Source organism: Gammaproteobacteria bacterium (genome assembly GCA_013697705.1).
Classification (GTDB): domain Bacteria; phylum Pseudomonadota; class Gammaproteobacteria; order UBA6002; family UBA6002; genus UBA6002.
On record JACCWJ010000025.1, the window covers coordinates 115,344 to 173,014 of the forward strand.

Annotated in this window: 45 protein-coding genes, 1 tRNA gene and 2 pseudogenes (2 of these 48 cut by a window edge); 32 read left to right on the forward strand and 16 right to left on the reverse strand. The window is 40.9% G+C overall.

Annotation, left to right across the window (positions count from 1 at the left end; genetic code table 11):
• The 6 genes and pseudogenes from H0U71_05875 to H0U71_05900 all read left to right on the forward strand — a co-directional run.
• A protein-coding gene (locus H0U71_05875) for an amino acid adenylation domain-containing protein (protein MBA2654577.1) crosses the window boundary here: on the forward strand, positions 1 to 4,432 show its 3' portion. 1,784 nt of this gene lie to the left of the window's left edge; 4,432 of the gene's 6,216 nt are visible here — the last part of the coding sequence; its start codon lies off the left edge, out of view; its stop codon occupies positions 4,430 to 4,432.
• Positions 4,433 to 4,476: 44 nt separating this feature from the next.
• Complete coding sequence (locus H0U71_05880) at positions 4,477 to 6,939, forward strand: PAS domain-containing protein (protein ID MBA2654578.1); 2,463 nt, start codon at positions 4,477 to 4,479, stop codon at positions 6,937 to 6,939.
• 280 nt (positions 6,940 to 7,219) lie between these two features.
• Complete coding sequence (locus tag H0U71_05885) at positions 7,220 to 8,452, forward strand: tyrosine-type recombinase/integrase (protein MBA2654579.1); 1,233 nt, start codon at positions 7,220 to 7,222, stop codon at positions 8,450 to 8,452.
• 187 nt (positions 8,453 to 8,639) lie between these two features.
• A complete protein-coding gene (locus H0U71_05890; GenBank protein ID MBA2654580.1) occupies positions 8,640 to 10,064 on the forward strand; it encodes an FAD-binding oxidoreductase in 1,425 nt (474 codons plus the stop codon).
• 50 nt (positions 10,065 to 10,114) lie between these two features.
• Positions 10,115 to 10,786 (forward strand): alpha/beta hydrolase, encoded by a 672-nt coding sequence (locus H0U71_05895; protein MBA2654581.1) that lies wholly within the window; start codon positions 10,115 to 10,117, stop codon positions 10,784 to 10,786.
• A gap of 67 nt (positions 10,787 to 10,853) precedes the next feature.
• Positions 10,854 to 11,915, forward strand: a pseudogene (locus H0U71_05900) (site-specific integrase).
• Between the two features lie 23 nt (positions 11,916 to 11,938).
• Here the strand turns inward: H0U71_05900 and H0U71_05905 are convergent.
• A tRNA-Pro gene (locus tag H0U71_05905) sits at positions 11,939 to 12,012 on the reverse strand.
• A 303-nt stretch (positions 12,013 to 12,315) separates the two neighbouring features.
• Between H0U71_05905 and H0U71_05910 the strand changes: the two genes are divergently transcribed.
• Complete coding sequence (locus H0U71_05910) at positions 12,316 to 14,064, forward strand: hypothetical protein (protein MBA2654582.1); 1,749 nt, start codon at positions 12,316 to 12,318, stop codon at positions 14,062 to 14,064.
• A gap of 336 nt (positions 14,065 to 14,400) precedes the next feature.
• Entirely contained in the window at positions 14,401 to 16,332 is a 1,932-nt protein-coding gene (locus H0U71_05915) for a hypothetical protein (GenBank protein ID MBA2654583.1), read from the forward strand.
• 48 nt (positions 16,333 to 16,380) lie between these two features.
• Here H0U71_05915 and H0U71_05920 read toward each other — a convergent pair whose 3' ends face one another.
• Together H0U71_05920 and H0U71_05925 are read right to left on the reverse strand one after the other, a co-directional pair.
• Complete coding sequence (locus H0U71_05920; GenBank protein MBA2654584.1) at positions 16,381 to 16,878, reverse strand: hypothetical protein; 498 nt, start codon at positions 16,876 to 16,878, stop codon at positions 16,381 to 16,383.
• Positions 16,879 to 16,964: 86 nt separating this feature from the next.
• Positions 16,965 to 17,549 (reverse strand): hypothetical protein, encoded by a 585-nt coding sequence (locus H0U71_05925; protein MBA2654585.1) that lies wholly within the window; start codon positions 17,547 to 17,549, stop codon positions 16,965 to 16,967.
• A gap of 268 nt (positions 17,550 to 17,817) precedes the next feature.
• On the opposite strand from H0U71_05925, the gene typA reads away from it, so the two are divergent.
• The gene (typA, locus tag H0U71_05930) at positions 17,818 to 19,632 is read left to right on the forward strand and encodes a translational GTPase TypA (protein MBA2654586.1); all 1,815 of its coding nucleotides are present in this window, start codon (positions 17,818 to 17,820) and stop codon (positions 19,630 to 19,632) included.
• Positions 19,598 to 21,241, forward strand: coding sequence for an L-aspartate oxidase (nadB, locus tag H0U71_05935; protein MBA2654587.1), 1,644 nt, complete (start codon positions 19,598 to 19,600; stop codon positions 21,239 to 21,241). The genes typA and nadB overlap by 35 nt, the downstream gene beginning before the upstream one ends.
• On the opposite strand, the gene H0U71_05940 is transcribed toward nadB, so the two are convergent.
• The 4 genes from H0U71_05940 to H0U71_05955 form a co-directional block, all read right to left on the reverse strand.
• Entirely contained in the window at positions 21,231 to 21,662 is a 432-nt protein-coding gene (locus H0U71_05940; protein MBA2654588.1) for a hypothetical protein, read from the reverse strand. The genes nadB and H0U71_05940 overlap by 11 nt on opposite strands.
• A gap of 6 nt (positions 21,663 to 21,668) precedes the next feature.
• Positions 21,669 to 22,127 (reverse strand): phosphohistidine phosphatase SixA, encoded by a 459-nt coding sequence (gene sixA, locus H0U71_05945; protein MBA2654589.1) that lies wholly within the window; start codon positions 22,125 to 22,127, stop codon positions 21,669 to 21,671.
• A 144-nt stretch (positions 22,128 to 22,271) separates the two neighbouring features.
• The gene (locus H0U71_05950; GenBank protein MBA2654590.1) at positions 22,272 to 22,523 is read right to left on the reverse strand and encodes a succinate dehydrogenase assembly factor 2; all 252 of its coding nucleotides are present in this window, start codon (positions 22,521 to 22,523) and stop codon (positions 22,272 to 22,274) included.
• Positions 22,520 to 23,815, reverse strand: a complete 1,296-nt coding sequence (locus tag H0U71_05955) for an MFS transporter (GenBank protein ID MBA2654591.1) — start codon at positions 23,813 to 23,815, stop codon at positions 22,520 to 22,522. Before H0U71_05955 ends, H0U71_05950 begins: the two co-directional genes overlap by 4 nt.
• Positions 23,816 to 24,010: 195 nt before the next feature.
• Between H0U71_05955 and rpsT the strand changes: the two genes are divergently transcribed.
• Positions 24,011 to 24,277 carry a 30S ribosomal protein S20 gene (gene rpsT / locus H0U71_05960; protein MBA2654592.1) on the forward strand — a complete coding sequence of 89 codons (267 nt, stop codon included), beginning with the start codon at positions 24,011 to 24,013 and terminating at the stop codon, positions 24,275 to 24,277.
• Positions 24,278 to 24,556: 279 nt separating this feature from the next.
• On the opposite strand, the gene cgtA is transcribed toward rpsT, so the two are convergent.
• From cgtA to rplU, 3 genes are all read right to left on the reverse strand, one after another.
• Entirely contained in the window at positions 24,557 to 25,567 is a 1,011-nt protein-coding gene (cgtA, locus tag H0U71_05965) for an Obg family GTPase CgtA (protein MBA2654593.1), read from the reverse strand.
• Between the two features lie 97 nt (positions 25,568 to 25,664).
• Positions 25,665 to 25,934, reverse strand: coding sequence for a 50S ribosomal protein L27 (gene rpmA / locus H0U71_05970; GenBank protein MBA2654594.1), 270 nt, complete (start codon positions 25,932 to 25,934; stop codon positions 25,665 to 25,667).
• Positions 25,935 to 25,959: 25 nt separating this feature from the next.
• Positions 25,960 to 26,280, reverse strand: coding sequence for a 50S ribosomal protein L21 (gene rplU / locus H0U71_05975; protein MBA2654595.1), 321 nt, complete (start codon positions 26,278 to 26,280; stop codon positions 25,960 to 25,962).
• A gap of 319 nt (positions 26,281 to 26,599) precedes the next feature.
• Here rplU and rpsF point away from each other — a divergent pair, with 319 nt between their 5' ends.
• The 12 genes and pseudogenes from rpsF (at position 26,600) to ispH (ending at position 39,096) form a co-directional block, all read left to right on the forward strand.
• Complete coding sequence (rpsF, locus tag H0U71_05980; protein MBA2654596.1) at positions 26,600 to 26,989, forward strand: 30S ribosomal protein S6; 390 nt, start codon at positions 26,600 to 26,602, stop codon at positions 26,987 to 26,989.
• A 14-nt stretch (positions 26,990 to 27,003) separates the two neighbouring features.
• Positions 27,004 to 27,228 (forward strand): 30S ribosomal protein S18, encoded by a 225-nt coding sequence (gene rpsR / locus H0U71_05985; GenBank protein MBA2654597.1) that lies wholly within the window; start codon positions 27,004 to 27,006, stop codon positions 27,226 to 27,228.
• Between the two features lie 26 nt (positions 27,229 to 27,254).
• Complete coding sequence (locus tag H0U71_05990) at positions 27,255 to 28,172, forward strand: DUF2232 domain-containing protein (protein ID MBA2654598.1); 918 nt, start codon at positions 27,255 to 27,257, stop codon at positions 28,170 to 28,172.
• Positions 28,173 to 28,225: 53 nt separating this feature from the next.
• Entirely contained in the window at positions 28,226 to 28,675 is a 450-nt protein-coding gene (rplI, locus tag H0U71_05995) for a 50S ribosomal protein L9 (GenBank protein MBA2654599.1), read from the forward strand.
• Between the two features lie 111 nt (positions 28,676 to 28,786).
• Positions 28,787 to 30,163, forward strand: a complete 1,377-nt coding sequence (dnaB, locus tag H0U71_06000) for a replicative DNA helicase (GenBank protein ID MBA2654600.1) — start codon at positions 28,787 to 28,789, stop codon at positions 30,161 to 30,163.
• Positions 30,163 to 31,263: an alanine racemase gene (gene alr, locus H0U71_06005; protein MBA2654601.1), complete on the forward strand. Its 1,101-nt coding sequence runs from the start codon at positions 30,163 to 30,165 to the stop codon at positions 31,261 to 31,263. Before dnaB ends, alr begins: the two co-directional genes overlap by 1 nt.
• Positions 31,251 to 31,814 (forward strand): annotated as a pseudogene (locus H0U71_06010) (hypothetical protein). The gene alr and the pseudogene H0U71_06010 overlap by 13 nt, the downstream one beginning before the upstream one ends.
• 281 nt (positions 31,815 to 32,095) lie before the next feature.
• Complete coding sequence (murJ, locus tag H0U71_06015) at positions 32,096 to 33,679, forward strand: murein biosynthesis integral membrane protein MurJ (protein MBA2654602.1); 1,584 nt, start codon at positions 32,096 to 32,098, stop codon at positions 33,677 to 33,679.
• A gap of 5 nt (positions 33,680 to 33,684) precedes the next feature.
• On the forward strand, positions 33,685 to 34,629 hold the full coding sequence (ribF, locus tag H0U71_06020; GenBank protein MBA2654603.1) for a bifunctional riboflavin kinase/FAD synthetase: 945 nt from the start codon (positions 33,685 to 33,687) through the stop codon (positions 34,627 to 34,629).
• A gap of 193 nt (positions 34,630 to 34,822) precedes the next feature.
• A complete protein-coding gene (ileS, locus tag H0U71_06025) occupies positions 34,823 to 37,639 on the forward strand; it encodes an isoleucine--tRNA ligase (protein ID MBA2654604.1) in 2,817 nt (938 codons plus the stop codon).
• 24 nt (positions 37,640 to 37,663) lie between these two features.
• The gene (lspA, locus tag H0U71_06030) at positions 37,664 to 38,155 is read left to right on the forward strand and encodes a signal peptidase II (protein ID MBA2654605.1); all 492 of its coding nucleotides are present in this window, start codon (positions 37,664 to 37,666) and stop codon (positions 38,153 to 38,155) included.
• Positions 38,152 to 39,096: a 4-hydroxy-3-methylbut-2-enyl diphosphate reductase gene (gene ispH, locus H0U71_06035; GenBank protein ID MBA2654606.1), complete on the forward strand. Its 945-nt coding sequence runs from the start codon at positions 38,152 to 38,154 to the stop codon at positions 39,094 to 39,096. The genes lspA and ispH overlap by 4 nt, the downstream gene beginning before the upstream one ends.
• A gap of 28 nt (positions 39,097 to 39,124) precedes the next feature.
• On the opposite strand, the gene H0U71_06040 is transcribed toward ispH, so the two are convergent.
• Positions 39,125 to 39,508 (reverse strand): prepilin-type N-terminal cleavage/methylation domain-containing protein, encoded by a 384-nt coding sequence (locus H0U71_06040; protein ID MBA2654607.1) that lies wholly within the window; start codon positions 39,506 to 39,508, stop codon positions 39,125 to 39,127.
• A gap of 141 nt (positions 39,509 to 39,649) precedes the next feature.
• Here H0U71_06040 and H0U71_06045 point away from each other — a divergent pair, with 141 nt between their 5' ends.
• The 4 genes from H0U71_06045 (at position 39,650) to clpB (ending at position 45,273) form a co-directional block, all read left to right on the forward strand.
• The gene (locus H0U71_06045) at positions 39,650 to 39,880 is read left to right on the forward strand and encodes a ferrous iron transport protein A (protein MBA2654608.1); all 231 of its coding nucleotides are present in this window, start codon (positions 39,650 to 39,652) and stop codon (positions 39,878 to 39,880) included.
• A gap of 2 nt (positions 39,881 to 39,882) precedes the next feature.
• The gene (gene feoB, locus H0U71_06050) at positions 39,883 to 42,174 is read left to right on the forward strand and encodes a Fe(2+) transporter permease subunit FeoB (GenBank protein MBA2654609.1); all 2,292 of its coding nucleotides are present in this window, start codon (positions 39,883 to 39,885) and stop codon (positions 42,172 to 42,174) included.
• Positions 42,146 to 42,364: a FeoC-like transcriptional regulator gene (locus tag H0U71_06055; protein ID MBA2654610.1), complete on the forward strand. Its 219-nt coding sequence runs from the start codon at positions 42,146 to 42,148 to the stop codon at positions 42,362 to 42,364. The genes feoB and H0U71_06055 overlap by 29 nt, the downstream gene beginning before the upstream one ends.
• A gap of 323 nt (positions 42,365 to 42,687) precedes the next feature.
• Positions 42,688 to 45,273 carry an ATP-dependent chaperone ClpB gene (clpB, locus tag H0U71_06060; GenBank protein ID MBA2654611.1) on the forward strand — a complete coding sequence of 862 codons (2,586 nt, stop codon included), beginning with the start codon at positions 42,688 to 42,690 and terminating at the stop codon, positions 45,271 to 45,273.
• Between the two features lie 21 nt (positions 45,274 to 45,294).
• On the opposite strand, the gene H0U71_06065 is transcribed toward clpB, so the two are convergent.
• The 3 genes from H0U71_06065 to H0U71_06075 are packed head-to-tail and all read right to left on the reverse strand — an operon-like array spanning position 45,295 to position 47,915.
• Positions 45,295 to 46,047 carry an endonuclease/exonuclease/phosphatase family protein gene (locus H0U71_06065; GenBank protein MBA2654612.1) on the reverse strand — a complete coding sequence of 251 codons (753 nt, stop codon included), beginning with the start codon at positions 46,045 to 46,047 and terminating at the stop codon, positions 45,295 to 45,297.
• 1 nt (position 46,048) lies between these two features.
• Positions 46,049 to 47,218 (reverse strand): cardiolipin synthase B, encoded by a 1,170-nt coding sequence (locus H0U71_06070; GenBank protein ID MBA2654613.1) that lies wholly within the window; start codon positions 47,216 to 47,218, stop codon positions 46,049 to 46,051.
• Positions 47,175 to 47,915, reverse strand: coding sequence for a TIGR00730 family Rossman fold protein (locus H0U71_06075; GenBank protein ID MBA2654614.1), 741 nt, complete (start codon positions 47,913 to 47,915; stop codon positions 47,175 to 47,177). Before H0U71_06075 ends, H0U71_06070 begins: the two co-directional genes overlap by 44 nt.
• A 242-nt stretch (positions 47,916 to 48,157) precedes the next feature.
• Between H0U71_06075 and pssA the strand changes: the two genes are divergently transcribed.
• On the forward strand, positions 48,158 to 48,934 hold the full coding sequence (gene pssA, locus H0U71_06080) for a CDP-diacylglycerol--serine O-phosphatidyltransferase (protein MBA2654615.1): 777 nt from the start codon (positions 48,158 to 48,160) through the stop codon (positions 48,932 to 48,934).
• The gene (nadC, locus tag H0U71_06085) at positions 48,909 to 49,751 is read left to right on the forward strand and encodes a carboxylating nicotinate-nucleotide diphosphorylase (protein ID MBA2654616.1); all 843 of its coding nucleotides are present in this window, start codon (positions 48,909 to 48,911) and stop codon (positions 49,749 to 49,751) included. The genes pssA and nadC overlap by 26 nt, the downstream gene beginning before the upstream one ends.
• Before the next feature lie 26 nt (positions 49,752 to 49,777).
• On the opposite strand, the gene H0U71_06090 is transcribed toward nadC, so the two are convergent.
• Positions 49,778 to 51,184, reverse strand: coding sequence for an L-serine ammonia-lyase (locus tag H0U71_06090; GenBank protein MBA2654617.1), 1,407 nt, complete (start codon positions 51,182 to 51,184; stop codon positions 49,778 to 49,780).
• Between the two features lie 263 nt (positions 51,185 to 51,447).
• On the opposite strand from H0U71_06090, the gene H0U71_06095 reads away from it, so the two are divergent.
• The 3 genes from H0U71_06095 (at position 51,448) to H0U71_06105 (ending at position 57,131) form a co-directional block, all read left to right on the forward strand.
• Positions 51,448 to 52,710 (forward strand): MFS transporter, encoded by a 1,263-nt coding sequence (locus H0U71_06095; protein MBA2654618.1) that lies wholly within the window; start codon positions 51,448 to 51,450, stop codon positions 52,708 to 52,710.
• A gap of 73 nt (positions 52,711 to 52,783) precedes the next feature.
• Positions 52,784 to 54,109 carry an amino acid permease gene (locus H0U71_06100; GenBank protein ID MBA2654619.1) on the forward strand — a complete coding sequence of 442 codons (1,326 nt, stop codon included), beginning with the start codon at positions 52,784 to 52,786 and terminating at the stop codon, positions 54,107 to 54,109.
• Entirely contained in the window at positions 54,102 to 57,131 is a 3,030-nt protein-coding gene (locus H0U71_06105; GenBank protein MBA2654620.1) for a mechanosensitive ion channel, read from the forward strand. The genes H0U71_06100 and H0U71_06105 overlap by 8 nt, the downstream gene beginning before the upstream one ends.
• 193 nt (positions 57,132 to 57,324) lie before the next feature.
• Here H0U71_06105 and H0U71_06110 read toward each other — a convergent pair whose 3' ends face one another.
• A protein-coding gene (locus tag H0U71_06110) for a hypothetical protein (GenBank protein MBA2654621.1) crosses the window boundary here: on the reverse strand, positions 57,325 to 57,671 show its 3' portion. It continues 856 nt past the right edge of the window; the window shows 347 of its 1,203 coding nt (coding positions 857-1,203); its start codon lies off the right edge, out of view — the gene reads right to left on this strand; it ends in the stop codon at positions 57,325 to 57,327.

The window sequence follows — 57,671 nt, forward strand, 5'->3', positions numbered from 1 at the left end:
GGCAGAAGAATCTCAACCACAAGAGAGCATTACAGTTAACGAGACAATCATTAATCAAAATGACTTTGTTAAACAAATAGTGGCGAGCACCATTCATTATCAAGCTGCAAATGAAACACCTGCTCCTGCTCCTCTCCCCCTATTAAATTCTATTGAAAGTACTATAGAATACATCCAAAAATTAATTGGTTATCTTGGGTGTACTGTTGATGGTGACCTTTCGTTAATTCAATTAGGCTTTGACTCTACCTTAGCAGTACATTTTGCTTCTCAGGTTTATAAGGGCCTGAATATTCACTTGTCTTATACTGATATTTTAAACCCCAACTGTACCGTAAATGAGCTTGCTAAAATTATTTATGGAAAAATTTCAAATAGAAAAAATATTCCTATCTTACCCAGAAACAATAATAACGATCCGGCGCCTCTTTCTCGCGAACAACAACGACTTTGGAGTTTTTATAACCAACATCCCGATAGTTCTAAATATAATATATCGATCAACTATCAATTAAAAGGGGATTTGAATCTAGAATCCTTACAAGCCGCATTTCGGTCTTTACTGCAAAAAGAAACTATTTTCTGTACCACTTTCCAAGGTGATCTGCACCATGCTACTCAGCATGTTGATCTTAAAAAAATCTCAGATTTTCAGTTGGATATTCAAGAAGGCAACAACCTTACCCAACCTGAGTTAGAAGAAAAGGTACAACACTTCATTGATAAACCATTTAATTTAGAACGGGATCTTCTATTGCGAGCTCAAATATATCATACGGAAGATCGATATATTCTTTCCATTTGTGTGCCGCATATCATCCATGACGCTGTTTCCTTAAACTTATTAATGAGATGCATAGCGAAATATTATTCCGCTTTTTGTAGAAAAGAAAATTTCATTGATGAAAATAACTATCAATATAATGACTATGTGCAGTGGCAACAATCCGAACCTTCAGAGGTGATGCAAAGTCATCAGACTTATTGGCAAAATCAATTAGCTGGGAAGTCGAATTCGAATTTGCCCATTATGAAGAAAACAACCCCTTCACAAAAAAGCAGACGTATAAGTTTTTCGTTTGAAGAAACAATGACGAAAAATATTGAACAAATAGCAACCCAATCCCAAGCTACTCTTTATCATGTATTAGTAGCGCTTTTCAGTGCGCTGTTGTCAAAATACACCGGCCAATTGGATACATTGATACTTACTCCTACGTCGGGGCGTCAGCATCCCGACACTAATCAAATGATTGGTTTTTTCGTTAACCTTATTATGCTTAATACTCGCATAAAGCCGGAAAATAATTTCTTTCAATCGGTAACAGAAACTCAGCGAGTAATTTTGGATAGTTTGGAGCATCAAGACTATCCATTTATAGATCAACTTTCATCTCTGGAAAATCCTGAAAGTGAATTACCAATAAGTTTTGTTTTTCAAAATTATGATGTCGCATCCCTTGACTTACCAAATATAGAAAGTAGTCGGATATTTGCTGATAACAATTCAATTTTGTACGACACGGCCTCAGAAACTCGTCTGGGCCCACTTGCTATGTATATGGGCAAAGAAGGCAATCAATTGGGAGGGCTTATTGAATATGATGAAGCCTTATTCACAGAAGAAGTAATTCACCAATTTATTATGCACTTTCAGACATTCGTTTCTAACGTGATCGCGGATCCAAATAAACCCATCCTTAATCATTCTTTGCTATCGGCGAGTGAAAGTGAGCAAATACTTCATCACTGGAATCGTAGCAACGATAAAATTCAAAATTTTGATGATATTCTTTCTACTTTTCAATCTCAAGTAGGTCAAAATCCTGATCGAATTGCTATTGTTTCGAGAGATAAAAAAGTGAGCTATGGCGAGTTAGATAGAAGATCGACCCAACTCTGTTCTTATCTAAAACAAAAATTAACCTTAGCCAGCGAAGATCGCATTGCTATTTGCCTTCCAAGAGGTGCGGATGAAGCAATCGCAATTTTAGCCATTCTAAAGGCGGGTTGTGTTTATGTGCCCATTAATCCCAAAGATCCTTTTGCTCGTATTAGTTTTATACTTGAGGACACGAAATCAAAGGCAGTTTTACTGACTGAAAAGCTCACTGGCCTTGATGTTTTCCAACAAAATGAAATCGAAAAGATCATTGTTGACCACATCGCTCTACCAGACATGCCTACCCTGGAGGTTACTTGCAGTCCAAAACCTACTCAACTTGCTTACATTATGTATACATCAGGATCAACTGGGCGTCCTAAGGGCGTATTAGTCGAACACCAAAGTATTGCTCGTTTAGTGATAGAACCGGGTTATATAGAATTCAGTTCTAAAGATAAAATTGCTCAATTTTCTAACCCTTCTTTTGATGCAGCAACATTTGAGTTGTGGGGAGGATTATTAAATGGGGCAACACTGATCTATCCCGATCCAGATATATTATTAAATTTAGACGGGTTTTCACAATTCTTAACTCAAAATGAAATTACAATTCTATTCATCACCTCTGCGTTATTCGAAGAATTCGCTTTTCTTAAACCTGCTATTTTCAAAAACTTAACTTATTTATTAACCGGCGGTGATACATTAAATCCAAAAGCAGTCGCTGCGATATTGAATTGTTCAGAGGGACGACCCAAACATGTGTTAAATTGCTATGGTCCTACCGAAAATACTACTTTCTCTACTACTTATGAAATAAATGATTTTAATCAAAATGAAGTAATTCCAATCGGAACTCCTGTTCAAGCAACAGAGGTTTACGTCCTTGATGCCCAACAGCAACCCGTTCCTATAGGAGTTCCTGGATTCCTTTATGTAGGAGGTTTAGGTTTAGCACGCGGTTATCTCAATCAGCAAGAATTAACTAACAGTAAATTTAAAGAAATTAGTATCTCAAATGTTAAGAAGCGTCTTTATCACACTGGAGATCTAGTTCAATGGCAGCCTGGTGGTACTATAAGTTATATTGGCCGTGTGGATAATCAAGTTAAATTAAGAGGCTACCGTGTCGACATTGGTGAAATTGAGCAAAGGTTGCTGGCCTACCCTGCGATTAAGCAAGCAATCGTTGTGGTACAAACAGGCGAATCATCTACACAGAAAAAATTAATTGCTTACTTTGTACCTTCTGACCCTGATCTAGAACTTAACTCAATCGAATTGGGTGATTTTCTTAAACAGGGACTACCCTATTATATGCTTCCCACAGCCTTAATTCAAAAAAGAGAACTTCCTATTACCCTGAATGGGAAAATTGATAGAGTAGAGATGGCTAAATTAAAATTAGATATTGATGCTATAAATATCAAATATAAACCTAATACTGAAACTGAAAAACTTCTCATGAATTTTATTATAGACGCTATGGGCCTTTCCCGAGATGTGACAATAGACTTCACTAATGAACTTTCTAACATTGGCTTTAATTCAATTAATTTAATGCAATTAACGCACAAAATTAAAGAAAATTTCGGTGTACAGCTCTCTGCTTCAACTATTTGGGGGATGAGTAATATACAACAAATCGCCACACTTATAGATGAAAAAAGACGGGAGTCACAAGTGTCAACTGTTGCAAACAGTAATAAGGATTGTTTAGTTGAAATACAAGCAGGAGATTCTAAAAAATTCCCTATTATCTTTATCCATCCTGCTGGGGGCACGACACACTGCTATAAAGAATTAATGGTGAAGCTTGATAAAGATCAACCTTGTTATGTTATTGAAGATGCAAGTCTGATGGGTAGGGAAATCTTGTGGGCTAGTATTCCGCAGATAGCGACCAGCTATTTGCAACTGATTAAACAACTCAAGCCCGATTGGAATCAAATAATTCTTAGTGGTTGGTCCTTTGGCGGTATGGTTGCAGCTGAAATGGCTTTACAAAATAATTTGAATAAAAACACTAAAATTCATGTTAGATCACTGATGCTACTTGATACATGGGTAGTCTCTCAACTTGCACCTGCAACAAAAAACAACTTGAAGCAGAAGGTAATTAATCAATATTACAACAATTATAAAGATCAAGTAGAACAGTTTGTTATGGATATTTTTAAGACCCGTCAAGAACAAGGTTTTTCTTATAAACCCTCTCAAGTCATAACTACACCTATATTATTATTCAAAGCAAGAGACTCGAATTCCATTATAGACATGGTTGATCCTATGAATTATTGGCGTGAATTTTCTAAAAACGTACAGGTGCGACAGGTAAATGGGGACCATGACACAATGCTAAATGGTGAATACGCAGAAGAGTTAGCAACAGAAATTTCAAAAACCATAAAAATACTTAACCTACTGCCAAGCTCTCCAAAGAGTTCATCTTTTTGGAATGCGCCAGATAGACAGCAAAATACTATGCTGAACCAGAGAAATGATTTTTCGCAAAGACCTGTTAGTGATAATAATAATAGCTGCTAGGAGTAACAAATTCGAGACTTTAAAAAATTCTTAAGGCACTAGGGATGAAGAAAAATCAAACTTCTTTGTTAAAGGATCTATTCGACACTTTACCGTATGCAATTTGCTATTTAGACAAGCAAGGTATGTATCAATTTTGCAATAAGAAATATGAATGCAAAATAGTGCCGAAGCGCAAAGATATTAAAGGTAAATCTATTTTAGAGGTGTTGCCTAAAGAAGTTGCAGAGAAATTGGTATCTACTATCCAAGAGGCTTTAAGGACAAAAAAGGAAATTTCTTATATAAGAGAGATTAATCACAACGAGACAAACCCCACGTACATTAGCGTAAAAGTATTACCTGTATTTAGTTCATTCAATGAGTCAGGTAGTCTAATTATCGAAGAAGATATCACTCAACAGATAAAAATTGAATCTAAGTTACAACAACAACTTATTGAATTCAAGAAAAGTACCGATGATACAAAAAGTTATTTAGGACACATTATTAGCCACTTTCCAGCAAATGTGTATTGGAAAGATAAAGAAGGAAGACTTCTAGGCGATAATCTAAATCATGCAAAAATAGCTGGATTTAATCAGTCAGAGATTATTGGGAAAACTGACCATGACCTTCCTTGGAGAGATCAAGCTTATCAAATTAGAGCGAACGATCTAGAAGTAATGGAAACAAAAAAGACCCAAGTGTTTGAAGAGTCAGCAGTGTTAAATACTACAGGGACAGAAAATACTTTCTTAACAATCAAAGCTCCTCTATATGATGGATCAAATGAAATAGCGGGTGTTATTGGTATTTCAATGGATATAACTGATCGCAAAGAGCAGGAAAAAATGCTCAAAGAAGCTAAGGAGCTTGCAGAAGCAGCAAATCAGGCAAAATCAGCGTTCATTGCAAATATGAGTCATGATATTAGAACTCCGATCAGTGGGGTCATTGGAATTGCTGCCATGTTAGAAAATGAAGGCGACACTAAAAAAGATCGTGATTATGGCCAGGTTATTCACGGGTCTAGTGAGCGTCTTCTTTTTTTATTAAATGATATCCTGGGTATTATTTCTGCAGATGAAATTCGAGAAGACAATCTACAATGTGAAACTTTTAACCTGGCAGAACGTCTAAAACATGTGTGCGAGTTATTTTCTTCTAATATTGAAATGAAAGATGTCACATTTGAACTTAACACCGATCCTCATTTGCCTGAATACATTGTAAGTGATCGTATTAAAATCGATCGAATTCTCCTTAACTTAGTGAGTAATGCTTTAAAATTTACCGATCAAGGTTATGTGAAACTTGATGTTGGATTAGTTTCTAATAATAAAGAAAATGCTGTTATTGAATTTGTTATAAGTGATAGTGGAATAGGTATCTCTGAAGATAAAGTGGAGCATATTTTTGAGCGTTTTTATAAAGTGACACCCTCTTATGAAAATAAGTATGTGGGTTATGGTATAGGCTTGTTTATCGTAAAGAGATTTGTGACATTATTAGGCGGAAACATACAAGTTAACAGTGAACTTGGCAAGGGTTCCACCTTTAGAGTAACTTTGCCGGTCAAAATAGGTAAAAACGAAGATGTAAATAAATCACCCGACGCCATCGTTAATCTCCCCAGGATAACTATTGGTAGTCCCATGACTGCCGCTCTGGATAGTATTGCATTTCCCCCTGCCGTTAAAAAAACAAATCCATTTAAGGTATTGCTCATTGAAGATGACAATATTGCAAGGCGAACCTCTCAATATTTTTTAGAGGCAGCTGGTTTTTTAGTGATACCTGTTATAGATGGGGAAGAAGCTATTAATGCAGCAAAATCCCAAATGTTCGATCTTATTATCACTGATATTGGATTGCCTAAAATTGATGGCAACGAATTCACTTTATTAATTAGATATTGGGAGAAAAAATCGGGCAGATCTCCCTTGCCGATTATCGGTTTAAGCGCTCACGCATCGAGTCAAATCAAAAATGAATCCTTGGATGTAGGAATGAATCTTGTTTTAGAGAAGCCTCTTAATGATCTAAAAATCAAGGATATCTTACGTCTTTTTCCAAAACAGTTTGAGCCATCTAATATTAACCATAAGCCAGAAATTGTTCATGCTTCGAAATTAGATTTACCTGAGGTAGAAGACGCGCTTTTTAAACTAGAGCAATTCCCTTTATTAGATAAACAAGACGGTATTGAAAAGGCCAGTGGTGACAAAAAAATCTTTAGGGAACTCTTAACTATTTTAGTAAAAGAAACAATCCCGGAAGAGTTAATTAATCTTGAAATTGCTCACAAAGGGAGTGATCGGGAAACGCTAAAGAAATTAGCGCATAAACTAAAGGCTGCGGCGCTTTATTGCGGCACGGTCAAAATGTACTACGCTTGTCACTATTTTGAACACTATCATTCAGCGGATGACTCTGAGTCGTTCGAAGAACTTTATCTGCAACTCGTTAGAGTCCTCAAAGAAACCAATGACTTGGTAAGCAAATATATTGAAGGCGATAGATAAAAATTGATTTATCGCACTTGGGGCAAGGATGTGCCCCATTATAAAAATCTGTAAGTCATAATTTATTGTCGGGGAGAGAGGATTTGAACCTCCGGCCCCTGCTTCCCGAAAGCGATCGGGGACTATTTCTTAGTAAACACCCACGAACACCGATAAACAAAAAATCATTTTAAAACAGTTAATTATCCATCATGCACTTGTTTTAGCTTGGTCACTGAATTACACTGCTGCACACTCAACTTGCACTTCATTTGCACTTCACTTTTGAGGTTATTAAATCATGCTAGCAACCATTAACAACTCCCTAATATCAAAATTAAAGCCAAGCAATAAACCTTATGATGTCCGAGATGATAAGTTAACTGGATTTTTGATAAGAGTAAATGTTTCCGGAAAACTAGTGTTCATGTGTGAATATGCTAGGGGTAAACGGATGACCATTGGTAAAGTTGGCGTCTTAACTCCCATGCAAGCCAGAGACAAAGCAAAAGATATGCGTGCCGACGCTATCAAAGGCATCGATCCTAAGCAGGCTAAAAAAACTCCTTCAATTACTATCTTCAAAACCTTTATCGAAAATGAATATGGTCCATGGGTGATTACGCATAGAAAAGATGGCGCTGCTACACTAGCTAGAATTAAAAGTTGTTTTTTTAAAGCATTCCAAAACAAAAAAATTGAGGAGATATCAACATTACTTGTTGAAAAATGGCAAACGGAAAGAGTAAACCAAGGAATTAAGCCTTCAACAATAAATAGAGACATTATTGCTCTTAAAGCCAGCTTATCAAAGGCTATGGAATGGGGGCTCGTTCAAAATCATCCACTCAAAAATTTAAAATTATCTAGATTAGATCTTAATACCAAAATTAGCTATTTAACAGATGACGAGGAAGAAAGGCTTAGAATAGCACTTGATTCACGCGAACAGATTTTTAGAGAAAAACGAAAAACCGCTAATAATTGGAGAAGACAAAGAAACTATGATTTGCTACCAAGTCTCGACAATTTAATATTTGTTGATCATCTCAAACCCATGGTCTTACTTTCAATGAATACAGGGTTGCGTCGAGGCGAATTATTCGCTCTTACTTGGGACGATATTGATTTCAGATCTTCTACCTCGACAGTAACTGGTGAAGTTGCAAAAAATGGAAAAACTCGTCACATCCCCTTAAACAAAGAAGCAATTTATGTTTTAGAAAGCTGGCGGAATCAAACCGGTAGCCAACATTTTGTGTTCCCAAGTCATAAAGAAACATCTTTCTACAGCATAAAAAAAGCCTGGTGCGGGATATTAAAGAAAGCAAACATTGAAAATTTTCGATGGCATGATTTGCGTCACCATTTTGCTAGTAGGCTTGTAATGGCAAGTGTTGATCTTAATACAGTAAGAGAGCTATTAGGTCATTCCGATATTCAAATGACCTTGCGCTATGCTCATCTAGCACCTGAACATAAAGCTGAGGCAGTTGCCCGTTTAGTATCGGCAAATTCTGCGATATTCAAATGAATAAAAATTATGATTCACTTAAATATGATCTGACCCTACTCTATCGGACACCAAATTTTTTGATAAACTTACACGATCAAAAGAGGTATTCTCATGACTCAACGATACGACAAATCATTTCAACTATCATAATAGGTAGTTCATGAGCCCGAAAAATATTCTCAAGACAGTGTTTGGCTGATAAGCAATGACAAAAAATTTTCACCAATGTGTAATGATTCAAATAATCATTCTATGTTTTAGCCGTTCATCATTTGCTATTACTTTGAATGATAATGGACAAGTGAGTCCTACCTATGTATCTCGGATTGTTCATGTTCGATCTGAAGCAGATATTCTAAAGGCAATTCAGAATGCAAATTCTGAACATATTCCAATCGCTCTCATGGGGAAACAACACAGTCAAGGTGGACAATCACTTGCATACAAAGCAATTGAACTTGATATGCTACCCTTCAATAAAGTTTTAAACATCGACATTAAGAAAAAACAAGTTACGGTGCAAAGTGGAATAACATGGAGTAAGTTACAAAAAAGCATCAATCAATACAATTTGGCTATTAAATCTATGCAGTCACCTAATATTTTTACTGTTGGTGGCTCAATGAGTGTCAATGCACATGGCGATGATTTTCGAGCTGGGGCTGTCGAAAATACTATAGTAAGATTTCACATAATACTTGCGAATGGTAAAAAGCTATTGGTGACGCGAACCTCAAATCCAAGTTTATGGTCATCAGTGATAGGCGGATATGGATTATTTGGTGTGATCTCTGATGTGACATTGCAATTGACAGATAATGACATGCTTATTAGTCATTATGAAGAAACTGATCCAGATGATTTTCCTGCTTATTTTCGCAAAAAAATCTTTGATAATCAAAACACGGTATTATTTTACGCACATCTTAATATTTCACCTGGCTCAAATTTCTTAATGAACATGTATGTAATTACTTATAAAAATACATATAAATTGCCCAATAAAGTTAACACCTTAGACAATCCAGATAAATGGAATATCATTCTAACTCCTCTTTTTAATATTTCAAGACATAACAAATTTAGCAAAAGATCTCGCTGGAATATGGAAAAGAAAATTTTCAGCAAATTCTATCAGAATCGACTTGTTACCCGAAATAATGCTATGGAAAAACCAGTTAGATTCGCATCTGATTATCATAATAAATTTGATGCTGATTGGTTACAGGAGTATTTTATTCCTGTTGATAAACTTCCGCAATTTATTGCAAAACTACGAAACATAATCTCAACAAATAATATTAACTTGCTTAATGCTACTATTCGATATATCCCAGCAGAAAATAATATATTATTAAACTATGCAAAAAATAATTGCTTTGCTGTTGTTTTATATTTTAACCAAAAATTGTCTTCAAATGAGATTGAACAAACCCGATCATGGACAAGGAATTTAATCCATGCCGCCTTTTCATTAGATGGAAATTATTATTTACCATATCAATCTTTTGCATCAAAAGAACAATTTGAAAAAGGGTATCCAAAATATAAAGAAATAAAAAATAATAAGCACCGTTACGATCCAACTAATGTATTTAACAACCATTTTTTTGAGAATTACTTAGAATGATAAATAAAGCATGGATTAAATTCTTATTATTTATAATATTTCAATTAATTATGTTTGACTGTGGAGCTGCAGAAAAGGAATGCATAATTTTATTGCACGGATTAGGACGAACACATCATTCAATGTCTCCATTAGAAGACATGTTAAAGCAACAAAATTACTTAGTAGTAAATGTAGATTACTCCTCAACTAAAAAATCGATTGAATTTCTTGCCAATCAATATATTCCATCGATGATAAATCAATGTTTAATTAATCATTCAGATCATATAAGTTTTGTTACTCATTCGATGGGAGGTATAGTATTACGTGAATATTTAAAAGATCATAAGCTTCCTCAGTTATCACGTATTGTAATGCTTGGACCACCGAATCATGGAAGTCAGATTGCCGATTTATTACATAATAACTGCCTGTTTAAATTTTTTATTGGTCCTGCAGGCCAAGAGTTAACGACAGGGAAAACAAGTCTTCCAAATACATTAAATCATCTCAAGAATCAATATCAAGTAGGTGTAATCGCGGGAACTTTTAGTTTCATTCCATTCACGAATTATTTATTTCATGAAAAAAATGATGGCAAAGTGGCGGTTTCTAGCACCAGGATGAATGGTATGAAGGACTTTATTACTCTTCCTGTTGGTCACACTTTCATGATGAATAACTCATCGGTACAAAAACAAATATTATTTTTTCTTAATTATGGAAAATTTATTCATTGAAAAAAGACTGGAAATGTATCTTAGAGTATACGTTGTTAATGATGTCTCTAAACTGGTAATGAGCTGAATACTGTTTGATTCCCGCAAAATCATTTCAAGAAGTCATCTTAACAGAGGACGAGAATCTACTTGGACTTCAGATACAATAGCCGCTCAGCAAATACATGATCAACTCAAAGCTGACCTCTGGAGGAATGATTTCCTTCAGGAAAAGCCAACTTATAGTTGGGTTGATGCTGTAGTGCGCTGGTTAGCTGAGGCCCAACATAAGAAAAGTCTTTGCGACGACAAAGCTCATCTAAGATGGCTGAATCAGTATCTTTGAGGGAAAAAGTTACAAGACATCATAGGAATGTAATCGATAAAGTTACTAATGAAAAACTGAAGGTAGGTGTCAAGCCTAGTACCGTGAACCGAATGCTTGAAATAGTAAGAGCAATTCTTCGTAAGGCTGTACGTACGTGGGAGTGGATAGAAAAAGCTCCTTCAATCAGAATGCTAAAGGAAGAAAACAGACGGATTCGTTGGATCACTACAGAATAGGCAAAACATTTGCTTGAGGCCTTGCCAGATCATCTAGCTGACATGGCGAGGTTTGCATTAGCAACTGGATTACGAATCTCGAATATTACCGGCTTCAATGGTCAGAGATAGATTTAGTGAAGCGTCATGCTTGGATACATCCAGATCAAGCAAAAGCAGCTAAAACTACTCCTGTACCTTTGAACTCTGACGCAGTTACAACTATTCGTAAGCAAATGGTAAAAATACATACTGGGTTTTTACATATCGAGGACAACCGATTATCCAGTGTAATACGATGGCTTGGAAAAAAGCATTGAAGAAAGCCGGCATTGACAACTTTCGCTGTCATGATTTACGTCATACCTGGGCAAGTTGGCATGTTCAGAATGGGACTTCGTTACAGGAACTGCAACAACTTGGAGGTTGGGCTTCCTTCGAGATGGTCCTAAGTTATGCAGACCTTAGTAGTGACTATCTTAAAGAGCTGCTGAAAGAGTTTCTGTCACAAATTTGTCACACCTGCATTCTGCGGTACGTTCAGCCTCTAAGTGCGAGTTTCTGTTTGCTTGTCGCACTTGGGACTAGAATGCGCCCTGTATTATAATTCTTAAGCTATTGATTTTATTGTCGGGGAGAGAGGATTTGAACCTCCGGCCCCTGCTTCCCGAAAGCAGTGCTCTACCAAGCTGAGCTACACCCCGATTTTCAAGTGTAATGTATGCAATTATTTGTGCAACATCAAGTGCCAGTAATGTCAAGGCTTATGAGGCTCAAAGTAACGGGCGAAATAAGGAACCCCCTTGTAGGTGATTGCTGCTATAGACATAATTTAATTTTTCCTTAAGAAACCATTAATTTTCTCTCCCCCCGTCTTAACTTATACTCCTGGCTTCCAAGGGTCCCCGCTTATATCTGACGTGCGACCCCAAGTAGATATTTGGTATTTAAATTTTTTAGTGCAACCTGCACATTTCGAATAACAGGACAATAAGGACATCTTAATTATGGCATTTGAAGATAGTGAAATTGACGTATTCAATAATACCGAGAACCCCAGTGATGACATTCATTCCGGGCTACCCCTTATGCAAAATAGGAGGTTTTACCAGCAGGCTAGCGATGATGAAGACAATTTCAGGAATAATGCTGGAGTTAATGAGGGGAGCCGCGATGCACTAGGCGAGTTATTGTACCGTCGTCTGAAGATGGGTAATGATGCTTTTTTGGATAATGCGAAGGGCATTTTTTCTGTTTTAATCGCAGCAGCAGCATGCTCCGCAGATCTCGATCCACGAAACCATTTCCAGGACAGCCCAGCGCGCTTATTATTTTCTGAAATTGGCCTGGCTGCTTTTTTTTTAATGTATGCCTACTCAGCTTCAAAAGTGTTGGACTCCCTTACCGCGGAATTACCCCTGCAGACGGCCGCAAGTGTCAATGAGAATTATATAAACGACCGGCGTCGCACGAAAGCGCGAACGCTCATTAGTTCCGCAATCTCCGTAGGATTGAGTGCCTGGTCTGCCTCTGTGGCAGATGAACCTGTAAGTATAAAAGCATTGATAGGCGTGAGCCATATTGTGCTGAATTATTACGCTATTGATAAAATGCTGACAGAAAGTCAATTCTTTATAAATCTGATAAACCGTTCTCCATTTGCCCGCAGCTATAGACAGCTTATGGATTCCTTTGATTCAGTGATTCGCCGTGTAACTTATCAACATTTAGACAGGAAGACTGTTCCAGGCTATGCCCATGGAAACGCGCAACCGGGACTCTCTGAATTATCGCAAGACGTAGTGAGTCTGGAGATATTTGCAGAACAACCTTTGTCAGCGTATCAGGTAATATCTACGAGACTTCTTCCTGCGCTGTTTGCAACGGGACTTTCTACGGGCTTAATTATGAACTCTGTGGAGCAGTTGATTAATCCTGAAAACAACCAAGCTGATTTGCCTCTTTTAAATACTCTCCCGCCAGCATTTTCGTTACTTGCGATTAGAGAGGCAGCCAATTCTTTAATGAGGATTGCTGATATCAAGAACCAAGAAAAACCCGCTGCTTACCTTTTATATCCTATGGCCACCCTGCTAGCGAGTCTGCTTGCAGGAGGGGTTAGCCTTGCTGGTTTTTCAACCCTAGTAGATATGATACGCAATGAGCCGATTTTTAAAACTCATGACCCTTTAAGCGACACTAAGAAACACATGTTAATCCTCGCAGCGTCATCAGCTCTTGTTTTAGTGGGCAGTATTAATCAAAAGGCTATATTTGAATTAATACCTACTTTCGCTCGCTACTGTGGATCCAAAAATGAAAAAGAGCTCGCAATTTTTCAAAAGAATATGGAGGGATTCCGACGTGATGTGCGTCAGGTGTCGCCTAAGAAATTCAGCAGCAGTCTTGATAAATTATCTAGTAATGAAAGGATACGTTTACTTCCAATGCATCAGGTGGACATGAGTGCCGATGAGCTACTTAGCAATTTAAACAGTAACCAGCCTCTCCTCAGCACTCAAGAAGGGGGCGACGGATATCAGGCTATTGAAACGTTACCGGACGCCAATCAGGGTGTGGTTTCCTCTGTGTTGCAGAAATTTAGAGACTGTGTGCCTTCATGGTCCACATTTTCAATGCGTTTTAATACCCACCAGTCTGGAAATCAAGGAAGTTACCTGGTGCCTGGGTTTGATACAGCGAGTGAAGACGGGTACGGTAGTGAGAGTAGCAAGACTAGCATTAATGATTACTAATTATTAAAACTCTCCTCTAATGGGCCTCTTTTGGGGCCCATTTATTATCCAGGCTATTTTACCACCTTTTTCTGCATAATTATTCATAAGTATGGGAGGTGGTTACTCGATTTCAAAGCCAGGAGCTGGTTTTCAGAAAACATCGCCCAATATTAAAAATAAAAATTTAGCCACATTTTTTCGTTTATTTTTGAGGAAAGTGGTGGTGGGTGTCGTCTATTTAACTTAACTGAGGCTTAAATTACAAATAAATATGGTACCGATCATTGCATAAATATGCATGCTTCCCTAAAATGCAGCTCTGCTCCAAATGTGTAAATTGATGAGGTTATAACTATGGGTAAAAAGACTGTGAAGCCTACCAGGAGGCTACTGCCAGCTGCGAGTCAAAGCGAAATCCATATCCTTCCGAGTAAGGATATCTCTAAAGAGTATAAAGGATACCTTACCCCTAACGACAATGAGGTAGGCACGCATAAGGAATTACATGATTACATGACGGTCTTAAATTATTATCAAGGCTTGGGCGTTGAAGTAACGAAGGCTGAGTGGGCTTTTATTCCAGTCGCAGTTATTGCTTACTTGAATGGCGCCGTTGGTGCCTGGCCTTATATTGGTTCGGCTAAAAAAGCTGCCAAAACGCCAGCTCAAAAGGTACTCTATCCGACCGGGGCTTTTACCATAAATCTCACCATCAATGGCTATTTTTTTACCCTCGTAATTGGGGAAGCATATTCAAAAGTATTTTGTAAACCCCTAGCAGAAGTTAATAAAGCACTTAGCCACTTGCAAGGAGTTGATTCTGGCGCTCGAGCAAAAATATGGAATGGATTTAAAACGGGAACTTTAGTTGTTGTAACCTTAGGGGGCGCTATTTTGGCAGCTTTCCCTAATTATGCCCTTTCTGCAAAGGTAAGTGGCGATCCTCCCGCAGTGTCCATGGCAGCTTTTATTTCTGGCGTTACTCAGCAGTATGTCGGCACCCAAGTGCTGTTGCAGTTTATATTCAGTTGCATCGCCTATCCCGCCCAGTTGACATATCGCCGTTATAATGTTCAAGCAATGGCCCGGCACAGAAGGTATTCAATTATCGAGTCATTAAAATCAGCCCATAAAAATGCTTTGAGCTCAGCGCAGAATGAAATAATGCGACTGGTCCAAATTGGACAAGATGAACCTCTTCAAGATCTATATAGCTTGTTGCGAAAAAATCCCACGAGAGAAGACACAGAGAAATTAGTGTTCGAATTGTTGAAGTTTGCTAAAGATGAAGAATTCCAAGAAGTTCCTTGGCTGCGTCGATCTTTTGAAATTGCTTCTATGCTACTAATGCTCACCTCCTTACCCGGATTAGCGGGTGCTACCGAGGATACAAGTTCCGAAATATTCGAGTTGCGGGATTTATTACAGCGCTGGGCGACCGCTATGGCTATTTTCTTGGTAAGTATTGCTCTTTCTGTCTATATCGCTAAGCCCTTTGGCGCCGCCGTTTACCAGAGTTTGGCCTATAGCTTTTATGGAATTAAACGATCGTGGAATCAATCAGCAGGGGTAACCGATTTCATTGCCAAGGGGTGGGAAAATAAGTTTAATCGTGAGGCCTGGTCTCATCTTGTGAAGCTGCCCCTGTCTTTTCTTCAAAACCCTATCGCCATGAGCGCGGGCGCGCTCGCTTTTTATTTTGCAGCAGCTTACTCAGTTCAGACAACAGTGCTATTAAATGAACAAGTGATGGGACAACCAGCGAGTAAGATTTTAGAGATTCCAGCGGTGCTCTTTACCTATGTCTTTAATATCTATCCTGGTATACCCATTGCATCCAGTGCTCAAGAATTTTTAACGCGCGCGTTTGGAAGCGAGCGAAACAAAGAACAAATTAAACTGCAGCGTACTTTAACCGATATCCAAACTTTTATTGAAAATATTGATGATGATAGATTTATTGCAATATTATCCTCTATAAAGCAGAAGAATGCGGAGACCCCTCAAGCATTAGAGTCCCTCCTAGAGATATTCTTTGGAAATAAGAAACCGAGTGAAGTTATTCCTAAAAATCATCCAGCTCAACAGGAAACGAAACTGACATTTGAGGACATTATTGATAATGTTGCCCCCCAACGATATCAGGTCATGCGTGACCATCCAATCCAAAAAATAGGCTTCTTTGGACTAAAGGGCGATCAACCAATAGAGGAAGGGGTTGGATTATTAGTGCGGGATAAAAACCCCAGATACGATGGTGAAGCCAAAGGGTATCAGTTGAAGTAGGGTGAAAGCAGCGGACCCCTGCTCCAGGGATCCCGCTCTGCCTTAACCTTATTGTCGATCGTCAGAAATCGACTCTTGTTTGCGTGCACGACGGGCCTTGCCGCCTTTTCTACCCGCTTCGGCTAAACTTTCATGCCCTCTGGTTTGGGCAGCTTTTTTACCGCCGGTAACGCGACTTTCATGGCTACGCGCTTTTGCGCCCTTTTTGCCTGCTTCGCTTAAGCTTTGTCGACCGCGTGTTTCCGCTGCTTTCTTGCCTCCCAATACCCGACTTTCATGGCTGCGTGCTTGAGCGCCTTTTCTGCCTGCTGCACTGAGACTTTCTGCCCCTCTTGTTTCAGCCGCTTTTTTGCCGCCTTGAACACGGCTCAAATGGTTTTTTGTTTCACCTTGAGCATTAACGCTGTTGTTAAAACCCTCGGGGTTTCTTGTTTCGGGAGTATTCATAATATTTGCAGATGAAATTTTTGAGTCTGCATTAGGTGTGGATTCAACTCTTCTGAGTGCATCGAACATTGGATCCTTTGATTGCTCCGAATTTGCCATAATAAGCCCTCCTATTTTATGCCTTTCTTTGTTACATCCATAAAGAAATTCTAGTACAGTTATCTGGCTTTACTATTAACCAACGGTTAATGGATCTTATTCATAGGTATATTTTTGATTAAGGTGATGTCTTTATTATGTTTTTTCAATATTTTGAGGGCGTATTCACTGCCAGTATTTCGCCATAGTTCTTCTGCTTGCAACAACGTTAAGGCTTGCTGCTCACCACTTAGCTCTCTAATTGAAAATAATAGGTCTAAGAGGCTTACAAAATGCGTTCGAAGTAGCCCATATAACTTAGAGGTCAGGAGGCCTGCATTGTGTAATTCAGCCAAATAAAAATAAGCTCGGCGTCCCAATTCCACAAAATAGCTAACAGTCACTAACCTTCTATTGGCAGATTCAGGAAAAAACCCAGAAAATAGTAGACATTTATCACCGACATCCCTTAGTTTTTCCTGCCGGAGCTTGCCTGAGGTGGCTAAACTATCCAAGTAGTCAATGGCTAATATCGTGTCTGATATGTCCGGTTTATTGGTATAACGTTGTAATAAATGGACCAAGTAGCTTTCAAGGTCTGTATCTAATCGTTTTCCAAAAAAATCTTCTGCTTCATTGACTAAGGTATACCACTGCGCCAGTGAGGTAGAGTGTAGGACCAGACGATTCATTTAGTCTTCCTCCAAATCCTTAATAGCAAACTATAAGGTAATTTTAGCTCAAATTTACGCATTTTATTTATGGGCTATCGATAGAAAATAGCGGGAGCAACTGCTTGCTATTTTATTGAATTTGCTGAATAGTACGCTTTTTTATACGTAAAAATGTAGCGCTGGAGGCAGCGATAGCGGAATGCGGATTCTCTAGGATTGCACTTCGTATTTATCTAGGGCTTCGCGTGCTAACATATTGACTACACTCACTATTAGAAGATCTCATATGACAAACTTAAGAAATATCGCCATCATCGCTCATATTGATCATGGTAAAACGACTCTCGTTGATAAGCTGTTACAGCAATCCGGTACCTTAAGTACCAAGGCAGCAAGTCAAGAACGGGTCATGGATTCCAATGAACTTGAAAAAGAACGGGGAATTACTATTCTCTCCAAAAATACGGCCATTCAATGGAATGATTACCGCATCAATATCGTGGATACGCCCGGCCATGCGGATTTTGGAGGAGAAGTAGAGCGCGTACTCTCGATGGTTGATTCTGTGCTTCTTTTAGTAGATGCAGTCGATGGGCCTATGCCTCAAACGCGATTTGTAACCCTCAAGGCATTCCAGCATGGTCTGCACCCCATTGTGGTGGTAAATAAAATAGACCGGCCTAGTGCACGCCCTGACTGGGTGGTGGACCAGGTATTTGATCTGTTTGACCGCCTAGGTGCTACCAATGAACAATTAGATTTCCCCATTGTGTATGCTTCTGCTCTTAAAGGATATGCCACCTTAGATTTATCTGAGCATCATGATGATATGACTCCATTGCTACAGACAATCGTAGACAAGGTTTCTCCGCCAAAAGTGGATCCGAACGGTCCCTTTCAAATGCAGATTAGTTCGCTGGATTATTCTAGCTATGTGGGGGCGATAGGGGTTGGACGTATTTCTCGTGGAAAGGTGCAATCGAATGCTCCCGTTACCATTATTGACCGAGATGGTAAGGTCCGCAATGGACGTATATCCCAAATAATGGGTTATCTTGGGTTGAACCGAGTCGAAGTTCCTGAAGCCGAGGCCGGTGATATTATTGCTATTACTGGAATAGAAGGCATACGTATTTCAGATACCTTGTGTGATCCTAAATCTCCTGAAGCGTTACCTAGCTTGATCGTGGATGAGCCAACTGTATCTATGACCTTCCAAGTAAATGATTCCCCTTTTTGTGGTAAGAGTGGCAAATATGTCACAAGTCGGCATTTACGAGACCGCCTTGCGCGGGAATTAATTCATAATGTAGCCCTCCAAGTTCAAGACACACCTGACCCTGATAAATTCCGGGTATCTGGGCGAGGTGAATTACACCTTTCTATATTGATTGAGACGATGCGAAGAGAAGGTTACGAGCTAGCCGTTTCTCGGCCTGAGGTGATCATTAAGGAAGTAGATGGTGTACAACAAGAGCCGTTTGAAAATTTAACCCTCGATATTGAAGACCAACATCAAGGTTCGGTAATGGATAGAATCGCCTCTCGTCGAGGTCAGATTCAAAATATGATGCCAGATGGCAAGGGCCGCATTCGTTTAGATTATATTATTCCGACCCGGGGGCTGATTGGTTTTCATAATGAATTTTTAACGATGACTTCCGGTACTGGACTAATGCATCATATTTTTGATCATTATGGTCCTTTAGGCAAAGGTGATATTGCAGCGCGAATTAATGGCGTATTAGTTGCTAATAGCGACGGCAAAGCGACTGCGTATGCATTATGGAACTTAGAAAGCCGGGGTAGGTTGTTAATAGACCCGCAAACCGAAGTCTATGAAGGGATGTTAGTCGGATTACATACAAGGGAAAATGATTTAGTAGTGAACGTTGTTCGCGAAAAGCAATTAACAAATATTAGGGCTGCCGGAACAGATGAAAATATCAATCTAACCCCGCCCATTCGTTTATCTTTAGAGCAAGCATTAGAATTAATTAATGATGATGAGTTAGTAGAGGTTACGCCGAGTGCCATCCGACTTAGAAAAAAATGGTTGAAAGAGCATGAGCGGAAAAAAGCTTCTCGACAAAAAGAGTAATGCGTTAAATCGCCATTCTTCCACCGTTTTGATTATTGGCAGCGGTGCTGCCGGTCTGAGTGCAGCTTTGCGCTTAGCGGATACTTTAGATGTGGCCGTGATTTGCAAAGATGAGTTAACGGAAGGCTCCACCTTTTATGCACAAGGTGGTATTGCAGCGGTGATGGGGGAAGAGGATAGCGTTGATTCTCATATTAAAGATACTTTGATAGCCGGTGCAGGATTATGTTCAGTAGAAGCAGTCACTTTTACAGCAGAAAGAGCACGTGAGGCCGTTCTTTGGTTGGTGGAAAAAGGGGTGGCCTTTACCACAGAAACTCGGCCAGATGGTCAACTTGATTTTCATTTGACTCAGGAAGCAGGTCACAGTCATCGGCGCATACTTCACGCTCATGATGCGACGGGTTTCGCGATTGAAAATACACTGGTGTCCTTAGTCCGGCAGCATCCTCGTATCAGTCTGTATGAACATTATACCGCTATCGATTTAATCAAAAGCGATGGAGTATGCACGGGAGCGTACGTCCTCAATAATGCAACTCATCAAGTTGAGGTGTTTCAGTCGTACGTCACCCTCTTAGCGACCGGGGGAGCGAGCAAGGTATACTTATACACCAGTAATCCAGATGCCACGAGTGGGGACGGTATCGCGATGGCGTGGCGAGCGGGGTGTCGCGTCGGTAATATGGAATTCAATCAATTCCATCCGACATGTCTTTACCATTCCAAGGCAAAATCTTTTTTAATCACAGAGGCGGTACGCGGTGAAGGCGGCATTTTGAAACTGCCCGATGGAACACGTTTCATGCCTCAATTTGATAAGCGGGGAGAGTTGGCCCCCCGGGACATTGTGGCAAGAGCGATTGACCACGAAATGAAACGTTTGGGAATCGAGTGTGTATTCCTTGATATCAGCCACAAATCCGCTGCTTTTATTACCAGCCACTTTCCAAATGTTTATCAACGCTGTCTAGATTATGGATTTGATATCACCCAAGAGGCTATTCCGGTCGTTCCTGCCGCCCATTACACGTGTGGCGGAGTATTGACCGACTTGACCGGGAAAACCGATTTGCCTGGCCTATATGCCGTAGGAGAAGTGGCCTTTACCGGACTACATGGGGCGAATCGAATGGCAAGCAATTCTTTATTGGAATGCATTGTTTTCGCGGCCAGTGCTAGCCAAGATATTTTAATGAATGTAGAACATTATAAACCGCCCAGCAGAGCGCCTAGCTGGGATGAAAGCCAGGTGACTGATTCTGATGAAGAGGTTGTCGTTTCGCACAACTGGCACGAGCTGCGCCAGACTATGTGGGACTATGTAGGAATTGTAAGAACCAACAAAAGACTGCAGCGCGCTCTTCGAAGGGTTTCTATGCTAAATCAAGAGATTCATGAATATTATGCGCATTTTAAAGTGACCAAGAATCTTATTGAGTTACGTAACCTTGCCTTGGTCGCTCAATTAATTATTGAATCTGCTATTGCCCGTAAAGAAAGTAGGGGGCTGCATTACAATTTAGATTATTCTCAGCCCCTGCAAGATAGTCTTGCGCGGTCCACTATATTAACTCCTCTTTCTCAGTCAGCTGAAGTCATTGCTTGAGCAAATGGTGAGTATGCTTGAGATAAACCAATAACCTACGATAATTTCGATAGCCGATACTTTCGGGCGTTAGCAGAGTGGTTAATTGTAACGATTGTTCACATTTGAAATTGAGTACTAGTAAAAAGTGGGTCACCAGGCTATTGGAATTTAGCGCCGCGTGCACCGTTTGATTATTCGCCATCGTAACTGTCCAAAATAAAGTGTCACTTGGTTTTGTGAGAGCCACTACGGAGCGCGGGTGAGACAGAAGAATGTACCGCTTAAAATAATAGTTGCCGTAAATAAGGCTGATACCAAAAGCGAGACATTTATATCCAAAGGGTAATGCGCTCACTCCCAATACAGTAATGGCAAAAACATTCAATGCGATACCTAAAAGGAGGATTTTTCTTGAAGATGCTATGTGAATCAAGCTCATGACGCATTATTTAAGAAGATGAGGGTACACAAACCAAGAAATGGACCATTGAAAAATGGCGATCCTTTCTAAACAAACGATCGCCGCGGTTTTAAAATCTATGCACTGCTTATCATCCGCTCCCGTAATTAAATCTGACACTAAGCGTGGCATAAAGGGTAGATGTCCTACCAACATCACATCTTGTTCCCAATGATTACAATAAACCGCTACGGCTTTCACCGAATCATCCGGCAATAAACCCGATAAAATATCTATTTTGGGAGCAATAGTGAAATTAGCCGCAACGCCTCTTGCGGTTTGTTCAGCACGTAATTTGCCGCTGTGATAAATTTGTTCGACTTCAATGTGATTGCTCGCTAAAAACTCGGCAATTTTCGTGACTTCATCCATACCACGCTCGCTTAGCGGTCTTTGAACGTCATTAGTCTCTGCATCTCCATGACGCATCAAATATAATTTCATTTTTCTGCCACCTTTAATAATTAGCTTTGCGTATTATTGTTTTAGCATAAAGGAACCTGGTTTCAAACCTGAGTATTTTCCTGGTGAGGGGAGTATTTTTTGGTAGAAACCCTCGAACAGTTTTCATGCTAGCAGTACAGGAAATTACAAAACACTGATTTTATGCTTAATCACTTCAACAATGGAGACCAATTTAGGGTCCTCCGGCGTAACGCTCCCGATAAACCATGAAAAAAGGGCGGGGTCAGAACTTGTTAACAGTTGTTCAAAATCATGTTGTTGGACATCAGAAAGCGATAAAAAATGCTTTTCAAAGAAAGGCTGCAAAATGGCATCCAATTCAAGCATGCCGCGGCGACATTGCCAGCGTAAACGCGCTAATTCTTCTGCAGTCATTGTGAATCCAGTGATTTATCAAATGATTCTCTGAGGATAAAACATAAGACCATGCCGATTATTATAGCGACGGGAATAACAGTTAATGCAAGACGAAAACCTTCGGGGGTATATACTCGTAAGTCATCTGATATCAGGCCTTTCCAGTAGATGTCTAATATCTTTCCGACTAAGGGCTGAAAGGCAAGACCGCCAAACATGACTAATAAATTAACAAACGAAACTGCTGCGCCGGAGACATTCCTTGGGCTGGTTTCCCGGCCTACCGCAAAACACACTACCTCGATACTGCTAAAAACACCGAAAAGAAAAAGTAATATTTGGGCCAATATGAGGGAAGTGGGAATATAGATCACCCAGGTAATAGCGAGGGCGGAAAATAGACAGCCTAATAACAAGGGTAGGCGTCTTTTTTGCATTTTGTCAGAGATCCAACCCGTCAAGGGAGCCCCTACTAGCCAGCCGAAAAATACCATCGAGTTAGTAAAAGCGGCTTGCTGAGCATCTAAATGATACACCGTCTTTAAAAAAGGAATTCCCCATAATTCTGCAAAAACAGACAGTGACATATATAAAATACACCCAATAAATCCAGCTATCCATACTTGTGGATTAGAGAGAATTCGATACAAACCCGCCAATGTTTCTTTGTAAGAAGCCTTGGATTCTGAACGTGGCGTACTCAACGAGGATTTTTTATCTCTAATAGCAAACCAGAGGATAGGTAAGAGGATGACGCCTAAAAAAGTGCTGCCATAGAGGGTTTGCTTCCACCCGACGCTTGTTACCAAATGAGTTAGGCCTATGTCGCCTGCCATACCCCCCATCATTCCAAGTGCTGTAACCAGGCCGGCAAAAAGAGCGAAGCGATTAAGGGGTAACCAAATGGAGGCAAGTTTAAGAGCGCTCACAAAGGCAAAAGCACTGCCGAAACCGACTAAGAAACGACCGATTGAAGCCAAAAAAACATTGTCGGCAATTCCAAAAAAGAAACTTCCTAGGGTGCACATAAAGACCGCAAAGGTAAGGATGAAACGCGGTCCATACAAGTCAGTCATTACTCCGACAACTGCTTGCATAGGGGTATAAGCCAGATAGTACAAACTTATAATGGCGCTAAACTTATCCAAAGAAGAAATGTGAAACTGCCGCATTAATTCATTTACAATTACGCTGGGTTGAATGCGTAATAGATATTCATAACAGTAAAAAACCGCGCCTAAACTACAAATAACCCATCCGATCATCTCTGTTTTTTTTGTTAATGGAAGGTTTTCTGATACGTTTTCCAATGTAAGCCTCATTTCTCTAAAGACGGTAGGGGAAGGAGTTTAGCATCCTTGATTTGAGAATGGAATTAAGCGAAGTGGCATTCATTTTATTAAAACGGCGCTCGGAGTCTAGAGGATTAGTCTAAAACTGTTGACAAAAACACCCAAAATCGGCATATTCAGCAGATTCCCTTTCAAGAATATCGGAGTTAAACAGTGGCGAATACAGCACAAGCAAAAAAACGTGCAAAGCAAGCAGAAAAAAACAGACTACATAATACGAGCTTACGCTCCAGAATGCGTACCTGTTTAAAGAAGGTGCTTAAAGCAATCGAAAGTAGCAATAAAACAGAAGCACAAACAGCATACAAAGATGCTGTGCCATTGCTCGATGGCATGGTGAATAAGAAGTTGATCCACAAAAATAAAGCCGCGCGTCATAAAAGCCGTCTTTCTGCGCATATCAAAGATTTAGAGTCCTAAGAAATAGAGGGTTTGGGTTTCCTTGATTTCGCTACGCTACATCAAGGCTACATTTCCTAGTTGTAGCCTGGATGCAGCGCAGCGAAATCCGGGTCCAGGCTCGATCGCGCGAAAAAGCCGTCTTTCTGCGCATATCAAAGATTTAGAGTCCTAAGAAATAGAGGGTTGGGTTTCCTTGATTTCGCTATGCTACATCAAGGCTACATTTCCTAATTGTAGCCTGGATGCAGCGCAGCGAAATCCGGGTCTAGAGGCTGGATCGCGCGAAAAAGATAACCTTTATTGACTGTCATCTAAATAATTCATGATCTGATAGCATAACTCGCTTAGCCCTTCTTTATTTATTGAGGAGATGCTGTATGCGGGCTGGGTCCATGCTAATTCCTTAAGTACTGCCGAAGTACGCTCCTCTATTTCTTCTGGTAACATTAAATCGGTTTTAGTGAAAACTAACCATTGTTCCTTGGTGGCAAGATCTGCGCTGAACTTCTCAAGCTCATTCCAAATAGACCTCACTTGAGTGGGAACATCCATTTCTGCGTCAGGAGAAATATCAATGAGGTGCAATAATAGTTTGGTGCGAGCGAGATGTTTCAAAAATCGAATGCCTAGGCCTGCCCCTTCGGACGCACCCTCAATCAATCCGGGAATATCAGCAACCACGAAACTTTTTTCATCAGATACTTTTACTACACCAAGATGTGGATACAGGGTGGTGAAAGGATAATCAGCCACCTTTGGTTTGGCATGAGACACTGCCCTGATAAAGGTGGATTTACCCGCATTGGGCAATCCTAGTAAACCAACGTCGGCAAGCACTTTAAGCTCTAAACGAATATTGCGCTTTTCGCCAAGTTTGCCGGTAGTGGTTTGTCTTGGAGCACGATTGACACTACTTTTAAAATGGACATTCCCCAGACCGTGAAAGCCTCCCTTCACAATGCAGAGCTCTTGGTCATGTTGGGTGAGATCACCTAATAATTCGCCCGTGTCCTCATCGTGAATGGTAGTACCGACGGGGACTTTAATTATTAAATCGCTGCCCTTTTTCCCCGTGCATTGCTTGCCCATTCCTTTGCCGCCGTGTTCAGCGCGAAAAAGTCGTGTATAGCGGAAATCCACTAAGGTATTAATACCGGAATCGGCAAGGAGGTAAACGCTGCCGCCATCTCCGCCATCTCCGCCATCGGGTCCTCCAAAGGGAACATACTTTTCGCGACGAAAACTGGAGCAGCCGTCACCACCTTTGCCAGCCTCAACTCGTATTTTGGCTTCGTCAACAAATTTCATTTTTTCACCGTATAGGATTGAGAGTTAGAATAATGGGGAGGGATATCTTTTATTGCATGCAGTGCCAGCCGAGGCTGGCTCAAACTATTGGATACAGTTATTCTGCAGCGTGTGGAGGCTCAATCATAACAAAAGTTCTGTTATGTTCGCCTTTTTTATGGAATTTGACGATACCGTCAGTCAGCGCAAATAAAGTGTGGTCTCTGCCAACACCTACATTCTTTCCGGCGTGGAAGCGAGTGCCTCTTTGACGAACGATAATATTGCCGGCGTTAACTAGTTGGCCACCAAACCGCTTAACACCTAGGTATTTTGGGTTTGAATCGCGACCGTTTCGAGTACTACCACCTGCTTTTTTATGTGCCATTGTTTAAATCCCCCTCAATTACCAGTTACTTTTGACTGGTTTCAATACCGGTAATTTTAACCGCGGTATAATTTTGTCGATGCCCCATTCTTTTCATATGGTGTTTGCGACGACGAAATTTAATAATATGAATTTTTTTGCCTCGACCATGTTCAACAACTTCACCATTTACGGTAAAATTCGTCACAAAAGGCGCGCCAACCGTGATATTTTCACCATCAGCAACCAAAAGAATTTGATCAAACTTAACTGTTTTCCCAGCTTCAGTGTTGATTTGTTCGAGCTTTATAATTTGTCCTTCGGCAACTTTATATTGTTTACCGCCATTAGCAATAACCGCATACATATTAACTGAACTCCGAATAATCTTGTGTAAGGCCGGCATTTTACGTAATAGCGACCCATCACGCAAGCATTTATCAATATAAAACGTTGTCTTTGTTTAAGTGAGTATTATTTATTGCCAGGAACTCAAGTAGTGCAAAGGAGCACTATGAATAACTTACTAACAAAATCAGCCATTTTTATGGGTAATTGCTAATGAAAGGAACTCCTGTATTTATAATGACACAGTTGTGAATACCTGTTTGCTCCTGTATAATCCCCTGTTTCCTAAACCTCCTTGCCCTCAAAATAGGGCTGTTAACCATCCATAAGGAGCATCTATGCGACATTATGAAGTAATTTTCTTAGTTCATCCTGATCAAAGTGATCAAGTCCCTTCTATGATCAAACGCTATAAAGCATTAATTAAACAAAACAATGGCAATATCCATCGATTAGAGGATTGGGGGCGACGTCAACTTGCCTATCCTATTAATAAGGTGCATAAAGCGCATTACTCCTTAATGAATATCGAATGTGATAAGCCTACCATTGAAGAACTGGAAAGTTCTTTCCGCTTTAACGACGCTGTTATTCGCTACCTGATCTTGCATAAAGATGAAGCTATTACGGACGCTTCTCCCATGATGAAAGGGCATGAAGAAGGCCGAGAAAATAAGGCCGAAAAAGTAACCGAAGCTGAAGATTATCAAGAAACTTACGCTGAATAGAGAGGAGAATAACCGTGGCTAATTTTAGAAAGAAATTTTGTCGTTTTTCTGCCGAAGGCACTAAAGAAATCGATTATAAAGACATTGGAATTTTGAAAAATTATATAATGGAATCTGGTCGGATTGTGCCAAGTCGAATTACTGGCACAGCTGCTCGTTATCAGAGACAACTTGCTAGAGCAATTAAGCTTGCGCGTTATCTATCGTTGTTGCCGTACTGCGACTTACATGAGAAATAACCCACTATTAATTTTATAGGTGACGAGTGAATTCATTGGTGCGTAAATGGGGCGAACAGGTAATACGTAGTCGACAACTTGCCGCAGGTTTGGCGTTAGTTGCTGCCTTTCTATCTTTTTTTGATTTACCTGTCGGTTGGCTGAGTACAGTTATTATAGCCTTAATCACTTTGCAAAATGGGCCTAAGCAAGGGCTGATGATTATGGCCTGGGCCATATTGCCTGCTGTGGCGATGCTTTGCTTAGGGCACTATCCAATATTTATAAATATTGTGGTATTGCACTATTTCGTAGTATTCGGCTTAGCCATCATCTTACGAAAAAATAATTCATGGATTAATGTGGTAAAACTCGCCTCTGTTTTAGGGATGGGTTCTGTCATATGCATTTATTATTTTGTTCCAGAGTTACAGACTTGGCTGGTGGCCCAGCTCACCGCGTTAGCTAAAGAGTATCAAACAACTTCCTTTATAAATTTTGGGTCTGCAGATATTGCGAGAGGCATAAAATATATCGGATTATTGGGTACAGGATTAATTTCACTTGCTGTCGTCATTATGAATTTAATGACCTTATTTTTAGCAAGATGGTGGCAATCTAGGATTGTGCCTGCAGTGAGTTTACAGAAAGAATGCTATGCAATTCGTATTCATTATGGGGCGTCACTCTTTCTAATAGCCATCGCTTTAGGATTGTTTGCCAACAATGCACTGTTCATGAATGTGCTTTTAGTTGCCTTAATGCCGTTTATTTTCGCAGGATTGAGTTTATTCCACTCATTTTTTGCCACCAAAAAAAATGGCAGCTCAATCATGACAATTTTTTATATTTTATTTTTATTTTTATCCCCTTATGTGATGGCTTTATTATCCTTCATGGGGTGGATAGATAGTTTTATTAATTTTAGAAAAAGATTTGTAATCGATAGTGCCATTAAAGAGTAAAAATACTTTTGGGCATTATTTATCTATGACAATTATTTGATGAGGTATTGGTAATGGAAATTATATTATTAGAAAAAGTTCACAACTTAGGCAACATTGGCGATAAAGTGAACGTTAAATCAGGTTATGGCCGCAATTTTTTAATTCCTGAAGGCAAGGCTGTGCCTGCAACAAAACATAATGTTATCAAATTTGAAGAAAGACGTGCTGAGCTAGAGAAGGTTGCGAATGAACATCTCCAAGCTGCCCAAAAAAGAGCAGAAGCATTATCTGCTGTAAAGGTCACTATCCGGTCAAAAGCAGGAGAAGAAGGCAAGCTGTATGGGTCAATCGGTACCAAAGATATAGCGTCTGCTATTACTGCAGCGGGTCAAAAAGTGTCAAAATCTGAAGTAAGACTGCCAAACGGACCTATTCGTCAAGCGGGTGAACATTCAATTGATGTAAATTTACATTCAGATGTAACAGTTATTATTAAAGTAAATGTTATCCCTGAAAGTTAATGGTATGTAGATAAGGCTTTAACTAGCGCTGATCTTATCGGTGAAAGCAGATTCTCGTTGATTAAAGCCCATCCCATGTGGGCCTAATTTTGGCTCTCGAAGGCAAGGATAATGAATAATAAAAAAAGTGATAGTGCAGTTGATCAGCTTAAACTACCTCCCCATTCTTTAGAAGCAGAACAATCTGTTCTAGGCTCTCTCATGCTTGATAATAAGGCCTGGGATAAGATAGTCGATAAAGTTACGGCGAATGATTTTTATAGTCATAGTCATCGTACCCTTTACCAAATTTTAACCGACCTCTCTCGTAGAAATACTCCTTTCGATGTACTAACCGTCGCAGAGGCGCTCAAAAATATCGAAGAACTGGATAATGTCGGTGGAGAACTCTATTTATTTGAGCTCGCTAGAAATACACCCAGCGCAACGAATGTGGTGGCGTATGCAGAGATAGTTCGAGAAAGATCCATTCTGCGACAGCTCATTTCGGTTGCGAATGAGATAGCAGATAATGCTTTTTTCCCTGAAGGAAGACTTAGCTCTGAGATTTTGGATGGTGCAGAACAAAAAATCTTCAAAATTGCAGATCAAGGTGCGCGAGGAAGTGGTCCAATCAGCATCACGGAGTATTTAGCGAAAGCAACAGATCGAATCGACACGCTATATCACTCAAATCAGTCTATTACGGGAATACCCACCGGTTTTGCAGATTTTGATGAAATGACATCGGGGTTGCAGAAAGGCGATTTAATTATTATTGCAGGCCGACCCTCGATGGGCAAAACAGCTTTTGCTATGAATATTGCTGAGAATGCCGCCATCAAAAATCAGTCCCCGGTGCTTGTTTTTAGTTTGGAAATGCCGGGTGAACAGCTTGTTTTGAGAATGATGTCTTCATTAGGAAGAATAGATCAACATCGTGTGCGAAATGGAAAACTACATGATGAAGATTGGCCCCGCATCACCTCTGCGGTCAGTGTTTTGTCGGATGCTCCTATGTATATAGACGATACCCCGGCGCTAAGCCCCTCGGAAGTGAGAGCAAGAGCGCGAAGGTTGGTGCGCGAAAAAGGTAGTATTGGCTTAATTGTCATTGATTATCTCCAGCTTATGTCAGTTCCTGGCTATAAAGAAAACAGAACCAATGAAATTTCAGAGATCTCTCGGTCGCTTAAAGCCTTAGCGAAAGAATTGCATGTCCCTGTGATCGCCTTGTCGCAGTTAAATCGAAGTTTAGAGCAACGCCAAGATCGTAGACCTGTGATGTCAGACCTTCGTGAAAGTGGCGCGATAGAACAAGATGCAGATTTGATCGCCTTTATTTATCGAGACGAAGTCTACAATGAAGATAGCCCTGACAAAGGTAAGGCCGAAATCATTATCTCCAAACAACGAAACGGACCTATTGGAAAGGTACATCTAACCTTTTTGGGACAATATACTGTATTTGAGAATTACGCTTCTCCTCAATACCACGAGGTATTCTAGTGAGCGACAGGACTAAAGCCTGTATTGATATCAGCGCTTTACATCACAACTATTCTATAGCCAAAAAATACGCACCAAACTCAAATATTTTGGCAATGGTGAAAAGTAATGCCTATGGGCACGGTATAATTAGTATTGGGAAAATTCTTACGCAAGCAGATGGTTTTGGGGTCGCCTGTTTCGATGAGGCCATAAAATTACGTGAAGCTGGAGTAATGACACCCATTGTGATTATGTCCGGGGCTTTCCACGCTGATGATTTAGTCTTAGCGGAGCGCTTTGATTTACAATTAGTTGTGCATGATATTTCCCAGATAAAATTACTGCGTTCTAGCAAAGTAACCACCCCACTTTCTGTCTGGCTTAAAATTGATACCGGGATGCATCGATTAGGTTTCGCTCCTGAACAATTTAAAGAAGTGTATGAATTATTAGCCAACTGCCAGAAGGTCAAGCAACCTATTGTTGTCATGACCCACCTTGCCGATGGCGACGATCTGCAGAAATCAACCACCCAGCAACAGCTTGATAAATTTGCCTATTATCTGAAACATCTAGCGGTGCTTAAGAGCGTGGCGAATTCAGCGGGCATTCTAGCTTGGCCAGAAGCGATTGCAGAATGGAATCGACCGGGCATTATGCTTTATGGTATCTCACCTATGATTGGAAAAATTGGTGCAGATCACGATCTCAAACCTGTCATGACATTAAAATCAAAAATTGTGGCGATACATGATTTCTTAAAGGGCGACGCCATCGGTTATGGGGGGCGTTGGACATGCCCTGACGATATGCGCGTGGGTATAGTTGCGATTGGATATGGGGATGGCTATCCTCGACATGCTAAAAATGGCACACCTGTTTTGATAAAACAAAAAATGTGTTCCCTCATCGGAACCGTATCAATGGATTTAATTGCTGTGGATTTGCGTCCCCTAAGTGAAGTCGCACTGGGCGAAGAGGTAATTCTGTGGGGAAAAGGTCTGCCTGCAGAAATTGTGGCAAAATACGCTGATACTATTGCTTATGAACTCATCTGCCAGGTTTCCCAGCGTGTGGTATTTAACGAAGAGCAAGGAAAACTAAGATGCGAGTTGTGATCAGGCTGCTCCTCTTGATCGTTGTTTTAATGGTAACGGGTTGTGCAATCACACCACCTCCTCATAATAAAGAAAATGTTAGTGCTATCTTCAATGAATATCCTCATTGGTACAAAGCCGCTAAAAAAACTGAACGGAAATGGGGTGTACCTGTGAATGTTCAAATGGCCATCATTTATTATGAGTCGGCTTATCGAGCAGACGCGAGACCCCCCCGTAAGCATCTTCTCGGTTTTATTCCCTGGAAACGTATCTCTTCTGCTTATGGGTATGCACAGGCGCTTAATGGCACTTGGGATGATTATTTATGTAAAGCAGGTGGTTTTTTTTCTTGCCGCACAAAATTTGCGTCGGCGACTGATTTTATAGGTTGGTATAGTGCTCAAGCACGTAACCGATTAGGAATCTCGCAAAACGATCCCTACAATCTTTATTTGGCATACCATGAAGGTTTAACGGGGTTTCAAAGAAGAAGTTTTCTTAAAAAACCTTGGCTAATGCGTTATGCACACAAGGTAGCCTTGAAATCGGATGTTTATCTTTACCAACTCGCCTTTTACGAACAAGGGATGAAGGGTAATTGTCTACCTATGAATGAATCACCGATGGCCATCCCTTTACCCCATGACCTTCCCGAACTAGACGCCCCTGCAAACTATAATTTTTGTAATACCCCTAGCTCTGAATCGGAAAGTGAGATTGAAGCTAATATTTAGCGCAGACCTTAGGTGCAGTTATAACCATTTCACAAAAAGTAGCGGAATTATTTGAGTACTTCGCTACACCCCGGAATAGTAATATACTGCGAGGACTTTTTTTAACGAGTTTTCTGATGTCGGCAAAGAAATCACTATTTAAATCTACCACTATCGTTTCCAGCATGACCCTGCTATCAAGAGCGTTGGGATTTATTAGAGATATGCTCATGGCGAGCTTGTTCGGAGCGACGGCGGGTTTTGATGCATTTTTAGTGGCGTTTAAAATACCCAATTTTATGCGGGGATTATTCGCAGAAGGTTCTTTTTCACAAGCTTTTGTGCCGATTCTGGCAGAATATCAACACCATCATAGTGCTAAAGATACATTGCAATTCATTGCTCGAACCCTAGGCGGGCTCGCCGGAATATTATTCATTATCACTTTCTTATGCGAGATCTTAGCCCCTCTAATCGTTGTCATCTTTGCACCGGGTTTCGTGCATGACCCTCTGCGCTATCAAATGGCTATCAAAATGCTTTGGATCACATTTCCTTACCTAATGTTGATTTCTTTAACCGCCTATTGCGCTTCGGTATTACATAGCCAGGGCCATTTTGGTGTGGCGGCATTTACGCCGGTAATCTTAAATGTAGTGTTGATCGCAGCGGGGATATATTTTTCGCCCTTCTTTTTAGTACACGAACAAGCTTTAGCCTGGGGAGTATTAGTTGCGGGGATAATTCAGCTTGCCTTTCAAGTCATTTTCTTAGCTCGCTATAAATTATTTGTGCGACCTCGGTGGCACCTTCAAGACCCGCATGTTAAACGCGTTATGAAAAATATGGTGCCTGCGTTATTTGGGGTGTCGGTAATGCAAATTGGGTTATTAATTAACACTTTTTTCGCTTCTTTTCTTAAAGAAGGCAGTATTTCCTGGTTGTACTATGCCGATAGATTAACTTTCTTTCCACTCGGGATTTTTGGGGTGGCGCTGGTAACTGTTTTATTGCCTTATCTGTCTAATTTCCACGCGAAGTCTGCAAATGAGGATTTTAAAAGCGCTTTAGATTGGGGCCTGAAAATGGTGCTACTCATTAGCATTCCTGCCATGCTGGGTTTGATTATGATGTCAAACCCGATTGTGTCCACTTTATTTCACCATGGAAAATTTAATGCAGCAGATGTTGTAATGACTGAACAAGGTGTTATTGCATTTGCCATCGGCCTCCCCAGTTTTATGGCAACCAAAATTCTTGCGTCAGCTTTTTATGCGCGCCAAGAAATCAAACAACCTGTAAGAATCGCGGCAATTACTGTGGGAGCAAATATTGTGCTCAATTGCTTGTTAATCTTGCCATTGAGACATCAGGGATTGGCGCTGGGGACGTCGCTGGCAGCGATTATCAATGCAGCATTACTGTATCAATCACTGTATAGAACAGGTATTTATCAACCTCAGCGCGGTTGGGGCAGATTTTTTTTACAATTGCTGTTTGCAAATAGCATGATGGTCTTATTATTAGTGTGGGGTGCGCCTACTAAAGAAGGATGGGCGAATTGGCAATGGCATCAACAAGTCTTAACACTTTTTATCTGGCTAACTGCTGCCGTCGTCGTTTATTTTAGTTCTTTATGGTTGAGTGGCCTGCGCTTTAAAGATTACCTAATGCATGGGGCCTCATCTTTTATTCATAAACCATTAATTATCGAGCGGTAAGTAGCGTGGAAGTTATTAGAGGAATACATAACCTAACTGAAAAACATCAGGAATGCGTGGTATCCATCGGCAATTTTGATGGTCTTCATCTAGGACATCAAGCCTTACTCGAAACGCTTGTAGCCAAGGGAAGAGAATTACACCTGCCAACGTTAGTAATCATCTTTGAACCTCAACCCAATGAGTTTTTTTCTCAGCATGAAAATGTGCCGCGTTTAATGCGCTTTAGGGAAAAAGTGGAAGCGTTTCAAGCTCAAGGTATTGATCGAGTGCTATGCATTCATTTTGAGGAACAAACGGCCTTACAAGTAGCTGAGGTTTTTGTAAGAACTGTGTTAGTTGAAAAATTAGCGGTTAAATATGTTGCGGTGGGTGACGACTTTCGTTTTGGGTTCAAACGTATGGGTGATTGTTCCTTATTAGAAGCATTAGGCCAGCGTTATCATTTTAAGACTCAGTGCATGGAAACGTTCGAAATGAGCGGGAGCAGAGTGAGTAGTACTCGAGTGAGACAATTATTGAAAGTAGGGGACATGGCAACAGTGCGAACCTTACTTGGGCGCCCCTATAGCATGCGAGGAAAAATAGCGCATGGAGATAAACGCGGACGCTTACTCGGCTGTCCTACAGCGAATATTCATCTCCATCGAAAAGTAGTGCCTGTCTCAGGGGTATTTGCGGTAAATATGCTTGGGATTGATGCAATGCCTCTACCAGGGGTAGCCAATGTGGGGATGAGGCCCACTATTTCAGGAGAGACTCGCACATTACTCGAAGTCCATTTGTTAAATTTCGATCGTGATATCTACGGGAAAAATGTGGAAATAGAATTTCTGCAAAAATTCAGAGAAGAAAAAAAATTTGCTAATTTCGAGGAGCTCAAAGAACAGATTCAAAAAGATATCGAGCAGGCAAGGGAGTATCATCAGCAAGAAAAGAGGGAACCGTGACACTCCAGCTGACCATGGAATGGTGTGGGGTCCTGGGAGGAACAACTGGAGCCGTACGTCGTAAAAATATATAATCATCTTCTTTGAAAAAATTATGGCATTATAGAATAATGCTGCGCCTACCTAGGTGATCGAAAAAAATCCATAACCCCCTGTTAACCTGGCTCGTTATGCCGATAGTTGATGAGATATTATGAGTGATTATAAAAATACTTTAAATTTGCCTAAAACGGACTTTCCTATGAAGGCCAACTTGCCTAAAAGGGAACCTGAAATCTTGGCTTATTGGCAAGATATTAAGTTGTATGAGCAGCTTAGAACCGTAGGTAAAGATAGGAAAAAATTCATTCTCCATGACGGCCCCCCCTATGCTAATGGTCAAATTCATATTGGCCATGCTATTAATAAAACGCTTAAAGATATTGTCGTTAAGTCTAAAACACTCAGTAATTATGATTCTCCCTATGTTCCAGGATGGGATTGCCATGGACTGCCGATCGAACTCAATGTGGAGAAAAATATTGTCAAATTAGGGCAAGTCTCCACAGAAGAATTTATTAAAGCCTGCCGCAAATACGCCAGCTCGCAAGTAGAATTGCAAAAAGCAGATTTTATTCGTCTAGGGGTGATCGGGGATTGGGAGCATCCCTATCTAACAATGGACCCTACTTACGAGGCAAATACTATACGCTCTCTTGCCAAAATTATCGCGAATGGACATTTGCAGCAAGGCCACAAACCGGTACATTGGTGTACAGAGTGCGGATCTGCCTTAGCAGAAGCAGAAGTTGAATACAAAGATAAGCAGTCATTTGCAATTGATGTCTTATTTCGTGTCGTTAACAATAAAGAAGTGGTTGAGAAGCTAAATTTAACTCTCTCTGACCCTGAATTTGCGGTGCCTATCTGGACAACCACGCCTTGGACATTACCTGCAAACCAAGCAGTGGCATTGAACCCATCGCATGCGTATGTCTGGATACAGGTGTTGGATAGAATGAGCCCTCTCTTATTAGTTGCAGAGGAATTGTTGCCCAGTTTTGTGCAGCGTTTAGGCATCACTGAACATCAAGTAGTGGCCGGCTGTTTAGGCAGCGATTTAGAAGGTGTTCGTTTACACCATCCATTTTTAATGCGTGAAGTTCCTGTTGTTCTGGGCGACCATGTCACGTTAGATACAGGGTCTGGCGCCGTGCACACAGCGCCTGCTCATGGCCAGGAAGATTACGTGGTGGGGCAAAAATATAGATTACCCATGGATAATCCAGTGGATGCCAAGGGACTTTTCGTGCCAGGTACACCTTTCTTTGCAGGTGAACATGTTTTTAAAGTCAATCCCCATGTCATACAGGTCATTCAAGACAATCAGAATTTATTACATGACACTAAAATGATGCATAGTTATGCTCATTGCTGGCGGCATAAAACACCCTTGATCTATCGGGCCACACCGCAGTGGTTTATTAGCATGGAAAAAAATGGTCTGCGTGAGCAAGCCCTCGCTGCTATTAATAAAACCGGTTGGATTCCGGATTGGGGTCAAATGCGTATTGCAGATATGGTGCAAAAACGGCCTGACTGGTGTATATCTCGCCAACGTGTGTGGAACACACCCATCCCTCTTTTTGTTCATAAACACACCGGTGAATTACATCCTGATACCTTAGAGATAATGGAAAAAGTAGCCGTTCAAGTGGCCGAAAAAGGCATTGAAGTTTGGCAGCAACTCACTTTACAAGACGTAAGTTCTGGCAATTCTGATGATTATGACAAGATAACGGATACCTTAGATGTATGGTTTGATTCAGGAGTAAGTCATGAATCTGTGCTTAATCATAATCCGGAATTGCACTCTCCTGCCGATCTCTATTTAGAAGGTTCCGATCAGCATAGGGGATGGTTTCAAACATCCTTGCTGACCTCTGTGGCGATGTACGGTAGGGCGCCTTTCCATACTGTGTTAACACACGGGTTTACAGTCGACGCTGAAGGCAAGAAAATGTCTAAGTCGATTGGCAATGTAATTGCGCCTGAAAAAGTGATTAATAAACTCGGAGCAGATGTCTTAAGGCTTTGGATTGCAACTACCGATTATCGCGGAGAAATGAGTGTTTCAGAAGAAATATTGGAACGTTCGTCTGAAGCTTATCGAAGAATTCGTAACACAGTACGTTTCTTTCTCTCGAATTTAGATGATTTTAATCCAAAAGAAGACGCTGTTCCTGCTTCTGAAATGTTAAGTTTAGATCAGTGGGCGGTTGATGCTGCAGCTGAGTTACAAGAGGAAATTATCACGGCTTATGCCAATTATCAATTCCACCAAGTTTCGCAAAGAATTCATCATTTTTGTACGGTGGAAATGGGTAGCTTTTATCTGGATATTTTAAAGGATCGTTTGTATACCACTAAGGCCACTAGTCTAGCGAGACGATCAGCTCAGACTGCAATTTATCATATTTTGCAGGCTATGGTGCGTTGGATAGCGCCTATTCTTTCGTTCACTGCAGAAGAAATATGGCAGTACCTGCCGGGTGAAAAACAAGACTCCGTATTTTTAACAACCTGGTATACCGATTTGGTGCGTATTTCGCCAGCCGAGAGACAAAAATGGCAACGTGTGATAGTAGTGCGTGAACAAATAAACCAAGAACTCGAGCGTCAACGTAATGAGGGTAACATTGGTTCTCCCCTTGCAGCCGATGTTGAGCTTTATTGCACTGAAGAGTTGCAGCACTTTTTAGCGCAATTTGGTTCAGAATTACGATTCATTTTTATTACCTCTGAAGCAAATGTCTATCCGTTGGAAAACGAAGAATCGTTAGATGAAGCAGTGGTGACTATTTCCTCACAACAAGCCATGAAAATACTGATCAAGCCTTCGAATCATGAGAAATGCCAGCGATGTTGGCATCGTAGAGAGGACGTGGGGGCGAGCCTTGATTACCCTGAAATCTGCCAGCGATGTATAGATAATGTGGTGGGAGAAGGGGAAAAAAGACTTTTCGCATAATGTGACTTCTCAAAGGAGAATAATTTGGAATCCGTATTTAGCGCAAAAAAAAGTGGATTACACTGGTTGTGGTTATCCCTTATAGTAATTGTTGCCGATCAGCTAGTGAAATACTTAATCAGAACTCATCTGCTTTACAATGAGTCCGTTAATGTATTTCCATTCTTCAATCTAACTCTGGCGCATAATAAGGGAGCAGCTTTTAGCTTCTTAAGTGAGGGGGGCTATTGGGCACCCTTATTGTTTATTGTGACCGCTTTAATTATTAGTACCGTACTGTGTATTTGGATGTATCGCCTACCCCCAAAAAATTATTGGCTGGGAATTGGCTTAGCGCTGATATTAGGCGGCGCAATCGGCAATTTAATTGATCGACTCATTTTTGGTTATGTCATTGATTTTGTACATTTGCACGTGGCCAATTGGAGTTTTCCTATATTCAATATTGCTGATGTGGGTATAACGGTGGGTGCGTTAATGTTAATCATTGATATATTTAAGAAGAAATCACCATGAAAATATTACTCGCTAATCCTCGTGGATTTTGTGCTGGGGTGGATCGTGCTATTGAAATAGTGGAACGTGCATTGGACAATTTCGGTCCGCCAATCTGGGTACGCCATGAGGTAGTACATAATGAATATGTGGTAAGCAAATTACGCTTGCGGGGGGCTATCTTCACCGATAATTTGGAAGAAATTCCAGAAGGGTCAATCGTAATTTTTAGCGCTCACGGGGTATCTCAAAAGGTCAGACAAGATTCTACTACCCGACAATTTAAAGTTTTCGATGCTACCTGCCCCTTAGTGACTAAGGTCCATATGGAAGTAGCACGTTATAGTAGAGAGGGATGGGAGTGTATTCTTATTGGGCATGCTGGGCACCCTGAAGTTGAAGGCACCATGGGACAATATGATAATCCTGAAGGCGGCATTTACCTGATTGAAAACGAAGCAGATGTGTCAAAGGTAACTGTTAAAAATCCTAATAAGCTGACTTATGTCACGCAAACCACCCTATCGGTTGATGATACAGGAAAAATAATCCGTGTGCTTAATGAACGTTTTCCAAATATAAAAGGCCCACGTCGCGAAGATATTTGTTATGCGACGCAAAACCGGCAAGATGCAGTAAAGGATTTAGCGAGTAAATCAGATATTGTATTAGTAGTAGGTTCACCCAATAGCTCTAATTCAAATCGTTTGAATGAATTGGCTGAGCGCTTAGGGTGTGAGGCGCATTTAATCGATAATGCCAATCAAATTGATCGATCCTGGTTAATTGGTAAGGAAACAGTGGGTGTTACCGCGGGAGCCTCTGCACCAGAGAATTTAGTGCAAGCAGTCGTTGAAAGGTTAAAAGAATGGGGCGGAACTCTCGTGACAGAGCTTCCTGGCAAAGAAGAAAATATTACCTTTGCCTTGCCTCGTGAATTACGCTCCGACATTGCGACCTAATACTAATTTCTGAATCTGCGGCGAACAGTCACCAACATTGTTTCCCGGAACCGCTTACGGTTTGGTCGCCCGTCTGATCTAAATAAAAAATGCCGCAATCATCATGGGAATGCGCAATTATGGGCACGGCTGCAATCTTAAAATGAGAATCTGAAGCTGAAATCACCTTCACCTGATATTCGCCTACATTACTGTGAAAATTTAATCGTGCTAGAGTAATGTCTTTATAGGTGTGGTGTTGTTCATAATACTCCTCTATAACGCTTGCTAGATTGATCAAGTCGAGTTTGGCAGCCGCTTGGTGAGTTTTTGTGACTGGCATTCGGTATGTAGCAACAGCCAAGGAGGCGAGTACCATCGTAATCAACAGCGCTGTCATTACTTCTAAAAGTGTGAACCCTCGATTTTTCATCCTTTAAACTTATCACATTACAAAAAAGTATCTATACCCGATAAATGACGAGCCTCAATCTGAGAATGATTCTCAGTTACATTGACAGGGGATGTCTGCTTTTGGGATAATGGCGTACTGAATGTGGCGGAGAAGTTTGTGATTCACTTGCGTGATTTATCCATTGGAGAGAAAGCTAGAATTATTGGTTATTCTCCCTGCGATCGGCATTATCGCCGAAAATTATTAGTCATGGGGCTCACACCTGGCACAGAAGTGACACTTATCGGAATTGCTCCCCTAGGGGATCCGGTAGAGATCTCTAGCAGGGGTCACTGTCTTTGTTTGCGAAAATCTGAGGCACATGTTCTAAAGTTGGAAAAACTACTTTAATGATGTCAAAGACAATAGCTTTAGTGGGCAACCCAAACTGCGGTAAAACAACGCTATTCAATGAACTCACGGGTTCCAGGCAAAGAGTAGGCAATTGGCCAGGCGTTACCATAGAATGTAAAACAGGTCAGTTTTTTTATCAGAAAAAACAAATTGATGTTGTCGACCTCCCTGGAATTTATCAACTTAGTTGCTCGGATACCCATCAAGCACTCGATGAAAAGATTGCCTGTGATTTTATTTTAAATAATGAAACTGATCTTTTTATCAATATAATCGACGCCGCGCACCTGGAACGCCATCTCTATTTAACATTGCAACTACTGACGATGAAAGTGCCTCTTATCGTTGCAGTAAATATGATGGATGTGGCGAAAAGAAGACACATTGATATTGACCTCGAGAAATTACAGCGGGCCCTAGGTTGTCCCGTTATTGGCCTCATCGCAAGCAAAGGAACCGGCATTAGCCATCTCAAGAAAGCTATTGAGGGTTATCAGAAGCAGCCTCTACAACACCTTCCTATTCTCTACCCCGAACCCATCAATAAACACATTAACCTGATTATGCATAAAATAAATCAGGACCACTCAAAATATAGTTTTTGTGCCGAATGGTTGGCACTACAACTTTTACAAGACAATCATAGTATAGACGTTGATTTATCGCTGAGTACTCTGATTATGGAATCGAAAATAACATTAGAACATACCTTGGGCGAAGAACTGGATATTGTCTTTGCCGACACATTTTATACACGCGCTCATGAGATTGCTCATACAGCGTGCATCACCGCTGGCACTCGTAAAACGATTACCCACTATCTTGACCGTATTATTTTGAACCGATTTTTGGGTATTCCAATTTTTTTAGGCGTAATGTATTGCCTGTTTTTATTTGCGATTAATCTAGGCGGCGCTTTCCAAGATTTTTTTGATATAGCGTCAGAAGCTATTTTCGTCCAAGGCTCCACCCAGTTACTGTCCATGGCGCATGCCCCCAGTTGGTTGGTCGCCCTGCTGGGTGCGGGGTTCGGCAAGGGGATTAATACTACGATTAGCTTTACTCCCGTGATTGGTGCCATGTTTTTTTTCCTGGCCTTTTTGGAAGGTTCGGGATACATGGCGAGAGCCAGTTTCGTCATTGATCGCTTCATGCGCATAATCGGCCTACCTGGGAAATCATTCGTTCCTATGATTATTGGTTTTGGTTGTAATGTGCCTGCGATTTTAGCAGCACGAACCCTTGATAATCCTCGCGATCGGACCTTGACCATATTAATGAGCCCCTTTATGTCATGCGGAGCAAGATTAGCTATTTTCGCCGTATTTACTGCGGCTTTTTTTCCGGCGGGCGGTCAAAACATTGTGTTTGCGTTGTATTTTATAGGGATTGTTGCAGCGGTAGGGACCGGTTTTATCTTACGAAAAACGTTGCTGAAAGGGGAGTTAACACCCCTCGTGCTAGAGCTTCCCGCATATCATCTGCCTACAATAGCCCATTTGTTAACCCTGACCTGGGTGCGTCTTAAAAGCTTTATAATTCGCGCGGGTAAATTGATTGTTCCTATTTGCATGTTGATCGGTCTTTTAAATGCAGTAAACACCAATGGAACATTAAATAAGGGGTTATCGAGTTCGTCTTCTATCCTTTCCTCAATAGGTCGTGCAGTAACACCCATTTTAAGCCCGATGGGCGTAACCACCGAAAATTGGCCGGCGACCGTCGGCTTAGTGACGGGCGTATTAGCAAAAGAAGTGGTGGTTGCAACATTAAATACGCTATACACCCAAGAAGCTCATTTGACAGACACTACTCATAAACCTTCAGTAGTCACCGGTATCAAAACTGCTGTTCTGTCTATTCCCCAAAACCTTGCCGCACTGAAAAATTCATTTGTGAACCCCATGATGGCAAGTGCACCCGATCACACATTAAATCACCAGGTGTATGGAGTAATGTATGAACGATTTGCAGGTAAGACGGGAGCTTTTGCGTATTTGTTATTCGTACTGCTTTATTTTCCCTGCATTTCAGCGACCGCGGTAATGGTCAAAGAGTTAAATAAAAAATGGACATTTTTTTCAGTGGCATGGAGTACAGGTATCGCATATGGCGTGGCAACTTCATTTTATCAACTTGCCACCTTTTACTCCCATCCGTATAGCTCCTTTGGATGGCTGCTCGCTATTGTATTGATATTTGTTTTAGTTCTTTCAATTATGAAGAAGTCTGGTACTCATCAAAAAGGTAACCATCTCCCCCATGCTAATAGACTTAAAACAGTACGTTAAAAATCAACGTCTAGTCAGTCTCTATGAGCTTAGTAGTCGTTTTAATCTTGATCCAGAAATAATGCGATCGATGCTAGATCTATTGATACGCAAAGGCCAAATTCGGCCTCGTAATAAGACAAATAATTGCGGTAGTAAATGTTTTAAATGTAATCCCCTGAGTACCGAACTCTACGAATGGATTTCTTAACTATTTGCCACTAGAAGCGGACGTCCACTTTTGGCGGAATTTAACTGATTTTTCACAAGAAAACTGCTCACATACTCGTGTATGCTCCGCTTTTTCTTGTTAAAAATCAGTTAAATTCCGCCAAAATTGAACGTCCTAGCCAACTATTACTTTAGGTGTGAGTAGATACTGGATTTCTTAAAACCAACATCATTCAGCACACTATAATAAAGCACGAACTGAGCCATTTATCTGGCATCAAGAGGCTGCATCTAATGGTATCCTTGAAAATAATTTAAAATGCCCCATGATTAATACATTGGTTTGAAAAGTAGGTGGATATTATGAGAATGGATAAACTTACGAGCAAATTTCAGATGGCGCTCGCAGAAGCACAGTCTCTGGCGGTTGGACGCGATAATCAATTTATCGAGCCCTTGCATTTGATGTTTGCCTTATTAGATCAACAAGGTGGAACGGCTCATCATCTGCTAACCAAAGCCAAAGTAAATGTTCCCTTATTGCGTGCTGAACTTAATGCTGCTATTGACGCGTTACCGAAAGTTGAAGGCACCGCGGGGGAAGTTCATATCTCTAATGAATTAAGCCGATTGCTAAACCTAACCGATAAATTGGCCCAGGAAAGGAAAGATCAATTTATCTCTAGTGAATTATTTATTCTTGCTGCTGTAGAAGATAAAAGCCAACTAGGTCAAATTTTAAAAAAAGCCGGCGCAACGAAGCAGAATATAGAAAAATCCATCGAGGAAATACGCGGTGGGGATAAAGTGGACTCGCAAAATGCTGAGGAGCAGAGACAAGCATTAGAGCGTTATACCATCGATATTACCGAGCGAGCAGAGCAGGGCAAGCTGGATCCTGTCATAGGGAGAGATAGTGAAATTCGTCGTACCATTCAAGTTTTGCAGCGACGTACTAAAAACAACCCCGTACTTATCGGCGAACCGGGAGTAGGGAAAACCGCGATCGTGGAAGGCTTAGCTCAGCGCATCATTAATAATGAAGTGCCAGAAGGGTTGAAAAATAAACGATTACTCTCCTTAGATATGGGAGCATTAATCGCGGGAGCTAAGTACCGCGGTGAGTTTGAAGAGCGTTTAAAAGCAGTGTTAAATGACTTGTCCAAACAACAAGGTCAAATTATTTTATTTATTGATGAAATTCATACCATGGTGGGGGCTGGAAAAGCAGAAGGCGCCATGGATGCAGGTAATATGTTAAAACCTGCACTCGCGCGGGGTGAATTGCATTGTGTCGGCGCCACAACCTTAGATGAATATCGCAAATATATTGAGAAAGATGCTGCGTTAGAAAGACGTTTTCAGAAGGTGTTGGTGGATGAACCCTCCGTTGAGGATGCCATCGCTATTTTGCGTGGTTTAAAAGAGCGTTATGAATTGCACCACGGCGTTGAGATCACTGACCCTGCGATTGTGGCAGCAGTTTACTTATCACACCGTTATATCACTGATCGTAATCTCCCTGACAAGGCAATTGATTTGATCGATGAAGCTGCCAGCCAAATTAGGATGGAAATCGATTCTAAACCTGAAGAATTAGATAAACTTGAACGTCGCTTGATCCAATTAAAAATTGAACGTGAAGCATTAAAAAAGGAAGGCGACGAGGCTTCTAAAAAAAGGTTAGAAAATCTTGAAACAGAAATCGCTCGCTTAGAAAAAGAATATTCCGACTTAGAAGAAATTTGGAAATCTGAAAAAGCCGCCCTACAAGGAACTCAACATGTTAAAGAGGAATTAGAACGTGCCCGACTCGAATTAGAAGCGGCTCGTCGTGCTGGCGATTTAACCCATATGTCTGAATTACAATATGGGCGTATTCCTGAATTAGAGAAAAAGCTAGAAGATGCTCAGCGGTTAGAAAATCAACAAATGCAATTGGTACGCAACAAAGTTACAGAAGAAGAAATTGCCGAAGTGGTGGCAAAGTGGACCCGTATTCCAGTTGCGAAATTGATGGAAGGCGAAAAAGAAAAATTATTACATATGGAAGAAGTGTTGCATAAAAGAGTGGTGGGACAAGACGAAGCAGTCAGAGTTGTTTCAGATGCGATACGTCGTTCGCGAGCAGGGCTATCCGACCCTAATCGACCTGTAGGTTCTTTTTTATTTTTGGGACCAACGGGTGTCGGTAAAACCGAGTTATGTAAAACCCTGGCCTCCTTTTTGTTTGATACAGAGGAAGCAATGGTGCGTTTAGATATGTCTGAATTCATGGAAAAACACTCGGTAGCAAGGCTTATTGGCGCACCTCCGGGTTATGTGGGCTATGAAGAAGGTGGCTATTTAACAGAGGCGGTAAGACGGCGACCTTACTCTTTAATATTGTTAGATGAAATTGAAAAAGCACATATGGATGTTTTCAATATTTTATTACAAGTTTTAGATGACGGTAGATTGACGGATGGCCAAGGACGTACGGTTGATTTTCGTAATACTATTATTGTCATGACATCCAACTTGGGTTCACATCTCATTCAAGATCTAGCCGGCAGTAGCTATGAGGCGATGAAGAAAGCGGTTATGGATATCGTAGAGCAACATTTTCGTCCAGAGTTTCTCAACCGGATTGATGAAGCTGTCGTGTTCCATTCATTAGGCAAAGATCAAATACGCAATATCACCAAAATTCAAATCGAAAGACTTCAAAAAAGACTTCAAGAGCGAGATTTGCATTTAGAATTAATGGAGAAAGCGTTGGATTATCTGGCTAACGTTGGTTATGACCCTGTCTACGGGGCAAGACCACTAAAGCGAGCAGTGCAACAATATTTAGAAAATCCGCTGTCACGAGACATCTTGCAAGGCAAATTTTTGCCGGGAGATAACATCAGAGTAGATTATGACGGAAAAGATTTGCTCTTTACCGATGTTCCTCCTGGAGAATAAATCGGCACTGTTCTCATTTGCTTAGATGGTAAACTCGGCGTAAAGCGGTAAATGATCGGATAGATTTCGCCAGGGATATTGATTGAAGCGTTTGCATAATTCCGGTTTAACGCCTCGGTAATAAATCCGATCAACGGCGAGGGTGGGCTGCCATGCAGGAAATGATCGGGCATAGCTGCCTCTCAGCGTTTTGAATACTTCCGCGAGCCCTAAGGTTAGTTCGAGTTGCGAGGTAACTCGGCTGCGCCAATCATTAAAATCTCCTGCAATAAGCAAGGGTTCATTGACGGGGATAGCGTCTTGAATTCGATCACAAAGCGTTTGTATCTGTTTATCTCGCTCAAATCGCAATAATCCTAAGTGCACACAAATTACGTGCAGTGATTCGCCGGTATGAGGTAATTGAATAATGCCATGCAATAAACTACGGCTGGCCCGTTTTTGAAGAGAGACATCAATATTCTCCCAATAACTAAACGGATATTTACTCAATATAGCGTTGCCGTGATGCCCTTTTTTATAAATTGCATTTTTGCCATACGCAAAATGTGGCCACAGCTCTTCGGCTAAGAATTCGAATTGAGATTCTTTCGGCCACTGCAAAATCTTACTTTCATGTTTCTCATGCTTACCATGAATTTCTTGTAAAAAAACGATGTCAGGGTTGACGTGGAAAAGCATTTCTTTTATTTGGTGCAAAATAAATCGACTATTGCTGAAGTTAAATCCTTTGTGAATATTATAAGTTAAAATTTTCAACGGAATTTTCTCCATGTTAAATCAAATACTTTACGTATAATAGTAGACGTCCGATGATCCTTTGGTAAAAGGGGCGTCTTTGCCAGCTATTAAGATCAACCTCTTTTGACTGTTCCAAATCTAAAATGAATTGATCTTGGATCATTTTTTTAGAATTAGGCAAGCGCAGGTTAACGTCCACTTCTAGATCATGAAGAAGGCTGCGATGATTCAAATTACTGGAACCGACGCTAACCCAATCATCTATGATCAAGGTTTTGGCATGAAGCATACTAGGAAGATATTCAAAAATCCGCACACCGGCTTTGACTAAATGGTAATAAAATGTGGCCGACGTCCAGGGAAGAATGAAGACATCTGAGCGTTCCGGTAATAAGATCCTAACGTCTACCCCTCTTTCCGCGGCATCCACTAATTTTTTCAATAGAATATTGTCGGGTATAAAATAGGCATTCGTAATCCATATTTTTTCAGTGGCACGGCTAATTCGGCGTAATAAATTTTTATATAAAATACGTCTACGGTGCCGGGTGTTATTCACTCTAAAAACAGGATTTTTATTGATGTGGCTAAAAATTTCTCTGATACGTTCCTGAATGGGCATATGATCCCAGGCGCATTCAAAAGCGGTCTTAAGCTCTTTTAGGTCAACGCCTTGAAGTTTAACAGCGGTGTCTCGCCAACAATCCCCCCAGTGTTTGGTGTCTAAATGGGTTTCGCTAATGTTTAAACTGCCAACATAGGCCACATTATCATCAATGATGCAAACCTTGCGGTGATTTCGAGAATTTATTTTCAATAATAAGTAGATCGCTTTTACCAAGGGAGAGACTCTAACTACTGAGCGACTCCATTGCCATAACCGCCAAGGAAAAGGATGGAAGACGCGCGTTTCTATGCCGGCGTTTTCTAACGTTTTGGTAAGGGTATTACCCCACAGGGGGGTACCGGCACCGTCCACTAACACTCTTACCCTGACTCCTCTCTGAGCGGCTTCCACTAACCCACGCGCAATTTTTTCGCCGACCGTATCGTTACTAAAGATATATGTTTCCAAATCGATGTTGCGGGTTGCCTTGCCAATATCATCATATAAACTTTCAAAAAAATCTATACAGTCCGAAATGATGAACTCTGACGGTTCATCGAGTTGGCTGTTTGTGTCCTTTGTGGGGCTCTTTAACATACATGATATGCTCAACGGCTTCTTGTGGTGAATCGGTGACGTAAAGCTTATTTACATCCTCAAGGTCGATTGTCTTATGGACTACTAATGTATTCATCATAAAATCAATTAAGGGTTTCCAGAATTCAACTCCCATTAAAACGACAGGAAAATGGGCTACTTTTTTAGTTTGGATGAGAGTGGCCATCTCAAAAAGTTCATCCAACGTTCCAAGACCCCCTGGGAGGGCGATAAAGCCTGAAGAATACTTAGTTAGCATAACTTTACGCACAAAAAAGTATCGAAAGGTTAACCATTTATCCAGATATACATTGGGTTTTTGTTCTTCAGGGATCCAAATATTACAGCCTACGGTCCGCCCGTTGACGGATTTTGCACCCTTCACAGCCGCTTCCATTATCCCTGGGCCACCGCCAGTCATGACAGTATAGCCATTGTCAGCCAACGCCTTGCCCATTTCAAAGGCGAGGGAATAATAGGGATGATCTGCTGGAAAACGCGCAGAGCCGAAAATGGTGACGCAATCTGTTACATCGCGAAAGGTATGAAAGGCGCGCGCATACTCATACATGATTCGCATAGTACGTCTAATTTCTTTTCTGAATTTCTGAGGCCCCCTCAAAAACCGTCTTTCTTCATTTAACGCTTTGGCGGCCACTTTGGCGTTGCCACGCTGTTCACTGTTATTTCTCATCATTTAATTCACAACCATCCGTGAAATCAATTTAGTATAAAACTAAATTCAGTATAGAACGATATAGGCTAGGTGAAAATATTTTAATTGCATTGCTCTCTCCCGCTGTAGCCTTCTTCTCTCGATTCCCCGCCACAGCCCTCTCCTGCGTCGGCAAGCTGAGGACCAGCCACACAAAACCAGTGAATACTATAGGAATTTTAAGTACTATATGCATACTTTACACTAAGTTAAACGAGGTTCTCATGACGAAATTGCCCGAAGCAAGTCGAGCAAGAGGAATCTATTTACTCCCTAATTTATTTACTCTGAGTGCTTTATTTGCAGGTTTTTATGCGGTAGTTGCTGCAATGAAAGGGGTTTTTGAGCATGCGGCAATTGCTATCTTTGTGGCGATGTTGATGGATAGTCTGGATGGTCGGGTTGCAAGATTAACTAATACGCAAACACCTTTTGGCGCTCAATTAGATAGTTTGTCGGATATGATTTCCTTTGGCATTGCTCCGGCGCTCGTGATTTATAGTTTTTCGTTGAATTATATCGGTAAGCTCGGTTGGTTAGCGGCGTTCGTATATACTGCATCGGCTGCTTTACGATTAGCCCGATTTAATACCCGTAATACCCATGATAAACGTTATTTCCAAGGTTTACCTAGCCCCGCTGGCGCGGCAATTATTGCTAGTATTGTTTGGGCATGTGTAGAGCATGCCATTGCGGGCCCCTCCATCCGCTTAATTGCTTTAGTCGTTACACCGTTGGTGGGTTTATTGATGGTGAGTAATGTCAGGTATAGAAGTTTCAAAGATCTTGATTTGAAGGGTAATGTGTCATTTATGGTCATTATCTTTATTGTGTTTCTCTTTGTTCTAATTGCAATCGATCCGCCTGATATTTTTTTCCTGGTGTTTATTTTATATGGGCTATCTGGGCCTGTGACAAGGGTATGGCACAGTGCGAGAAAAAGAAGAATGCGCAAGCAACGTGCAGCAGCGCAAAATGAGAAAAATGATGCTGAATCTTGAGCATGTCCGAAGGGCGGTCACGCTAGCCATTGATGAGGATGTGGGCACAGGGGATATTACTGCGCAGCTACTGCAGAGCAATAAAATAGTAGCGGCGGAAATAATTACCCGCGAAGCGGCGGTGATGTGTGGTGCCCCGTGGGTAGAAGAAGTGTATCGGCAGCTGGACCCTGGCATTACCATTAAGTGGTTAGTCGAAGACGGTCAAAAAATTGCTCCCACCCAACTCCTTTGTACCCTTCAAGGGCCAGCCACGTCTTTATTAACGGGCGAGCGCATCGCGCTTAACTTTCTGCAGACCTTGTCAGGTACGGCAACAACTACTCGTCGATTTGTAGAGCGGTTGCAACATTCAAAAACGCAGTTGTTGGATACCAGAAAAACTATTCCCGGATTACGTAATGCGCAGAAATACGCGGTTCAGTGCGGGGGAGGGAATAATCATCGGTTAGGTCTGTATGATGCTTACTTGATTAAAGAAAACCATATCATCGCTTGCGGTTCAATAACGCAAGCCATCGACACCGCAAAAGTATTGCATCCCGGCAAAACAGTGGAAGTAGAGGTTGAAAATCTAACCGAATTGGAAGAGGCATTGACTGCGGGGGCGGATATAGTGATGTTAGATAATTTTGAGATAGCTTCTATAGATGAAGCGGTCAAGATAACTAAAGGACGTGCAAAGCTAGAGGTGTCAGGCAATGTGACAGAAGAACGTTTGCCGGAGATTGCCGCCACGGGGGTAGATTTTATCTCCGTGGGTTCTCTAACTAAGCATGTGCGGGCGGTAGATCTATCCATGCGTTTCAGTGGCTGAAGGCAGCGCTCACACGCAGAAATTAATTAACATTCCGTTACATTTACCGTAACGCCGCCATGTTTTGCTAATCCTCCAAGCGAAGTTTCTTTGTAGATAGGCATCATATCCTTACCAATTTGGCGCATGGTTTTAATGACGTTATCTAAAGTGATGATATGTTCACCGTCACTCTCTTCACCTTCGTCTTCGGCAAGAACTAAACGCGCCGCATTAACAGCTTTTACAGCGCCCATTGCATTGCGTTCGATACAAGGAATTTGCACCAGCCCGCCAATGGGGTCACAGGTTAAACCTAGGTTATGCTCCATACCTATTTCGGCCGCTTTTTCTATTTGGCGAACACTCCCCCCCAACGCGGCAGCGAGTGCGCCTGCTGCCATAGAACAAGCCACGCCTACTTCGCCTTGACAGCCCACTTCTGCCCCGGAAATAGAAGCCCCTTTTTTGTATAAGATAGCGATAGCCCCGGCTGTAAGCAAAAAGTTGATAACACCCTCTGGAGTCGCGTATTCGCAAAAAGTTTTATAATAATTAAGCACCGCGGGAATAATCCCAGCTGCCCCATTAGTAGGAGCGGTTACTATCTTTCCCCCGGCTGCATTTTGTTCGTTAACCGCCATAGCAAACACATTTAACCAATTCATTATATCTGGGTGGGTCGCTGAAGGTTTTCCTTTATTGAGGAGTTTTTTATAGAGAGAAGGAGCGCGGCGTTTAACATAGAGTCCTCCTGGCAAAATTCCTTCTGTATCGCAGCCTTTTTGTATGCAATGAAGCATGGTGTCTGCAATATCCAGCAGCATATTTTTGACCTCTTCCTCTGAGCGCCACATTTTTTCATTGGCCATCATAACGCCAGCGATAGTTAATAGATTTTCCTGACAGTGCTGCATCAATTCATGTGCTGTTTCAAAAGGAAAAGGAACGACTTCATGCTGATCATCTTCTTTATTAAGGTCTTCCGTTGAAAGGATAAACCCTCCGCCGATTGAATAATAAATTTTTTCTAAAAGGGGCTGACCGGCTTGATTAAATGCGGTAAAACGCATGCCATTGGTGTGATGAGGCAAGGTCTCGTTATAGTGGAATATTAAATTTTCCGAATAACTAAAGGCTATTTTTTTCTTTTTACTTAAATTTAGCGAGGACGAAAGATTAATATGATGAATGCTCTCAGGGATGGTTTCGGGATCAATGGTTTTAGGATGTTCGCCCTGCAACCCCATTAAAACCGCCGCATCAGTGCCGTGTCCTTTCCCAGTTAACGCTAGGGAGCCGTAGAGATCACAGTTTACTTTTTCAGTGCACGAGAGTAGGTTTAATGTCCCCAACAAATGGGCAAACTCTTGGGCTGCCTTCATGGGGCCCACTGTATGAGAACTTGAGGGTCCAATACCAATTGCAAACAAATCAAAAACACTAATATGCATTTAAAACCCCCGTTTATTTTCATTTAAAAATAATAAAAATAGTTTTTGTTACCGCTACTATACATAAAGGCCGGTATTTTTCCAATACATCCTGGAGGTCACTGTTCAGCACTCTCGACGCGAATGTTCCTGCCAAGTTCTAAAGGAGTGCTAAGAGTAACCTCGAATTTAATGCTACACCTAAAAATAATCAGGTATTATAACGCTTTACCCCTGTTTTGCATCAGCGACCAGGATGTCAAACTCTAATTAAGAAGAATAATATGGACCAAGCCTTACCTATTGCTTTTAATCGCAGGGAAAGATTAACTCAAATACTCAGCGAACCGCGGCTCATCAGTGTTTTATTTCTGGGATTCGCTTCCGGACTGCCTTTATTACTGACAGGTTCAACGCTGCAAGCTTGGTATGCGATGAGTAATGTCAATATAGTGACCATTGGTCTATTGACCTTGGTTGGCCAACCCTATGTCTATAAATTTGTGTGGGCGCCTTTACTCGATCGTTATTCATTGCCGTGGCTGGGAAGACGGCGAGGTTGGATGTTCCTATTGCAGATTTTATTGGTGGTTGGAATAGCGGTTATGGGGTTATTACAACCCAACAATGAACCCCTGGGATTAGCATTTATAGCTCTCATCGTAGCATTTTTATCCGCGAGTCAGGATATCAGTATTGATGCTTACAGAACAGACATCCTCCAACCCGATGAAAGAGGCCTAGGAGCTGGCCTATTTACTATGGGTTATAGGGTGGCAATGCTAACGGGGGGCGCACTCGTCTTGGTGATGGCGGATCATATAGGTTGGAAGCTAACCTATTGGTTCATGGCGTTTTTAATGGTATTACAATTAGTCGTGACCTATTTTTCAAAACCCCCTGTAGATGATGTAGCTCCTCCGCATAATTTAATGCAGGCCATACTGGATCCGTTTCGTGAATTTTTTAAACACAAATACGCAGTGTCGATTTTGGTCTTCATCGTTATTTATAAATTGGGTGATGTATTCACACTCATCCTAGGTACCACTTTTTTAATCAGGGGCGTCGGCTTTTCACTCACAGATATCGGTTTAATGTACAAATTAGTCGGCATGTTGGGTATTTTTATTGGGGTGCTGGCCGGCGGCATTTGGATGAAGAAAATTACGTTACTTCGGGCATTGGTTGTGTTTGGTATTATCCAAACGTTGGTCAATCTGCCCTTTATGTTCCTGGCGATGAGTGGCAAAAATTACCTGTTGTTAATCGTCACCGTTTTTGTTGAAAACTTCGGTTCTGGGCTGGGATCAGTCGCTTTTCTGGCCTTTCTGATGAGTTTATGTGATCATCGTTACACAGCAACACATTTTGCCCTTTTTTCTGCACTTGCCGCAATAGGCCGTGTTTTTGTAGGTCCTATTGCAGGTGTAATGGTGGAGCATTTAGGGTGGGTGCACTATTTTTTCTGGGCATTCTTACTCGGGTTCCCCGGAGTAATAATGCTGAGTTGGTTAAAACGTCATTCCCTATTTAAAACAGCGTGAGCTTCTTGTCGCACCGAAGCAAGGAAAGAAAAGAAACAGAGCGAACTGATAATTCCGATAGAGAGATCGCAATATGAGTCAAGATCATACCATTAAAACACTTGGGTTCTGGACCTTAACAGCCTTGGTAGCAGGGAATATGATTGGGTCGGGTGTATTTATGCTGCCTGCATCACTGGCTGCGTTTGGTAGTATTGGTATTTTTGCTTGGTTAATAACAGCAGCGGGAACGATGGTACTCGCAATTGTGTTTGCACGGTTGAGCCGGCTGTTACCTAGAACGGGGGGTCCCTATGCGTATTGTCGTGAAGCGTACGGTGATTTTATCGGTTTTCAAGTAGCTTATAACTATTGGATAGCGCTTTGGGTAGGAAACGCTGCCATCGTTGTCACATTAGTAAGTTATCTAGGGGTTTTTTGGCCACAATTAGATACTAATCCCTGGCTATCATTTATAACGAGTTTAGGTTTTATTTGGGCAATTACCTTTATCAACATTTTAGGGGTTAAAGAAGCCGGTCGAACACAAATTATTACGACGGTACTTAAATTGATTCCCTTGCTTATCATCGCAACCGTCGGACTTTTATTCATCCAAAAACCAAATCTTATGCATTTTAATGTCAGTGGTAAGTCTGATTTCGTTGCCTTATCCGGCGCTGCAACGCTTACAATGTGGGCATTCATCGGATTTGAATCAGCGACTGTTCCTGCAGAGCATGTCATTGATCCAAGACGTAACATCCCCCGAGCTACTATTGTAGGCACTTCAGTTGCCGCCCTAGTGTATATCTTGAGCACCATTGCCATTATGGGCATTGTGCCCATGCAACAACTAGCGCATTCAACTTCGCCTTTTGCTGATGCTGCAAATTTAATGTTTGGACCGTGGGCGCATTGGGTGATTGCAGCCGCGGCGGTAGTTGCCTGCTTTGGCACGCTAAATGGTTGGATTTTGATGCAAGGACAGATTCCGCTTGCTGCTGCAAAAGATGGCTTATTCCCGCGGCAATTTGAAAAAACAAATAAGGCAGGCTCACCTGTTGTGGGTCTAATCGTTTCCAGCGTCTTGATTTCTATTTTATTGGCGATGCGTTATGGCGCAACTCTAGTAGATCAATTTACGATGATTAGTCTACTCGCTACCCTCGCATCGCTGATTCCTTATATCTATACCTCTGTCGCAGAAATTATGTTTTATATTAAAGAAAGAGAAAAGTTTAATCATAAACGTCTTACCGGTTCTGCCATTCTAGGAATGGTGGCATTTATCTATACGTACTGGCTTATTTATGGCGCGGGACTACAAATTGTTTTTTATGGTGTTTTATTATTATTGAGCAGTATTCCCGTCTATTTATTTTTGCAAATGAAGTCAATTGAACCCCAAAATGAATAACAAATTTTACCGATGGTCGGTTATAGCCACCATTTTATGCGTAGTATTATTTAACATTGCAGTGTTTGCTTTTGATAATGGCGATCATCAATCGACATTAGCCATTTCTGATCGCCAACTTAACATCGATAAAGAAAGTAATCTCCTAGTTAGGAAGCAATACTGGGATCTTAAAAATGCCCGCGATAGGCAATATCAATTGCTACGGGAAAAAGGGGTTAGCTCCACCATAATCAAACATGCTCAACTTGACTACATTGCAGCGAAAGCAGCAGTCGAGGGCGCAAATATTGCATTAACGGATGCAGTAGAATCAGCAGACGATACTAGCACCTCTATTCGCAATCTTGAAAAAAATCTTCAGAGCCTAATATTGGTCACAAAGAGCAATGAAGAGGGCAAAATAATTTCGGTGGAAGCTAATCTCGAATTTCAGAAGAGATTACAGCAAATTCAAAACGATCGAATTACCACCCTTAATCAAATAAAAGCAGTTACCCAACAACGGTTGAAACTTGAAGATCTCTGGCAACAAAAACTGCAGGTTCTTTATACTCTCCAAAAACAAGATCAACAGCGTAACCACCTTTCAGAAGTTCTATCTGGCTTGCAACGCCAGCAGCAAAATTGGCTGATAAGAATGCGTGGTTTAACACAAGAATTGCAAGTTCTAACGGCACAGGGTGAAGTGAATGATACAAATCTTAAAAAATTGCATTTGCAAATTCTAGAAGCGGAAGAAAATGTTGCCTTAATAAGATTAAAATCTTACTTAGTTCATGTGCAAAATCGTATCGAAAATCTTGACCAAATGAATAAGATGCAAAAACCATCAACGCAATTGAGCGAGCTGGTTGAACAGTCTTCGAATACGCTGGAACAGTTAAATTCTACCGAAGAATTTATTCGTGGAAAAATACATTTTTTAACGATGAAAAAAAATGAGTTGACCGCAGACTTAAATAAGCAAATTTTATCGGCTGAAGATGCTTATAGTTATTCACGCATGTTGACCAATTTGAGCGATGAATATAACAAAGAAATTAATAATATAGATTCATTAGTTAAAAAGGCAGCTTATTATCAAAAAGATTTTAAATTGCAGTTACAACATCATTTGTCTGAACGTCACAAATTTCCCTCGGAGTGGGCGGGTTGGTTAACGTTAGGTCAGCGCATGCTGCAGATTCCCTACTTGCTATCCAATGCTTCTACTAATTTTGCCGAGCAAACTTATTCACAGTGGCAAGAAGGCAAAAATAACTTCTTCAACTTTGCATTATTATTGCTACCTTTCATTTTTGGTGCGTGGTTTTATTTGAGACGTTTTTTGCTTAATGTCGAAATTAATATTAAAGAAGACAAACAACGGTTTTCTACTAATATTGCCTACATAGTGGTTGAGCTGGTCAGACGTAATTTAGGGAGTATGTTTTTTCTCGGGATTTTGATTGCGTTAACGATGAACCTCAATGCGTCTTCTTTTCTGTTTATTTATCTCTTTTTAGTATTCCTGTGTTTCAAAATCTTTTTGAGTATTGCGAAATTAACGTTGCTTGAAAATGTAAATGATATTTCCGGAAAAGATGTGAAACTATATTACCGAATAAAATGGTCGCTCATTTTGGGGTTGATGCTCTCAACTCTTTCTGTGGTTGCACACAATATGCCGGTAGCTTATGAGGCGAAGACATTAGTAAATAGGCTATTTATGGCATTTATCTTGATCATTGCCTGGCAGTTATATAAAGCACGCGCAGTTATCCCGAGTATGTTAGAGTCAATCATCCATATTCCGCGACGTTATTTTTATAGGGTGCTACAAGTATTGGGCATACTCATTCCTCTCGCCCTCGTTTTTAATGCCGTCATCGGTTTATTAGGCTATGTTGAATTAGCGTGGGCAGTGGCAAAATATCAAGTTATTTTCATTCTTGTGCTGGCCGGTTATTTGGTGGTTCGGGGACTTTTAACTGATGGTATGGAACTTATTTCAGAGCTGTTTATTCGTTATGTTAAGCAAGGATGGTTATGGACCGAAGCCATTTTGAAACCTCTAGATCGCATTTTTCGAATTGTTTTATTCATACTCAGTTGCATATTCTTATTGCGATTATTCAATTTGGATAATAATGAGTTTTTCATTAATACCGTTGATCAATTGCTGCGTAAAAAATTATTTTCCATAGGGGGCAATTCCATCAACCCCTTAATGTTATGCGAGCTTTTAATCATTATATCTTTGATAAAGTGGCTGGCGCATTGGTCACGTGAATTCTCATATCGTTGGTTATATGTAAACGCGAAAGATGTGGGAGTGCGAAATAGCTTATCCATCTTCACCCAATATGCCAGCGTCATTGTCTCAGTGATAATTGGTTTGAAGTTATTAGGGCTAGATTTACGCGGTTTTACAGTGGTGGCTGCTGCATTCGCAGCAGGGATAGGTTTTGGCATGCGTGATTTAATCGTAAACTTTTTTAGTGGTATTTTATTACTGATTGAGCGCCCATTTAGAACGGGCGATATCATTACCTTAGGAAGTTATGAAGGGGAAGTTATCATTACAGGAATGCGTTCTATGACTATCCGCACCTGGGATCATATGGAAGTCATCGTCCCTAATGCTGACATGTTTACCAAGCCATTTGTAAATTGGACCCATCACGATAACATCGTTAGAACCGTGATCACGCTAAAAATTCATCGTGAAGATGATCCCCATAGGGTACAGAAATTAATCATGAATCTGCTTCGCCAGCATGCTTCTGTTGCTAAAGAACCGTCATCAGAAGTTATCATGAGTGAATTAAGCGATGCGCTCATCGAAATGCAAGTCAGATACTATGTACTTTTAACACCGCAGCGTACCCGAACAGGTGTGCGATCAGAAGTATTGTTTGCAATATGGGATTGCTTTAAAGAAAACAATATTCGATCACCCAATCCACAATATGATTTGATCGTAAAAAACCAGCATAATGATGTGTTTGAAGGCTCTGTCGCTGAATTCAGTCTCTAATCGATTGCTTTTAATCTTATGAAAGTTTGACCTGACGATCGTCGTTCTTCAACTTGTAGTGAACTCCAGACCGGAATGGTTACCCCATGAGATAAATGATCATTATAAAGACACATTGGCTAGTATTATGTTTAGCCTAATCTTGCCGATGTAAAGGAGGGCTATGCTGCTACAACAAAGCCCATACGTAATTTTAATTATTTGTCACAGTGTTCTGTTGAGAGGCTAGAAAATCAGTAAGCATTTCTTGGATTCTACTCATTGCAAATCTGAGGTTCTCGATGTCTAGGAATTGTTTAATAAACTCTAGATCCCTACCATGAGCTTGCTTATCAACATAACTAAAACTTTCCTCACTGATCTTTTGTGAAATTGTGGATACTTTTTGCATAAAATCATTGGCATCAAGTTTTTCTACATTACTGGCAGTGTGCCCTATTACACCAAGCAAATCTTTAATAAAGCTCGCGGGGTAGCCTCTCATCTTCGGCAAACTTGCACGGGATGTCCAAGAAGATAAATAATTCTTAAATTCTTTTC

Excerpts from the sequence above, each read along its gene's own strand:
- H0U71_05880 (MBA2654578.1), top strand. The coding sequence starts at position 4,477 with ATGAAGAAAAATCAAACTTCTTTGTTAAAGGATCTATTCGACACTTTA.
- H0U71_05885 (MBA2654579.1), top strand. The coding sequence starts at position 7,220 with ATGCTAGCAACCATTAACAACTCCCTAATATCAAAATTAAAGCCAAGC.
- H0U71_05890 (MBA2654580.1), top strand. The coding sequence starts at position 8,640 with ATGACAAAAAATTTTCACCAATGTGTAATGATTCAAATAATCATTCTA.
- H0U71_05895 (MBA2654581.1), top strand. The coding sequence starts at position 10,115 with ATGTTTGACTGTGGAGCTGCAGAAAAGGAATGCATAATTTTATTGCAC.
- H0U71_05910 (MBA2654582.1), top strand. The coding sequence starts at position 12,316 with ATGGCATTTGAAGATAGTGAAATTGACGTATTCAATAATACCGAGAAC.
- H0U71_05915 (MBA2654583.1), top strand. The coding sequence starts at position 14,401 with ATGGGTAAAAAGACTGTGAAGCCTACCAGGAGGCTACTGCCAGCTGCG.
- H0U71_05920 (MBA2654584.1), bottom strand. The coding sequence starts at position 16,878 with ATGGCAAATTCGGAGCAATCAAAGGATCCAATGTTCGATGCACTCAGA.
- H0U71_05925 (MBA2654585.1), bottom strand. The coding sequence starts at position 17,549 with ATGAATCGTCTGGTCCTACACTCTACCTCACTGGCGCAGTGGTATACC.
- typA (MBA2654586.1), top strand. The coding sequence starts at position 17,818 with ATGACAAACTTAAGAAATATCGCCATCATCGCTCATATTGATCATGGT.
- nadB (MBA2654587.1), top strand. The coding sequence starts at position 19,598 with ATGAGCGGAAAAAAGCTTCTCGACAAAAAGAGTAATGCGTTAAATCGC.
- H0U71_05940 (MBA2654588.1), bottom strand. The coding sequence starts at position 21,662 with ATGAGCTTGATTCACATAGCATCTTCAAGAAAAATCCTCCTTTTAGGT.
- sixA (MBA2654589.1), bottom strand. The coding sequence starts at position 22,127 with ATGAAATTATATTTGATGCGTCATGGAGATGCAGAGACTAATGACGTT.
- H0U71_05950 (MBA2654590.1), bottom strand. The coding sequence starts at position 22,523 with ATGACTGCAGAAGAATTAGCGCGTTTACGCTGGCAATGTCGCCGCGGC.
- cgtA (MBA2654593.1), bottom strand. The coding sequence starts at position 25,567 with ATGAAATTTGTTGACGAAGCCAAAATACGAGTTGAGGCTGGCAAAGGT.
- rpmA (MBA2654594.1), bottom strand. The coding sequence starts at position 25,934 with ATGGCACATAAAAAAGCAGGTGGTAGTACTCGAAACGGTCGCGATTCA.
- rplU (MBA2654595.1), bottom strand. The coding sequence starts at position 26,280 with ATGTATGCGGTTATTGCTAATGGCGGTAAACAATATAAAGTTGCCGAA.
- rpsF (MBA2654596.1), top strand. The coding sequence starts at position 26,600 with ATGCGACATTATGAAGTAATTTTCTTAGTTCATCCTGATCAAAGTGAT.
- rplI (MBA2654599.1), top strand. The coding sequence starts at position 28,226 with ATGGAAATTATATTATTAGAAAAAGTTCACAACTTAGGCAACATTGGC.
- dnaB (MBA2654600.1), top strand. The coding sequence starts at position 28,787 with ATGAATAATAAAAAAAGTGATAGTGCAGTTGATCAGCTTAAACTACCT.
- murJ (MBA2654602.1), top strand. The coding sequence starts at position 32,096 with ATGTCGGCAAAGAAATCACTATTTAAATCTACCACTATCGTTTCCAGC.
- ileS (MBA2654604.1), top strand. The coding sequence starts at position 34,823 with ATGAGTGATTATAAAAATACTTTAAATTTGCCTAAAACGGACTTTCCT.
- ispH (MBA2654606.1), top strand. The coding sequence starts at position 38,152 with ATGAAAATATTACTCGCTAATCCTCGTGGATTTTGTGCTGGGGTGGAT.
- H0U71_06040 (MBA2654607.1), bottom strand. The coding sequence starts at position 39,508 with ATGAAAAATCGAGGGTTCACACTTTTAGAAGTAATGACAGCGCTGTTG.
- feoB (MBA2654609.1), top strand. The coding sequence starts at position 39,883 with ATGTCAAAGACAATAGCTTTAGTGGGCAACCCAAACTGCGGTAAAACA.
- H0U71_06055 (MBA2654610.1), top strand. The coding sequence starts at position 42,146 with ATGCTAATAGACTTAAAACAGTACGTTAAAAATCAACGTCTAGTCAGT.
- clpB (MBA2654611.1), top strand. The coding sequence starts at position 42,688 with ATGAGAATGGATAAACTTACGAGCAAATTTCAGATGGCGCTCGCAGAA.
- H0U71_06065 (MBA2654612.1), bottom strand. The coding sequence starts at position 46,047 with ATGGAGAAAATTCCGTTGAAAATTTTAACTTATAATATTCACAAAGGA.
- H0U71_06070 (MBA2654613.1), bottom strand. The coding sequence starts at position 47,218 with ATGTTAAAGAGCCCCACAAAGGACACAAACAGCCAACTCGATGAACCG.
- H0U71_06075 (MBA2654614.1), bottom strand. The coding sequence starts at position 47,915 with ATGATGAGAAATAACAGTGAACAGCGTGGCAACGCCAAAGTGGCCGCC.
- pssA (MBA2654615.1), top strand. The coding sequence starts at position 48,158 with ATGACGAAATTGCCCGAAGCAAGTCGAGCAAGAGGAATCTATTTACTC.
- nadC (MBA2654616.1), top strand. The coding sequence starts at position 48,909 with ATGAGAAAAATGATGCTGAATCTTGAGCATGTCCGAAGGGCGGTCACG.
- H0U71_06090 (MBA2654617.1), bottom strand. The coding sequence starts at position 51,184 with ATGCATATTAGTGTTTTTGATTTGTTTGCAATTGGTATTGGACCCTCA.
- H0U71_06095 (MBA2654618.1), top strand. The coding sequence starts at position 51,448 with ATGGACCAAGCCTTACCTATTGCTTTTAATCGCAGGGAAAGATTAACT.
- H0U71_06100 (MBA2654619.1), top strand. The coding sequence starts at position 52,784 with ATGAGTCAAGATCATACCATTAAAACACTTGGGTTCTGGACCTTAACA.
- H0U71_06105 (MBA2654620.1), top strand. The coding sequence starts at position 54,102 with ATGAATAACAAATTTTACCGATGGTCGGTTATAGCCACCATTTTATGC.